The 57,671-nt window shown below is 51.2% G+C and carries 52 protein-coding genes, 1 tRNA gene and 4 pseudogenes (1 of these 57 running past the window's edge); 11 read left to right on the top strand and 46 right to left on the bottom strand.

Annotation, left to right across the window (positions count from 1 at the left end):
• The 9 genes and pseudogenes from Q3O06_RS10445 to Q3O06_RS10405 form a co-directional block, all read right to left on the bottom strand.
• Positions 1–130 (bottom strand): annotated as a pseudogene (locus Q3O06_RS10445) (hypothetical protein) (it extends 50 nt beyond the left edge of the window).
• A 15-nt stretch (positions 131–145) separates the two neighbouring features.
• Positions 146–820 carry a thermonuclease family protein gene (locus Q3O06_RS10440; protein WP_301818779.1) on the bottom strand — a complete coding sequence of 225 codons (675 nt, stop codon included), beginning with the start codon at positions 818–820 and terminating at the stop codon, positions 146–148.
• Between the two features lie 68 nt (positions 821–888).
• On the bottom strand, positions 889–1,560 hold the full coding sequence (gene rpiA, locus Q3O06_RS10435) for a ribose-5-phosphate isomerase RpiA (RefSeq protein WP_301669692.1): 672 nt from the start codon (positions 1,558–1,560) through the stop codon (positions 889–891).
• Between the two features lie 76 nt (positions 1,561–1,636).
• Entirely contained in the window at positions 1,637–2,119 is a 483-nt protein-coding gene (ispF, locus tag Q3O06_RS10430; RefSeq protein ID WP_301818845.1) for a 2-C-methyl-D-erythritol 2,4-cyclodiphosphate synthase, read from the bottom strand.
• 31 nt (positions 2,120–2,150) lie between these two features.
• Positions 2,151–2,840, bottom strand: a complete 690-nt coding sequence (gene ispD, locus Q3O06_RS10425) for a 2-C-methyl-D-erythritol 4-phosphate cytidylyltransferase (RefSeq protein ID WP_301818778.1) — start codon at positions 2,838–2,840, stop codon at positions 2,151–2,153.
• Positions 2,837–3,571: a DNA polymerase III subunit epsilon gene (gene dnaQ, locus Q3O06_RS10420; RefSeq protein WP_301818776.1), complete on the bottom strand. Its 735-nt coding sequence runs from the start codon at positions 3,569–3,571 to the stop codon at positions 2,837–2,839. The genes ispD and dnaQ overlap by 4 nt, the downstream gene beginning before the upstream one ends.
• 155 nt (positions 3,572–3,726) lie before the next feature.
• Positions 3,727–5,037, bottom strand: a complete 1,311-nt coding sequence (locus tag Q3O06_RS10415; RefSeq protein WP_301818775.1) for an MFS transporter — start codon at positions 5,035–5,037, stop codon at positions 3,727–3,729.
• Positions 5,027–5,212 (bottom strand): cbb3-type cytochrome oxidase assembly protein CcoS, encoded by a 186-nt coding sequence (ccoS, locus tag Q3O06_RS10410; RefSeq protein ID WP_003688317.1) that lies wholly within the window; start codon positions 5,210–5,212, stop codon positions 5,027–5,029. The genes Q3O06_RS10415 and ccoS overlap by 11 nt, the downstream gene beginning before the upstream one ends.
• Positions 5,212–5,511: an HLGFF motif protein gene (locus Q3O06_RS10405; protein WP_025457793.1), complete on the bottom strand. Its 300-nt coding sequence runs from the start codon at positions 5,509–5,511 to the stop codon at positions 5,212–5,214. Before Q3O06_RS10405 ends, ccoS begins: the two co-directional genes overlap by 1 nt.
• 350 nt (positions 5,512–5,861) lie before the next feature.
• Here Q3O06_RS10405 and Q3O06_RS10400 point away from each other — a divergent pair, with 350 nt between their 5' ends.
• Complete coding sequence (locus Q3O06_RS10400) at positions 5,862–7,058, top strand: acetate kinase (protein ID WP_301818773.1); 1,197 nt, start codon at positions 5,862–5,864, stop codon at positions 7,056–7,058.
• Positions 7,059–7,469: 411 nt separating this feature from the next.
• On the opposite strand, the gene Q3O06_RS10395 is transcribed toward Q3O06_RS10400, so the two are convergent.
• Entirely contained in the window at positions 7,470–9,275 is a 1,806-nt protein-coding gene (locus Q3O06_RS10395) for a protein-disulfide reductase DsbD (protein ID WP_301818771.1), read from the bottom strand.
• A gap of 120 nt (positions 9,276–9,395) precedes the next feature.
• On the opposite strand from Q3O06_RS10395, the gene Q3O06_RS10390 reads away from it, so the two are divergent.
• Positions 9,396–9,866, top strand: coding sequence for a DUF1841 family protein (locus Q3O06_RS10390; RefSeq protein ID WP_301818844.1), 471 nt, complete (start codon positions 9,396–9,398; stop codon positions 9,864–9,866).
• Positions 9,867–9,938: 72 nt separating this feature from the next.
• Here Q3O06_RS10390 and hpnC read toward each other — a convergent pair whose 3' ends face one another.
• Both hpnC and Q3O06_RS10380 read right to left on the bottom strand, forming a co-directional pair.
• Positions 9,939–10,751: a squalene synthase HpnC gene (gene hpnC, locus Q3O06_RS10385; protein ID WP_301818843.1), complete on the bottom strand. Its 813-nt coding sequence runs from the start codon at positions 10,749–10,751 to the stop codon at positions 9,939–9,941.
• Positions 10,752–10,837: 86 nt separating this feature from the next.
• Positions 10,838–11,320, bottom strand: coding sequence for an FKBP-type peptidyl-prolyl cis-trans isomerase (locus Q3O06_RS10380; RefSeq protein ID WP_002243293.1), 483 nt, complete (start codon positions 11,318–11,320; stop codon positions 10,838–10,840).
• Between the two features lie 477 nt (positions 11,321–11,797).
• On the opposite strand from Q3O06_RS10380, the gene Q3O06_RS10375 reads away from it, so the two are divergent.
• The 3 genes from Q3O06_RS10375 (at position 11,798) to Q3O06_RS10365 (ending at position 14,088) form a co-directional block, all read left to right on the top strand.
• Positions 11,798–12,070 (top strand): hypothetical protein, encoded by a 273-nt coding sequence (locus Q3O06_RS10375; RefSeq protein WP_301818769.1) that lies wholly within the window; start codon positions 11,798–11,800, stop codon positions 12,068–12,070.
• A gap of 109 nt (positions 12,071–12,179) precedes the next feature.
• Positions 12,180–13,547 carry an FAD-binding oxidoreductase gene (locus Q3O06_RS10370; protein WP_301818767.1) on the top strand — a complete coding sequence of 456 codons (1,368 nt, stop codon included), beginning with the start codon at positions 12,180–12,182 and terminating at the stop codon, positions 13,545–13,547.
• A gap of 34 nt (positions 13,548–13,581) precedes the next feature.
• The gene (locus Q3O06_RS10365) at positions 13,582–14,088 is read left to right on the top strand and encodes a YfbM family protein (RefSeq protein ID WP_301818765.1); all 507 of its coding nucleotides are present in this window, start codon (positions 13,582–13,584) and stop codon (positions 14,086–14,088) included.
• A 424-nt stretch (positions 14,089–14,512) separates the two neighbouring features.
• On the opposite strand, the gene smpB is transcribed toward Q3O06_RS10365, so the two are convergent.
• The 3 genes from smpB to Q3O06_RS10350 form a co-directional block, all read right to left on the bottom strand.
• The gene (gene smpB / locus Q3O06_RS10360) at positions 14,513–14,959 is read right to left on the bottom strand and encodes an SsrA-binding protein SmpB (RefSeq protein WP_003674814.1); all 447 of its coding nucleotides are present in this window, start codon (positions 14,957–14,959) and stop codon (positions 14,513–14,515) included.
• 54 nt (positions 14,960–15,013) lie between these two features.
• Entirely contained in the window at positions 15,014–16,024 is a 1,011-nt protein-coding gene (gene waaF / locus Q3O06_RS10355; protein WP_301818762.1) for a lipopolysaccharide heptosyltransferase II, read from the bottom strand.
• 130 nt (positions 16,025–16,154) lie between these two features.
• Positions 16,155–16,230, bottom strand: a tRNA-Asn gene (locus tag Q3O06_RS10350).
• A 260-nt stretch (positions 16,231–16,490) separates the two neighbouring features.
• Between Q3O06_RS10350 and glgB the strand changes: the two genes are divergently transcribed.
• Positions 16,491–20,783: a 1,4-alpha-glucan branching protein GlgB gene (gene glgB, locus Q3O06_RS10345; protein WP_301818842.1), complete on the top strand. Its 4,293-nt coding sequence runs from the start codon at positions 16,491–16,493 to the stop codon at positions 20,781–20,783.
• A 49-nt stretch (positions 20,784–20,832) separates the two neighbouring features.
• Here the strand turns inward: glgB and Q3O06_RS10340 are convergent, their stop codons facing one another.
• Positions 20,833–21,585 (bottom strand): methylated-DNA--[protein]-cysteine S-methyltransferase, encoded by a 753-nt coding sequence (locus Q3O06_RS10340; protein WP_301818840.1) that lies wholly within the window; start codon positions 21,583–21,585, stop codon positions 20,833–20,835.
• Positions 21,586–21,896: 311 nt separating this feature from the next.
• On the opposite strand from Q3O06_RS10340, the gene Q3O06_RS10335 reads away from it, so the two are divergent.
• Both Q3O06_RS10335 and Q3O06_RS10330 read left to right on the top strand, forming a co-directional pair.
• A complete protein-coding gene (locus tag Q3O06_RS10335; protein ID WP_373323520.1) occupies positions 21,897–22,070 on the top strand; it encodes a hypothetical protein in 174 nt (57 codons plus the stop codon).
• 45 nt (positions 22,071–22,115) lie between these two features.
• A complete protein-coding gene (locus Q3O06_RS10330; RefSeq protein WP_373323521.1) occupies positions 22,116–22,559 on the top strand; it encodes a YbhB/YbcL family Raf kinase inhibitor-like protein in 444 nt (147 codons plus the stop codon).
• Here Q3O06_RS10330 and Q3O06_RS10325 read toward each other — a convergent pair.
• The 6 genes from Q3O06_RS10325 to Q3O06_RS10300 form a co-directional block, all read right to left on the bottom strand.
• Positions 22,537–23,352, bottom strand: a complete 816-nt coding sequence (locus tag Q3O06_RS10325; RefSeq protein WP_301818838.1) for a helix-turn-helix transcriptional regulator — start codon at positions 23,350–23,352, stop codon at positions 22,537–22,539. The two genes, Q3O06_RS10330 and Q3O06_RS10325, sit on opposite strands and share 23 nt — an antisense overlap.
• Before the next feature lie 742 nt (positions 23,353–24,094).
• Complete coding sequence (gene dapE, locus Q3O06_RS10320; RefSeq protein ID WP_167435472.1) at positions 24,095–25,240, bottom strand: succinyl-diaminopimelate desuccinylase; 1,146 nt, start codon at positions 25,238–25,240, stop codon at positions 24,095–24,097.
• Positions 25,241–25,339: 99 nt separating this feature from the next.
• Complete coding sequence (locus Q3O06_RS10315; protein ID WP_300906233.1) at positions 25,340–25,960, bottom strand: HI_0552 family protein; 621 nt, start codon at positions 25,958–25,960, stop codon at positions 25,340–25,342.
• 118 nt (positions 25,961–26,078) lie between these two features.
• Positions 26,079–26,588: a hemerythrin domain-containing protein gene (locus tag Q3O06_RS10310; RefSeq protein ID WP_196427785.1), complete on the bottom strand. Its 510-nt coding sequence runs from the start codon at positions 26,586–26,588 to the stop codon at positions 26,079–26,081.
• A gap of 92 nt (positions 26,589–26,680) precedes the next feature.
• A complete protein-coding gene (azu, locus tag Q3O06_RS10305; protein WP_301818760.1) occupies positions 26,681–27,250 on the bottom strand; it encodes an azurin in 570 nt (189 codons plus the stop codon).
• Between the two features lie 282 nt (positions 27,251–27,532).
• Positions 27,533–27,955: a DciA family protein gene (locus Q3O06_RS10300; RefSeq protein WP_301818759.1), complete on the bottom strand. Its 423-nt coding sequence runs from the start codon at positions 27,953–27,955 to the stop codon at positions 27,533–27,535.
• Positions 27,956–28,085: 130 nt separating this feature from the next.
• Here Q3O06_RS10300 and secA point away from each other — a divergent pair, with 130 nt between their 5' ends.
• From secA to rpoD, 3 genes are all read left to right on the top strand, one after another.
• A complete protein-coding gene (gene secA / locus Q3O06_RS10295) occupies positions 28,086–30,836 on the top strand; it encodes a preprotein translocase subunit SecA (RefSeq protein ID WP_301818758.1) in 2,751 nt (916 codons plus the stop codon).
• A 145-nt stretch (positions 30,837–30,981) separates the two neighbouring features.
• Positions 30,982–32,754: a DNA primase gene (dnaG, locus tag Q3O06_RS10290; RefSeq protein ID WP_301818756.1), complete on the top strand. Its 1,773-nt coding sequence runs from the start codon at positions 30,982–30,984 to the stop codon at positions 32,752–32,754.
• A 186-nt stretch (positions 32,755–32,940) separates the two neighbouring features.
• Complete coding sequence (rpoD, locus tag Q3O06_RS10285; RefSeq protein ID WP_301818754.1) at positions 32,941–34,869, top strand: RNA polymerase sigma factor RpoD; 1,929 nt, start codon at positions 32,941–32,943, stop codon at positions 34,867–34,869.
• A 39-nt stretch (positions 34,870–34,908) separates the two neighbouring features.
• On the opposite strand, the pseudogene cas4 (Q3O06_RS10280) reads toward rpoD, so the two are convergent.
• The 24 genes and pseudogenes from cas4 (Q3O06_RS10280) to Q3O06_RS10165 form a co-directional block, all read right to left on the bottom strand.
• Positions 34,909–35,391 (bottom strand): annotated as a pseudogene (gene cas4, locus Q3O06_RS10280) (CRISPR-associated protein Cas4); the annotation flags it as partial.
• Positions 35,367–35,723 (bottom strand): annotated as a pseudogene (gene cas1, locus Q3O06_RS10275) (CRISPR-associated endonuclease Cas1); the annotation flags it as partial. The pseudogenes cas1 and cas4 (Q3O06_RS10280), both read right to left, overlap by 25 nt.
• A 137-nt stretch (positions 35,724–35,860) precedes the next feature.
• Complete coding sequence (locus Q3O06_RS10270; protein WP_301818753.1) at positions 35,861–36,400, bottom strand: ImmA/IrrE family metallo-endopeptidase; 540 nt, start codon at positions 36,398–36,400, stop codon at positions 35,861–35,863.
• Positions 36,397–36,912 carry a hypothetical protein gene (locus tag Q3O06_RS10265; RefSeq protein WP_301818752.1) on the bottom strand — a complete coding sequence of 172 codons (516 nt, stop codon included), beginning with the start codon at positions 36,910–36,912 and terminating at the stop codon, positions 36,397–36,399. The genes Q3O06_RS10270 and Q3O06_RS10265 overlap by 4 nt, the downstream gene beginning before the upstream one ends.
• A gap of 139 nt (positions 36,913–37,051) precedes the next feature.
• Positions 37,052–37,702: a CRISPR-associated protein Cas4 gene (gene cas4 / locus Q3O06_RS10260; RefSeq protein ID WP_301818750.1), complete on the bottom strand. Its 651-nt coding sequence runs from the start codon at positions 37,700–37,702 to the stop codon at positions 37,052–37,054.
• Positions 37,703–37,718: 16 nt separating this feature from the next.
• Positions 37,719–38,585 (bottom strand): type I-C CRISPR-associated protein Cas7/Csd2, encoded by an 867-nt coding sequence (gene cas7c, locus Q3O06_RS10255; protein WP_301818748.1) that lies wholly within the window; start codon positions 38,583–38,585, stop codon positions 37,719–37,721.
• Between the two features lie 11 nt (positions 38,586–38,596).
• Positions 38,597–40,378 carry a type I-C CRISPR-associated protein Cas8c/Csd1 gene (gene cas8c / locus Q3O06_RS10250; protein WP_301818746.1) on the bottom strand — a complete coding sequence of 594 codons (1,782 nt, stop codon included), beginning with the start codon at positions 40,376–40,378 and terminating at the stop codon, positions 38,597–38,599.
• A complete protein-coding gene (gene cas5c / locus Q3O06_RS10245) occupies positions 40,375–41,049 on the bottom strand; it encodes a type I-C CRISPR-associated protein Cas5c (protein WP_301818744.1) in 675 nt (224 codons plus the stop codon). Before cas5c ends, cas8c begins: the two co-directional genes overlap by 4 nt.
• Before the next feature lie 137 nt (positions 41,050–41,186).
• The gene (locus Q3O06_RS10240) at positions 41,187–42,152 is read right to left on the bottom strand and encodes a caspase family protein (RefSeq protein WP_118792314.1); all 966 of its coding nucleotides are present in this window, start codon (positions 42,150–42,152) and stop codon (positions 41,187–41,189) included.
• Between the two features lie 7 nt (positions 42,153–42,159).
• Entirely contained in the window at positions 42,160–42,552 is a 393-nt protein-coding gene (locus Q3O06_RS10235) for a TIR domain-containing protein (RefSeq protein ID WP_118792315.1), read from the bottom strand.
• Between the two features lie 173 nt (positions 42,553–42,725).
• Positions 42,726–45,008: a CRISPR-associated helicase Cas3' gene (gene cas3 / locus Q3O06_RS10230; protein WP_301818743.1), complete on the bottom strand. Its 2,283-nt coding sequence runs from the start codon at positions 45,006–45,008 to the stop codon at positions 42,726–42,728.
• A 304-nt stretch (positions 45,009–45,312) separates the two neighbouring features.
• A complete protein-coding gene (pyrG, locus tag Q3O06_RS10225) occupies positions 45,313–46,947 on the bottom strand; it encodes a CTP synthase (protein WP_301818742.1) in 1,635 nt (544 codons plus the stop codon).
• Positions 46,948–47,058: 111 nt separating this feature from the next.
• A complete protein-coding gene (locus tag Q3O06_RS10220; RefSeq protein ID WP_301818741.1) occupies positions 47,059–48,729 on the bottom strand; it encodes an AMP-binding protein in 1,671 nt (556 codons plus the stop codon).
• 70 nt (positions 48,730–48,799) lie between these two features.
• Positions 48,800–49,903: a tRNA 2-thiouridine(34) synthase MnmA gene (mnmA, locus tag Q3O06_RS10215; RefSeq protein WP_101141137.1), complete on the bottom strand. Its 1,104-nt coding sequence runs from the start codon at positions 49,901–49,903 to the stop codon at positions 48,800–48,802.
• Between the two features lie 124 nt (positions 49,904–50,027).
• Complete coding sequence (locus Q3O06_RS10210; protein ID WP_101141133.1) at positions 50,028–50,501, bottom strand: copper chaperone PCu(A)C; 474 nt, start codon at positions 50,499–50,501, stop codon at positions 50,028–50,030.
• Positions 50,502–50,639: 138 nt separating this feature from the next.
• Positions 50,640–51,023, bottom strand: coding sequence for a diacylglycerol kinase (locus Q3O06_RS10205; protein ID WP_002235063.1), 384 nt, complete (start codon positions 51,021–51,023; stop codon positions 50,640–50,642).
• A gap of 158 nt (positions 51,024–51,181) precedes the next feature.
• Positions 51,182–52,138, bottom strand: a complete 957-nt coding sequence (gshB, locus tag Q3O06_RS10200) for a glutathione synthase (protein WP_021437483.1) — start codon at positions 52,136–52,138, stop codon at positions 51,182–51,184.
• 92 nt (positions 52,139–52,230) lie between these two features.
• Complete coding sequence (locus Q3O06_RS10195) at positions 52,231–53,919, bottom strand: glutamine--tRNA ligase/YqeY domain fusion protein (RefSeq protein WP_301818834.1); 1,689 nt, start codon at positions 53,917–53,919, stop codon at positions 52,231–52,233.
• 111 nt (positions 53,920–54,030) lie between these two features.
• Positions 54,031–54,804 (bottom strand): DeoR/GlpR family DNA-binding transcription regulator, encoded by a 774-nt coding sequence (locus tag Q3O06_RS10190; RefSeq protein WP_301818739.1) that lies wholly within the window; start codon positions 54,802–54,804, stop codon positions 54,031–54,033.
• Positions 54,805–54,846: 42 nt separating this feature from the next.
• Entirely contained in the window at positions 54,847–55,749 is a 903-nt protein-coding gene (locus tag Q3O06_RS10185) for a LysO family transporter (protein ID WP_301818738.1), read from the bottom strand.
• Positions 55,737–56,048, bottom strand: coding sequence for a hypothetical protein (locus tag Q3O06_RS10180; protein ID WP_301818736.1), 312 nt, complete (start codon positions 56,046–56,048; stop codon positions 55,737–55,739). Before Q3O06_RS10180 ends, Q3O06_RS10185 begins: the two co-directional genes overlap by 13 nt.
• A gap of 238 nt (positions 56,049–56,286) precedes the next feature.
• Positions 56,287–56,610 (bottom strand): DUF6572 domain-containing protein, encoded by a 324-nt coding sequence (locus tag Q3O06_RS10175; RefSeq protein WP_301818735.1) that lies wholly within the window; start codon positions 56,608–56,610, stop codon positions 56,287–56,289.
• A 143-nt stretch (positions 56,611–56,753) separates the two neighbouring features.
• A pseudogene (locus Q3O06_RS10170) lies at positions 56,754–56,866 on the bottom strand (IS1595 family transposase); the annotation flags it as partial.
• A 31-nt stretch (positions 56,867–56,897) separates the two neighbouring features.
• A complete protein-coding gene (locus Q3O06_RS10165) occupies positions 56,898–57,359 on the bottom strand; it encodes an Imm42 family immunity protein (protein WP_301818734.1) in 462 nt (153 codons plus the stop codon).
• Positions 57,360–57,671: the final 312 nt, after the last annotated feature.

Raw genomic sequence — 57,671 nt, 5'->3', positions numbered from 1 at the left:
GCCGTTGCAAAATAATCCGCTATTTTACCGTAAAAACCGCCGCCTGAACTTTTTTATCGCGGTAGACGGCGGTTGCGCGTTTCCGCAAAAATGCAGGGCGCGCGGTTTTCAGACGGCATTTGCCGTTCAAAGCCATGCGGTGTCTTTACCAAATGCCCAACCATTCGCCCACGGAATCCATCCAATCCTTATTGCCCCCGCCGCTCCTGCCTGCCCGGCGGTACGCCCACGGCGCTTGCGGATTTTTAGCTTTCCACAATCCTTTGCGTTCCCTTTCCGCCTGAATTTGAGCATCGGCATAGTCGGCAAAATCTGCCTTATCCTGCTGTTCTTTAGCATAACTTTTATAATGCCACGCCGCCCCGTCCTGCACCTGCATCAGGTTCAAATCGGTTTTGCCGACAGAAACCTGCGCCACTTCGCGCTGGTAGCGGTCGGTATCGAACACGCGCACGCTGACTTTCCTGCCTTCCGCCGCCGCGCGCAGGTTGTCGCGCGAACGCGTGCCGTAAGCCTGCTTCATCTCCGGCGCATCGATATACGCCATGCGGATTTTGTGTTTCGCGCCGTCGCCGTCGATAACGTGCAGGGTATCGCCGTCATAGACTTTAGACACCGTGCCTGTGTAGCGGTGGCCGGATTTCGCCGATGCCCGTTGGCGGGCGGGCGTTTCATACCTACCCGCACCCTCCTCTACACCTAATTCATTCAGTACGGCAATACCGGTACGGACAAGCTCGCTGTCGTATCCCGTATAACCCAACGCGCCCAAAAGCGACAGGGCGACGGGAAGCCATTTCATGATTTTTTTAATCTGCATATTTTTCAAATGCCGATGCCGTCTGAAGATATCGGAACCGGATTTCAGACGGCATCTTAACGTCAGGATTACCCTTGGCAGGGATAGATGACTTTCGCACCCTCTTCCGTCCCCAAAATCAACACATCGGCGGCATCGCGGGCGAATATGCCGTTTTCGAGCACGCCGGTGATTTTGTTGATTTCGTCTTCCATCGTCAGCGGTTTGTCGATATTCAAGCCGTGGACATCGACGATTTGGTTGCCGTAAAACGTGGTGTAGCCGATACGCAATTCAGGCTGTCCACCCATGGCAAGCAGGCGGCGCGACACGAGCGAACGCGCGCTTTCGACGACTTCCACTGGCAGAGGGAATTTGCCCAAACGTGAAACATATTTGCTTTCGTCCGCAATGCAGACGAATTTTTCTGACGCGCTGGCGACGATTTTTTCGTTAAGGTGTGCGCCGCCGCCGCCTTTAATCATTTGCAGGGCGTGGTTCACTTCGTCCGCACCGTCGATATAGACCGCCAACCCCGATACTTCGTTCAAAGAAACGACGGGAATATCATATTGGGCAAGCAGTTCGCTGGATTTTTTGGAAGTAGATACCGCGCCTTTGATTTTTTTGCCGCTCTTACCCAAGGCTTCGATGAAAAAGTTGATGGTCGAGCCGGTACCGATGCCGATATATTCATTTTCGGGTACGAATTCGACTGCTTTTTCGGCGGCGATGCGCTTGAGTTCGTCTTGTGTCGTCATATTTTTGTCCTTTGGGAAACCGTATCAACAAACAGCCGCCATCTTAACATTTTTTTGCACGTCCTGCCCGCCGCGTTCAAATCCGTACCAGCAATACCGCCGCCTGCGCCTCTATGCCTTCCATGCGCCCGAGATAACCGAGTTTTTCGTTGGTTTTGCCTTTGATGTTGACGCACGAAATATCGATACCCAAATCGGCGGCGATGTTGGCACGCATTTGCGGAATGTGCGGCGCGAGTTTGGGTTTCTGTGCAATCACGGTCGTATCGACATTGGCCGCCTGCCAACCCTGCGCCTGAACGCTTTGATACGCCGCACGCAAAAGGGCGCGACTGTCCGCATCTTTAAACTCTGCGGCGGTGTCGGGAAAATGGCTGCCGATGTCGCCCAAACCTGCCGCACCGAGCAGCGCGTCGGTAATGGCGTGCAACAGCGCGTCGGCATCGGAATGTCCGAGCAGCCCTTTTTCAAATGGGATTTCAACTCCGCCAAGTATCAGCTTTCTGCCTTCGGTCAGTTGGTGGACATCGTAGCCCTGTCCGATACGGATGTTCGTCATCGTTTGTGTTCCTGATGTTTTGAATTGAAGTTCAGACGGCATTGAGCAGCAGCCTGACGATGTATGCGTCCTGCGGCTGCGTCAGTTTCAAATTGCGTGCGTCGCCCTGTATCAGTAGCGGACGCATACCCAGTTTTTCCACGGCGGACGCTTCATCGGTAATGCCGTCCAAGTTTTCCGCAGTCAATGCGCGGTACAGCAGACCCGCTTGAAAAAGCTGCGGCGTTTGTGCCTGCCAAAGGCTCGTCCGCTCGACGGTTGCACTAATGTTCCCACCGTCCGCGCGCTTGAGCGTATCGGCAACGGGAATTGCCAAAATTCCGCCTTCGGCGGCGTTGCCCGCCTGTTCTATCAAACGCGTCAGAGCTTCAGACGGCAGGCAGCAACGCGCGGCATCGTGTACCAGAATATTGTCGGTTTCCGCCGCCAAATCGGTTTCCAACAGTTTTGCCACACCGTTGCGGACAGTTTCGGCGCGGGTCTGTCCGCCGTTTTTCCACACCCGAACCTGTGGAAATGCCGTCTGAACCTTATCGGCAAACGTGTCTTCGAGCGAGACGACAACGACGGTCAAATCGACGGCCTCATGCCGTTCAAAAATCCCAAGCGTATGTTCTAAAACGGTTTTGCTTCCGATTTCGACATATTGCTTGGGTTTGTCCGCACCGAAACGCGCCCCGATGCCCGCAGCGGGAATCAGCGCGATATTTTTGCGCTTCATGCGTTTTCCCCGCCGTTTTCAGACGGCACGGCTTCCTTACGCCAAATACAGGCTTCGCCCAAGCCGTCGAGATATTCCTCATGTGCAGCCAGTTCGGCTTCATCCGCCTTAATCACTTTCAGTTTGGCACCTAGTTTCATTTCGGCAGATGCAACAGGTTTGGCTGCCGGCTCTTCCTCCTCGGCCTCCCCCATCAGGTCGAACTGCCGCCGCGTCATCGCTAAATAAACTTCGCCCAAAAGTTCGCAGTCGATCAATGCGCCGTGCAGGACGCGCTTGCTGCGGTCGACGGAAAAACGGTTGCACAGGGCATCCAGGCTGGCTTTCTGCCCGGGGAACATTTCGCGCGCCATCGCCAGGGTATCGGTAACGGTGCAGCCGAGTTCCTCGACAGTCGGCAACCCCATCCGGCGGAACTCCATATTGAGGAAGCCCACGTCGAATTTGGCATTGTGGATAATCAGTTCCGCACCGCGCAGAAAATCGGCAATCTGCCTGCCGACCTCTGCAAACGGCGGCGCGTTTTTCTCTTCCAAAACCTGTATCGTCAAGCCGTGGACGCGTGCCGCCTCTTCGGGCATATCGCGCTCGGGATGGACATAGAGGTGCAGGTTTTTGTCGGTCATTTGGCGGTTGACCATTTCCAGACCGGCAAACTCGACCAAGCGGTCGCCGCCGTCGGCATACAGGCCGGTGGTTTCGGTATCGAGGATGATTTGGCGTGTCGTCATATCGGTGTCTTTCTTCTATCTTCGTAAATTGCTTATTTTTTAAGCAATGCATTTTTCTGTTTTCATTTCAATGCACAAACCCACTTATTCACAGCGTGTTCACAACATTGGACAGGCGGATTGTGTATTTTGGGGACAATTTTTTCAGACGGCATTCAACGTTTTTCCCCAACCGGCACAACTCCCAAAAACCGCTTCTCACATTTCACCAAATACGCCAACAGCGGAATATTGCCCAAGGCGACAATCAGGTACAGCAGTGAAATGCTGTCAAACAAAAACAGCAGTAGCGCACTCAAAACGGTGGCGGAAACCATAAAAATACCGTTAACGATATTGTTGGCGGCAACAGCGTGGGCACGGAAAGTTTCACTGCTGGCGGTTTGCAGCCAAGTATAGAGCGGAACGGAGAAGAAGCCGCCGAAAAAGCCGATCAGCATCATCACCAGCATGACGGGGTATGCCCATCCTTGCGACAGAAACCAGAAAATGCCGTTCAGCCCTTCAAAACGATGACCGTGCGTCAGCCACACCAAAACCAGGCCGCAAACCGTCAAACCGAACGCACCAACCGTTACCCAAGCCAACATCAGGCGTTCCCTGCTGAACTTGGCACACAGTACCGAACCGGCGGCAATACCGATGGAAAACAGGGCAAGCATCAGGTTAAAAACATTGTCGTTGCCGCCCAAATGGATTTGGGTAAAGGTCGGCAGTTGCGTGGTATAGACCGCGCCGACAAACCAAAACCACGAGATGCCGATAATGGCGGTAAAGACGGGTTTGTACCGCACCGTTTCACGAAGCAGGGATTTTGTACCCCGGACAATATTCCACTCGATTTGGGTATCGGCAGCCTTGGCGGGTACGGACGGCATCAACAGGCTGCCGGCCGTGCCTCCGACGGCGACCAGCAAAACCAGTATCCCGACAATATAAGGCGGCGCGCCGGCAACCGCCGTTCCCAAAATCTGACCGAACAGGATGGCGACAAACGTACCGGATTCAATCAGGCTGTTGCCCATCATCAATTCTTTGTCGTCGAGATAATCGGGCAGGATGGCGTATTTCAGCGGGCCGAACAGCGTCGATTGCGCGCCCATGCAAAACAGACAGAGCAAGAGCAGCGGGGCAGACCGGATATAAAACCCGTATGCCGCCACCGCCATAATGATGATTTCCAGCACCTTAATCCAACGTGCCAAAACAGCCTTGTCGAATTTATTGCTCAACTGTCCCGACAGTGCAGAAAACAGGAAATACGGCAGGATAAACAGCAATGCACCCAAATTCAACATCTGTCCGGCAGGCAGAACGCCGTTTTTTCCCAAACCGTAAAAGCTGATCATCACAAACAGCGCGGTTTTGAACACATTGTCGTTGAACGCACCGAGAAACTGCGTAGCGAAAAGAGGCGCGAAACGGCGGCTTTTAACCAGTCCCAAACCGCCTTTTTTAGCGTCCATCGTTTTCCTTCTCTTTTTCAATCAGTTTACTTGTTGAATCATCATCCATCAAAATGCGGTGCGCAGGTCCTTCCAAGTCGTCAAACTGTCCGTTTTTACCCGACCACCAAAAAAACCAGCCGATAACAAATGCCAAAATAATGCTGATAGGCACCAGAATAAACATACTTTCCATCACACCGCTCCGGTCAGGTCGGTCAGAATAAAAGTCTGCCCCGACACGTTCAAATACTCATTGCGTAAAGTCCCTACGGCCGCTTCGTCAAAAAACAGCTCGATACGGTCTTTGACGACACGCCAATATTGGGGAATTTCCGTCTGGGCAAACGGCGAAAGGACATGGTTGCCCGCCCCATCTTCCAATTTAACGGCAAAACGTCCGCTCTGCGGCCGCGCCTCCGATTCATCGTCGGCAAGCAAAACAAAGAAGCCTATATGCTGTCCCGATTGGTCATGAATACTGAAATAATGCATAAATTCCCCACCCGCCTTTTTTCAGACGGCATCAACTAAAAACAGGGCGAATGTACCAGCTTGAACGGGAAAAACGCAAAGAATCCTCTCCGCAACCTTGAAAAATACCGGCATCCCGCATATTTCCCCTTTCCCGTCAAAATACCCGACTTCCGCCATTTTCACGCAAACGCCCGATTAAGCCAAGCAGCCGCAACTGTTTTTTGATAAAATAGCGCGTTTTTATTCATCAACCGTTTCAGCCGGCCCCACTACTTTCCCGTCAAGGAAAGCAAAACGGATTCGGCACGGGACTCGGTTAGTATCCGGGTCCGACTCCCATGCCGTCTGAAACTTTCCGGAGTTAGAAAATGTCCCAAAAATTAATCTTGGTTTTGAACTGCGGCAGCTCGTCCCTCAAAGGTGCAGTCTTAGATAACAATAGCGGCGAAGTCCTGCTCAGCTGCCTTGCCGAAAAACTCAACCTGCCCGACGCGTACATCACATTCAAAGTAAACGGCGAAAAACACAAAGTCGACCTGTCTGCCAAGCCCGACCACACCGGCGCAGTCGAAGCCCTGATGGAAGAACTCAAAGCCCACGGCCTCGACAGCCGCATCGGCGCCATCGGCCACCGCGTCGTCAGCGGCGGCGAACTGTACAGCGAATCCATCCTTGTTGACGACGAAGTCATCGCCGGCATCGAAAAATGTATTCCGCTTGCTCCTCTGCACAACCCCGCCCACCTCTTGGGTCTGCGTGCCGCGCAAAGCATCTTCAAAGGCCTGCCCAACGTCGTCGTTTTCGACACCGCCTTCCATCAGACTATGCCGGAACACGCCTACAAATACGCCGTTCCGCAAGAATTGTATGAAAAATACGGCCTGCGCCGCTACGGCGCGCACGGTACCAGCTACCGCTTCGTCGCCGACGAAACCGCACGCTTCCTCGGCAAAGACAAAAAAGACCTGCGCATGGTCATCGCCCACCTGGGTAACGGCGCGTCCATTACCGCCGTCGCAAACGGCGAATCGCGCGACACCAGCATGGGTCTGACCCCGCTGGAAGGGCTAGTAATGGGTACGCGCAGCGGCGACATCGATCCTTCCGTATTCGGCTTCCTCGCCGAAAACGCCAATATGACCATCGCCCAAATCACTGAAATGCTGAACAAAAAATCCGGCCTGCTCGGCATTTCCGGCCTGTCCAACGACTGCCGCACCATTGAAGAAGAAGCCGCCAAGGGGCATAAAGGCGCGAAATTGGCCTTGGATATGTTTATCTACCGCCTTGCCAAATACATCGGCAGCATGGCGGTTGCCGCAGGCGGCTTGGACGCACTGGTCTTTACCGGCGGCATCGGCGAAAACTCCGACATCATCCGCGAACGCGTGATCGGCTACTTGGGCTTCCTCGGTCTGAACATCGACCAAGAAGCCAACCTGAAAGCCCGCTTCGGCAACGCCGGCGTGATTACCACTGCCGACAGCAAAGCCGTTGCCGTGGTCATTCCGACCAACGAAGAGCTGATGATTGCCCACGATACCGCCCGTTTGAGTGGTCTGTAAGGTTTTATCCTCACGCGAACTGCCTCCGTTTCCGGAGGCAGTTTTTTTATCCGGCTTTCCATACTTAAACAGCACTGCCTCTTTTCAGACATTGACGATTGCAGCTACCCCACCTGAACCTTGATTATTAACTATTTTTTAATCATGTTATTATTTTCCATAAAATACATGGCATTAAGATGTTTTTCCACAAAAGATACACACACCGGCAAACACCGGCTGTGTTTATCTTTTCTTATGCCTATTTTTTAATCATCGTATTTTTATCTTTTAATTTCAATACTAAAACTAACTTATACACACGGTTTTCACATCTTTGGACTGCTTCCGTGTGTATAGCAGATATTGCCGTTTTCCTTTCTGACAAAAATGCCGTCTGAGAACTTCAGACGGCATTTGAAACATCGGTATTCAGCGGTTTTGTTCATACCATTCGACAAACTTGTCGGCTTTGACAAAACCCAGTAGCGGATCGCTGCGGCTGCCGTCGGCGCGGACGACAAACACGCCCGGTGGCCCGAACAGACCGTATTCTTTCAACAACGCCTGATGTTCGGGCGTGTTGGCGGTTACATCGATTTGGAAAAAGCGTTCCATATCGACCGCCTGATGCACTTCCGGCTGATTGAGCGTGTATGCCGCCATTTCTTTACAGGATATGCACCAGTCGGCATAAAAATCCAAAACGACGGGTTTGTCGGGATGTTCTTTCAACGCCGTATCCATCGCTGCCTTCAGCGCGGCAGTATCGGCAAACATTTTTCCGTGTTCCGAAGATTTGCCTGCTTCGGCCGGGGGATTGAGGGTCAGGAAATGGTGCAGCGCGGTCGTTTTGCCGTTTGCGCCCTGCCAGCCGAACCACGCGCCGCCTATCAGCAATATGCCGCCCAATGCGAATGCCACAGCTTTCGGACGGCGTTTCTGCCTGCGTCCGTTGACCAGCAGCATAAAGGCAGGAACCAGCATCAGCAGCGTGTACAGCGCGACAACGAGATAATAGGGCAAATGCGGCGTGGCGAGGTAAACGGCGACGGCTAGCAGGATAAAGCCGAATGCGTATTTGACGGCATTCATCCAATCGCCAGCCTTAGGCAGGATATGTCCGCCGAACGTGCCGATGGCAATCAGCGGCACGCCGGTGCCCAACGCCAAAGTGTAAAGTGCCAAACCGCCCAAAACCGCATCACCCGTCTGACCGATGTAACCCAAAGCAAATGCCAGCGGCGGAGCGACACACGGGCCGACAATCAGTGCGGACAATATGCCCATAATAAAGACGGAAACAATTTTACCGCCTGAAAGTTTGCTGCTCTGGTTTTGGAAATACGACTGTACGGCGTTGGGAAGCTGGATGTTGAACAGCCCGAACATAGACAGTGCCAAGACGACCATCAAAGCCGATGCCGCCAACACGACCCAAGCCTGCTGCAACCATACGGTCAGCAGCGCGCCCGTCAGTCCGGCAACAATGCCGACCAGCGTATAAGTCAGAGCCAAACCCTGAACATAAACGACGGACAGCACAAACGCCCGCGCCTTGCCCGCCTTTTTGTCACCGACCACAATACTGGAAACAATCGGCAACAGGGGATACATACAGGCGGTAAAACTCAGACCCAAACCGGCGAGAAAAAACGCCAAAAGATTGGCGTTGAGCGTATCCCAAGACAGCTTGAAACGGCTGTCGCCGCCCTCATCCCCCTTCGGGGGCGGCAATGCCCCGCTGCCGTTTGGGGCGGAAGGCTGCAAAAAACGGTCTTTGGCGGATGCCGGTTCGTCGGTTTGCGGATGGTAAGTGCCGTTGCCGGAAATATCAAACTCGGTATCTACGGGCGGATAGCACACGCCGGCTTCGGCACAGCCCTGATAGGTCAAAACCAATTTATACGGTTCGCCGACAGCCTTGGCATAAGGAAAGGCAACCTGCGCTTCGTGATGGTAAACCGTCTGCCTGCCGAAAAACTCGTCTTCCTTCTCTTCACCCTTGCTGAAAGAAGGCTGTCCCAACAAATCCGCCGGATCGGTCTTGCCGACGATTTTCGCCTGATACATATAGTATCCGTCGGCAATCTTGAAACGGACGTTCACACCGTCGTCGGCAACGGCAAGCTCCGGCACGAATGCCTTTTCCGGCGGCAGCAGATCGTTCGCATCCAGCGCGAAAGCCCGTCCGCACAACATCAAAAATACGGCGAACAGGCAAATCAGTTTTTTCATAATCGAATCCGTTTCAGACAAATAATTTGTCCATATTATAAAAGGTAAGGTTGACGGTAAGATTTAATTTATGTAAAACCCCCATTGTCCCAGCCTATACGCATTTTTGCCGAACACACTATGTACGATGTAAACACCCACGATGTCCGCCGCTTTTTCGCCCGCGTGTGGCAGCAGCGGCTCAATCCGCTGCAACTGAGCGCACTGGAACAGAAAGCCCTCCGCATTATCGAAGCCCATCCCGAATACCACCGCTATCTCGAACGCATCGAAGACCATCTGGACACCGACTGGCTGCCCGAAAACGGCGAAAGCAACCCCTTCCTGCATATGTCGCTGCATCTGTCCGTTCAAGAACAGGCGGGCATAGACCAGCCGCACGGCATACGCGTAATCCACGACACCCTGTGCGCCAAACGCGGCTGGCTGGAAGCCGAACACGAAATGATGGAGGCACTGGCGGAAACACTGTGGACGGCGCAACGCTACGGCACCGGTTTGGATGTCAATTTCTACATGACCCGACTGCGCAAACTCATCGGCTTGGGTGCGGAGGATCAAGCCAGGTTGAACCCGCATGAAATCGCCTGACCATACCGACCGCCTGCAAAATGCCGTCTGAAGCGGAACAAGCCCTTTCAGACGGCATTCATTTTCCCCAAATCATTTCCACAACGCGCGTTTCAGCATAATCAACCAATCCTTCTTATCCAAAACCGGACGTTGTGCAAACACATCGTAGCCGCATGCGTCCAGTTTCTGCAAAATCAACTGCGCCCCCAACACAATCATACGGAGTTCCAAACCGATACGCCCTTTCAATTCGCAAGCCAAAGGCGAACCCGCCTTCAGCATACGGAATGCACGCCGGCACTCATACGCCATCAGCCGCTGAAATGCCGCATCCGCCCGTCCTGTCGCAATCTGTTCCTCAAAAACACCGAATTTCAACAAATCGTCCTGAGGGATATAGACACGCCCTTTACGCCAATCGACAGCCACATCCTGCCAAAAATTCACAAGCTGCAAAGCCGTACAGATGCCGTCGCTTTGCGCCACGTTCACCGTATCTGTTTTTCCGTATAAAGCCAACATGATACGTCCGACAGGATTGGCGGAACGCCGGCAATAATCGGCCAGCTCGCCGAAATGCGCGTACCGCGTTTTGACCACGTCCTGCGAAAACGCCGAAAGCAAATCATAAAACGGCTGCAAATCCAAACCGAACGGCACAACGGCCTCGGCATCCAATCGTGCAATCAAAGGATGTGCAGACTGTCCGCCGGATGCCAACACATCCAACTCACGCCGCAATACGTCCAAATTTTCCAACCTCTCCTCAATCGGAAAATCCCCCTCATCCGCCATATCGTCTGCCGTCCGTGCAAACGCATATACAGCATGGACCGGCTTTCTTAACCTGCGCGGCAAAATCAGCGAACCGACGGGAAAATTCTCATAATGCCCAACCGACATATCTTCTCCATCCATCAAACAAAATGCCGTCTGAAACGGAACAAACCCTTTTCAGACGGCATCAGATACCTCCAAGCTGCCGGCAATCAGTGGTGGTGATGACCGTGCGGACCGTGGACATGACCGTGTGCGATTTCCTCATCGGATGCATCGCGCACGCTTTCAACCGTAGCCTTAAAACGGATTTTCATGCCTGCCAAAGGATGGTTGCCGTCCACCACCGCCTTGCCGTCGGCAACATCGGTTACACGATAGACGACAACATCGCCGGTTTCAGGATCGTCGGCTTCAAACATCATGCCGACTTCGACCTCCACAGGGAACACGCCGACATCTTCAATACGGACCAACTCCGGATCCTGCTCGCCGAACGCATCGTCGGGCGACAGCGCCACATCGACCGTATCGCCTGCATCCTTGCCGTGCAACGCCTCTTCCACCAAAGGGAAAATGCCGTCGTAACCGCCGTGCAGATACGCAATCGGTTCTTCGGTTTTGTCCAAAAGCTGATTGTTGGCATCATACATCTCATAATGCAGCGAAACCACGGAATTCTTCACGATAGCCATATTTGTCCTTTCAGGAACAGCAGATTGATTACAGGCGCATTCTAACACAACCGCCGCGCCGGCCGATTACCGTTAACCTGTTCATAAACTGTACGGCACATATTTCAATGTAAATTTTTGTTATTTTATTGTAGTGTAACTTTTTTACAACATTCTCAAAAACCATTCCGACCCGTCTGCCGACTTCCCCAATCCGCCTTAATAAATCATACAAGATACTGAATTATATTAATCTCTATAATATTCATCCCTATCGATTTTTTAACAGCAAAACCGTTTTACAGGATTTATCATTCGCCCGGCGGAAAAACTTTTCATTCAAACCTGCTTTCCCATTTGCACACCGTTGCAATCCCCTATTTCGTGGTGCATAATTACGCAAAATTCAGCAATGAATTTTCAACTTGGTTTGTAATGATGGTCGATAATGACTGTTTTACCCTAATTTGATTTAAATTGATTTTAAAGGTTACTAAAATGAAAACATCCCTGTTTGCCGCTGCTTTGTTGTCTTTGGCCCTGGCCGCCTGCGGCGGAGAAAAAGCTGCCGAAGCACCTGCCGCCGAAGCTCCCGCTACCGAAGCTCCCGCTACCGAAGCTCCCGCTACCGAAGCACCTGCTGCTGAAGCTTCCGCTACCGAAACTCCTGCCGCTGAAGCTCCTGCTGCTGAGGCTTCCTCTACCGAAGCTCCCGCTGCTGAAGCACCTGCTGCCGAAGCTCCTGCCGCTGCATCTGAAGCTGCAAAATAAGCATTTTCCGCTTGCAAAAAAGCAGGATACGTTCAGTATCCTGCTTTTTTGACTTTTCAGACGGCATCAGATTCCCTTCCTCAATCTCCTCCCCACCCTTCCGACAAACATGCTTGACCTGCATACCGAATTTTCCCGACTCCTGCCGGCAGATGAAATTGCCGAACCTTCTCCGACGCTTTTAGAAGACCGGCGCAACCGCTTTACGTCTGCACCAGACATCATTTTGCAGCCGCGCAGCGTTGAAAGCGTACAAACCATTATGCGTTTCTGCCACAAACACCGTATTCCGGTTACGCCGCAAGGCGGCAATACCGGTTTGTGCGGCGCGGCAGTATCGGAAAACGGCGTATTGCTTAACCTTTCAAAACTTAACCGCATCCGCAACATCGATTTGGCAGACAACTGCATAACCGTCGAAGCAGGTTCCGTACTCCAAACCGTCCAACAGGCAGCCGAAGCCTCAAACAGGCTGTTTCCACTCAGTCTCGCCAGTGAAGGCTCGTGCCAAATCGGCGGCAACATCGCCTGCAATGCCGGGGGTTTGAACGTATTGCGTTACGGCACGATGCGCGACCTGGTTATCGGTTTGGAAGTCGTCCTGCCAAACGGCGAACTGATTTCCCATCTTCACCCGCTACACAAAAACACCACGGGTTACGATTTGCGCCATCTGTTTATCGGCAGCGAAGGTACATTGGGCATTATCACTGCAGCCACGCTCAAGCTGTTTGCCCGCCCCTTAGACAAAGCAACCGCATGGGTCGGCATACCCGACATCGAATCCGCCGTCCGCCTGCTGACCGAAACCCAAACACACTTTACCGAACGCCTATGCAGTTTTGAGCTGATCAGCCGTTTTGCCGCCGAGTTGTCTTCCGAATTCAGCAAACTCCCCCTGCCGACACATTCAGAATGGCATATTTTACTTGAGTTGACCGACTCTCTGCCAAACGGCAGCCTTGACGGACAACTTGCCGAGTTCCTGTACGAAAAAGGCTTTACCGACAGCGTATTGGCACAAAGCGAACAAGAACGTATCCATATGTGGGCGTTGCGCGAAAACATCTCCGCTTCACAACGCAAACTGGGCACCAGCATCAAACACGATATTGCCGTTCCTATCGGGCGCGTTGCCGACTTTGTCCGCCGGTGCGCCAAAGATTTGGAACAGAATTTCAAAGGCATACAAATCGTCTGCTTCGGACATCTGGGCGACGGCAGCCTGCACTACAATACTTTCCTGCCCGAAATCCTCAGCAATGAAGTCTATCGTTACGAAAACGACATTAACAGCACAGTCTATTGCAACGTTCTTGCCTGCAACGGTACAATTGCTGCCGAACACGGCATAGGTATCATCAAAAAACAGTGGCTGGACAAAGTACGCACACCTGCCGAAATCGCCCTGATGAAAAGCATCAAACAACACCTTGATCCATATAACATCATGAACCCTGGAAAACTTCTTCCATAAATAACTGATTCAAAATTAAATTATAGGAAATATCATGGGAATGACAGCAACCTATCAACTGGTCGATAATGAAAAACTGGCTTTACTTAAAAATACCGATACCGAATGGCAAGAATTGTTTGAAGAACTGGAAGATTTGGAGGATGAGGCTGCCGTTTGCCTCGACATTGATAAAATGTGGGATGTTTTACATTTTATACTGACCGGAACAAGTGCAGAAAATCCCTTAAAGGGCAATCTGTTATCCGAATCAATCGTCGGAACGACACCTATTTCGGACAGCGACGGATACGCCGCTTATATCGAATCCGCCCAAATCCATGAAATCGTCTCAGCTTTGGAAGGCTTCGACATAAAAAGTGCAATGGAGCATTTCAGTATGCAGGTGTGCAAAGAGCATCATATCTACCCCGACATTTGGGATTATGAAGATGAAATTGATGATATAAAAGAAGAAATTACCGACTACTTTTACAAAATCGGCAATTTTTACAAAACCGCCCGGCATTCAAATAGCAATGTACTGGTCAGCATTTACTAAATATATTTCAAACATCACGGAAACTTTAATGAAGACAAAGTACGGAATCGCACTCAAGGAAACCTAGGTATTTCAACCTGGGAGACCATCATGAGTAAAAGTTACAGAAAACACCCCTTTTCCCCTATAACCACGGCAGTCAGCGAAAAACAGGACAAACGTCTTGCCAACCGGAAACTACGGAGAATAGCGCGCGAATGTCTGAAGCAAGGAAAAGAACCACCCCACCATATCAGGGCAGTCAGCAACGTTTACGATTTCGCCAAAGACGGGCGTTTCCGTTTTTCCGCTTCCCGTCATCCGCATCTTTTACGCAAATAGAAAACAGGGCAACCGCCCTGTTTTTCCGTTTCGTATTTCAACACCATTGTTCAAACAACCATCAGACGGCATTGTTCAAATGCCGTCTGAAATCGTATCCCCATTAGCGCGTATGCTTAATCAACCGCTGTTTTTCACGTTTCCAGTCGGCTTCCTTCATACTCTGTCGTTTATCGTGCTGTTTCTTACCTTTTGCCAAACCGATTTCCATCTTGATTTTTCCACGTGAGAAATGCAGGTTAAGCGGCACGATAGTGTAACCGGCACGTTCGGTTTTTCCGATTAACTTATTGATTTCCGACTGTTTCAACAAGAGCTTGCGCGGGCGTGTGGCATCAGGCTTGATGTGTGTCGAGGCTGTGGGCAACGCAGTAATATGGCAACCGACCAAATAAAACGCGTCTTTTTTCCAATAAATATAACTCTCTTTAAGCTGTACGCGTGCAGCACGGATCGCCTTGACTTCCCAGCCTTCCAATACCAAACCGGCTTCAATCTGGTCTTCAATGAAAAAATCGTGAAATGCTTTTTTATTGTTCGCAATAGCCATAAACATCCTATCAATATCCGCCGTCAGACGGCATAAATCCGAAAACAGAAGCCATCATACCGCCTCTTCAACCGCCTGCACAATCTTCTCGGGATACAGCCTGTTGAGGCAGTCGGTATGCCCCAACGGACATTCCCGCTTGAAACACGGGGAACATTCCAAGTGCAGGCTGACGATTTTTGCCCTGTCGCTCAAAGGCGGCGTATGCGTCGGGCTGGACGAACCGTAAACCGCCACCACCTTCCTGCCCAATGCCGCCGCCAAGTGCATCAGCCCGCTGTCGTTGCACACGACCGTGTCCGCCAACGACAGCAAATCCATTGCCTGCGACAAATCGGTTTTGCCGCACAAATTGACACATATGCCGTCTGAAAGGCGGTTGATTTCTTCGGCAATTTCATCATCTTTTTGCGAACCGAACAACCAAACCTGCCAACCCGCCGCCGAATAATGTTTGCCCAACTCGGCAAAATGCCTTGCCGGCCAACGCTTTGCCGGCCCGAATTCCGCGCCCGGGCAAAAAGCCAGAACAGGCTTTCCAAGATTCAAACCGAAAGTTTCGACAGAAATTTCCCGCCGCCGTTCATCAATGGAAAACTCGGGGAATCCCGAATGCCCGTCAAAATCTTCCTGACTCTGATGCGCGAGAGCCGTATATCTGTCCACCATCAACGGCAGACGTTCCTTATCCAGCCTGCGTATATCGTTCAACAGAAAATAACGGCTTTCGCCGACATAACCTGTTCTTTTTCCGATGCCCGTTGCCAGCGCGATGACTGCCGACTTCAAAGAACCCGGCAACACGATAACCTGATTGTAGCCGCGCCGCCCCAACTCCCTGCCGACCCGCCAGCGGCGTTTCAGCTCCAACGCACCGTGTCCGAACGGATTTTCAAGAATCTCATTCACTTCAGGCATACGCTCGAACACCGCCATCGACCACTTCGGTGCAAACACATCAATCGTGCAACCGGGGTGAAGTCCCTTCAAACGGCGGAACAGGGGCTGGGTCATCACGCAGTCGCCTATCCAACTGGGGGAAATAATCAGGATTTTGATGGACATAACAAGAAACCGAAATCAGACAGGCGGAATTTTACCGCGAAACCGTTGGAAAACCTATCTTGCCGCATTCCGAACGCCGGACGTGCAAATATGAAAAAGCCTGAACAATCATGTTCAGGCTTTAGAATTTTGGCTCCCCGACCTGGGCTCGAACCAGGGACCTGCGGATTAACAGTCCGTCGCTCTACCGACTGAGCTATCGGGGAATGGGGCGTATTATAGCGTCCGCAAAAAATGTGTCAATCCTTAATTTTGTCCAAACGGGTAACAAAACTACAAATATATGAATGGAAAAGATATTTAACCAAATATGCCGCCTGAACGGGAAAACCGGCTTCAGACGGCATATTGGTTCAAGTCAAACAATATGGAAGAAACCGCCGTTACGCGCAATTACAGCCGTCATCATTCCGTATTTATATTAAGATTACGCCTTGAGATTACGGACAACAGACAGGAAAACAGGATGAGTATCGAACTGGAACAACGCGCTTCTGCTTTGGGCATCAGCTTGGGGTTTCACGACATCGGCGGCGTATATCGCGCCACGCCGCCCGAGGTATGGGAAACGATAGCCGACACCTTGCAGAAAGACGGCGTTTCAGACGGCATTTATCTCGACACGCTGGCAGCCCGCGAACACGGATGCGAAAATCTGGCCCTGCCGTCCGCATGGTCGGACGAAACGGAAACCGTTTTGGAAGATGAAAACGGCACACATCGGGTTTTACCCCTCAGCCGCGACGACCACGGCACATACCGACTCGCCCTGCCCGACCTCCCTTGCGGCTACTACACCCTTTCGTGCGCTGCCGGAAAAATCCGTCTGATTGTCGCACCGCAATCGGTTTACCGGCCGCCCGAACCAAACTGCGGCGCAAGAATGAACGGGCTGACGGTGCATTTGTACAGCCTGCGTTCGCACCGCAACTGGGGCATAGGCGACTTTACCGATTTGCAGAACCTGATGGCTTATGCGGCAGAGAAAAAGCTGGATTTCGTCGGCATCAATCCGCTGCACGCGCTTTTCAGTGCCAAGCCCGCCTTTGCCAGCCCGTACAGCCCGTCTTCGCGCGAATGGCTCAATCCGATTTATCTGGATGTGGAAAAAGTCGGGGCGTTTTTCTACAGCGAAACCCTGAAAAACCGTTTTGCCCAAGAAAAAATGCAGCGGCGCATTGCCGCACTGCGGATTACCGATACCGTAACCTACACGGCGGTTTGGGCGTTCAAACGCGAAGCTCTTCAGGCGGCATTCCAAGCATTTGAAACCGAACCGTGCGAAGCCGCCCAAAAGGAACGTGCGGCTTTTGCCGCATTTGCGGAAGAAAAAGGAGCGGCACTGTCGGGATTCGGGCTGTTTGAAGCCCTCGACCAATATTACGGCGGCTGCGACGGCATAGGCTGGCAATCCTGGTCTGCTGAGTTTCACGACCCCGACGGAGAAGCCGTCAAAAACTTTGCCGCCAACTACGGACACGACATCCGTTTTCATATGTGGCTGCAATGGCTTTGCGCGGAACAATGGTACAAAGTGCAGGAAACGGCGGTCAGACTCGGCATCAAGTTGGGAATTTACGGCGATTTGGCGGTCGGCGTGGCGCGCGGCGGCGCGGACACTTGGTTAAACCGCCAAGATTATTGTATGGATATGTCTGTCGGCGCGCCGCCCGATCCTTTGTGCCCGACGGGGCAAAACTGGGATTTGCCGCCGCTCAATCCGATGATGCTGAAGCACACGGGTTATGAGAAGTTTGTCCGGCTGCTGCGTGAAAATATGCGGCTTTACGGCATCTTGCGCATCGATCATGTGATGGCTTTGTACCGCCTGTGGTGGGTTGCGGGCGGGACGGCGGACTTGGGTGCGTATGTGCATTACGACGCGGACGTGATGTTTGCCATTTTGGCTTTGGAAAGCCGGCGCAACCGCTGCATCGTCATCGGCGAGGATTTGGGGACGGTACCCGAACGGGTGCGTGATTTGTTGAACCGTTATCAGGTGTTTTCTTATAAGGTCGTGTATTTCAGCAAAGGCAGGCACGGTTTTGAATTGCCCGATGAATATCCCGAACAGGCGATTACGGTCGTCAGCACGCACGATGTTGCGCCTTTGGCGGGCTATTGGAACGGCAAAGATTTGGAAACCATGTTCCGCCTGGGCACGATTCCCGATGCGGAAACTTTTCAGACGGCATTGGAAGCGCGCGAACACGACAAGGCAGACCTGTTCGACAAACTTAAACAATGCGGCTGTTCGGACAAAGACAGCACAATGCCGTCTGAAATGACGGAAGGGCTGATGTCCGCCATCCACAAATATGCCGCAATGAGCCGCAGCAGGCTGTATGCGGTGCAACTGGAAAACCTGCTGGGCGTGGGCGACAACCTGAATGTGCCGGGCGTTGCCGAGGGTTATCCCAACTGGGCGCGCAAAATGCCCGTCGCGCTGGAAGACTTTGCAGATTGCCGAACCATGACCGCCCAACTTGCCATGATTGACGGAGTCCGTATGAAAAAGAACTGCCCAACCCTTTCCTACCGCCAACCCGACCAAGCCGAACGCGACACGGTTGACAGCCTGTTTTTTGCGGCCCACGGCGACGTATTCGCCTATTTGGGACGGCACCGCCTTCCCGAAGGCGGCGAAGTCGTGCGCACGCTGATTCCCGACGCTTCGGCAGTAGATATTGTCAACCGTGAAAGCGGCAGACTGATTGTGCCGTCTGAAAAAATCGATGAGCGCGGATTCTTTGTCGCCGTACTGCCCGATGATGCGCCCGATTATGCGCTGAACGTCTATTACGGCGGAAACGGCAACCCCGTGCGCGAAGAAGACCCCTACCGCTTCCCGTCGGCATTGAAAGAAATGGATTCTTGGCTGTTGGCGGAAGGCAGACACCTGCGCCCTTATGAAACTTTGGGCGCGCATTTTGCCGAGTTGGACGGTGTGAAGGGCGTACGCTTTGCCGTATGGGCGCCGAACGCCCAACGCGTTTCCGTCATCGGCGAATTCAACCGCTGGGACGGCCGCCGCCATGTGATGCGTTTCCACCGCGACAATGGTATTTGGGAAATTTTTATTCCGGCAATCAAACCCAATGCCCTCTACAAATTTGAAATCCGCGATGCCGGCGGCAATGTGCGGCAAAAAGCCGACCCGTATGCCTTCGGTGCGGAATTGCGTCCGAATACCGCGTCTGTCGTGCGCGGTTTGCCGGAAAAAGTCGAAGCCCCCGATTTCCGCGCCCGCGCCAACGCCGTTGACGCGCCCATCAGCATTTATGAAGTGCATTTGGGTTCGTGGAAACGCAATCCCGAAAACAACTACTGGCTGACTTACGGACAGCTCGCCAAAGAATTGGTCGCATACGTCAAAGACATGGGTTTTACCCATATCGAGTTCCTGCCTGTTTCCGAATATCCGTTTGACGGCTCATGGGGCTATCAGGCAACCGGTTTGTATGCGCCGACCAGCCGTTTCGGTTCGCCGGAAGAATTGCGCGCACTAATTAAAGCCGCACACGACGAGGGCATCAGCGTTATTCTCGACTGGGTGGTCGGCCATTTCCCGACCGACGATCACGGTCTGGCCAAGTTTGATGGCACCGCGCTGTACGAACACGCCGACCCGCGCGAAGGCTACCACCAAGACTGGAATACCCTGATTTACAACTTCGGCAGAAACGAAGTGAAAAACTTCCTGCAAGGCAACGCCCTGTATTGGATAGAGCGTTTCGGGTTTGACGGTATCCGCGTGGACGCGGTGGCTTCGATGATTTACCGCAACTATTCGCGCAAAGACGGAGAGTGGATTCCGAACCAATACGGCGGTCATGAAAACCTTGAAGCCATCGCTTTCCTGCGCGATACCAATACCATGTTGAAAGAGGAAGTTCCGGCTGCGACTGAAATCGCCGAAGAATCGACATCATTTGCCAATGTGACCCGCCAAGAAGGTTTGAACTTCAGCTTCAAATGGAATATGGGTTGGATGAACGATACCTTGCGTTACATGATGGAAGACCCCATCAACCGCAAATACCACCACAACAAAATGACCTTCGGCATGATGTACCAGTACAGCGAAAACTTCGTCCTGCCGCTTTCACACGATGAAGTCGTACACGGCAAACGCTCGCTGCTCGGACGTATGCCCGGCGACTGCTGGCAGCAATTTGCCAACCTGCGCGCCTACTACGGCTTTATGTACGGCTTCCCCGGCAAAAAACTCCTGTTTATGGGCAACGAGTTCGCGCAAGGCAGAGAGTGGAATTACAACGAAGGACTGGATTGGTTCTTGCTCGACCAAGAAGGCGGCCGGCACAAAGGCGTGCAAGACTTCGTGCGCGAGTTGAACCGCGTCTATAAAGACACCGCGCCGCTTTACCAATTGGACCAATGGCCGGAAGGCTTTGAGTGGCTGGTCGCCGACGACGGCGACAACTCCGTCTTCGTCTTCGAGCGCCGCGACCGTGAAGGCAACCGTGTTATCGTCATCAGCAACTTCACGCCTGTTGTACGCGAAGGCTACCGTTTCGGCGTGAATTCTGCCGGCGAATACTGCGAAATCCTCAATTCAGACGACCTGCATTACAAAGGCAGCGGCGTTTCTGCCGGCGCAACGGTGGAGACAGAAGAAGTTTGGTCGCATGGCAAACCAAATTCCCTGTCTGTTACCGTACCGCCTTTGGCAACTGTTTACCTGTATCAGGCGGCACAAAGCCAAACCGGGGCGGAAAAAACCTCCGATGCCGTCTGAAAGGCGGACGGGGCTTGAACCCCTCAAGCCCCGTTGTCCGCCGCGCCCGTCAAAACAATGCCGTCTGAACTTCGCCGCGTTCCAAAGCCAGTAAAAACCGTTTGCGGTTCAAACCGCCCGCGTAGCCGGTCAGTTTGCCGTCGCTGCCGATGACGCGGTGGCAGGGAATCAATATGGACACCTTGTTCTGCCCGTTGGCGGCGGCAACGGCGCGGACGGCTTTGGGGTTGCCCAAACGCTGCGCCTGCTCCTTATAGCTGCGCGTTTCGCCGTAAGGAATCGCCAAAAGCGTGTCCCACGCCTGTTTTTGAAACTCGGTGCCAATCATTTCCAAGGGCGTGGCAAAGGTTTTCAGACGGCATTGGAAATACAAATCCAATTCTTGCCGCAGAAGTTGCGTTCGCTCATCTTCCCGAAACACAAACCGTCCGCGCAAGGCTTTTTGGACGGCGGCAATTTCCTGTTCCAAATGCTTCTGTCCGACAAACTCCAGCAGACACAAGCCTTTACTGCCGAACACCGCCAGCATCTCACCCAACGGCGTGGCAATGGCGGCACACACCAGCTCGTTCAAACTGTCGGGATAACTCGCTTCCAGCAGACGGATGGCGCGGCGGATACGGACATATTCTTCAGGCGCACAGCCGATATTGTCCCAAAAATCCCGCTCGAACTGCCCGGCTTCGCATTCCGTCAGATTGGGATACGGCATGACTTCACACTCAAAAACTTGGGTTTCGAGCCAATGGCGGATTTCATCCCATTTTGACGGCAGATTGTTTAAGGAAGGCAGGGTAATCATTTGTTTGCTCCGTATCTCTATCATGGATTTGACGGCAAAATCCCCGATTTTCGCCATTCCCGCACGCTGATGCAGGAACGGGCTACGGCGGAAACCTTGAGGGTCAGGTTGCGGTGATTCCCAAATATTCGATATTTCTAAAGCCTCAGGGAAAGGAATTAAAGATTTCAGACGACCTGCAAAGGGTCGTCTGAAACCACGGATTTTTGCATTTGCGCATTTCGGCACATCATCCAACCGTTTCGGCACATTCCTGCCGCCGTTGACAGCCTATAATGAATCCACTTATTCATCAAGCAAAGGAATCATCTATGCAAACCCGCATCCTCTCCGCCGTACTGCTGGCTTTTTCAACCGCTGCCCTTGCTGAGGGCGCATTCACGCTGCAATTCGACAACCCGTCCAAAGACGGCGGCTTCACGCAAAACCAGCTTTTGAGCGCGCTTTACGGCTTCGGTTGTTCGGGCAGCAATATAGTGGATTAAATTTAAATCAGTACGGCGTTGCCTCGCCTTGCCGTACTATTTGTACTGTCTGCGGCTTCGTCGCCTTGTCCTGATTTAAATTTAATCCACTATACTTCGCCCGCGCTGTCGTGGAAAAATCCGCCCGCCGGAACAAAAAGTTTCGTCCTGACCGTTTACGATAAAGACGCGCCAACCGGCCTGGGCTGGATGCATTGGGTGGTCGCCGACATTCCCGCCGATGTCCGCCGCCTGCCCGCAGGCATTACCGCGCAAGGCGGCAGGCTGCCCAAAGGCGCGCTGCAAACCCGCACAGACTTCGGCACTCCGGGCTACGGCGGCGCGTGTCCCCCCGAAGGCAGGAAACACCGCTACGAATTCACGCTCACCGCGCTGAAAGTCGCCAAGCTGCCGAACATCACCGCCGAATCCACGCCCGCGCTGGTCGGTTTTTTCACTAAGGCAAACAGCTTGGGCGAAGCGAAATTCACGGTCGAACACCGACGCTGACCTGCCCCGTGCGCCGATATGCCGCCGGCTCCGCTTCCGAGCGAACCACCGACGGTACGCAACCGAACCGCTCTTTGAAGCGCGCGCTGAAACGGGACGGACAGTCATAGCCGACCTCGCCGGCAATCTGCGCCACCGGCCATTGCGTAACCTGCAACAGCGTCAGCGCGCACATTATACGTACATCCGTCAGCAGCGTACGGAAATTCGTGTCCTGCCGCGCCAACCGCCGCCGCAACGCGGCCTCGCTGCAATTAAGCCGCTGCGCCAACATCGCCGACGACCAGTCCGCAGCCATATCGGCGGTAATCAGTTTGCGGATTTTCCGCATCAGGTTGACGCCTTCGTACACGGCAAAACCGATGCCGTCATGCTGCAACCACGCCAACACGCCGCAAAGCGCGGCCTCCGCCGCATTGTGCGGCACTTCTTCATCCGCCAGCACCGCAGCCGCATAATCAAACGCCGCGCCCATACGCCCGGGGTGCGGCAGCTTCACCGCATCGCACACTGCCTGCGCCGTCCCGTATTGTGCGGCAAACCTTTCTATGGCTTCCTGTTCGAAAGCAATCCATTGCGCCTGATAGAGGCCGTCTGAATCGGGAATATTAATAACGTCAAACGTCTGTCCGCCTGCCAAGGCGACCGCCTCACCCGCCGCAATCCCCAATTCGTGCCCCGCCCACCGCAGCTTCTTGCATCCGCGCCGCACAATAAGCACAGCCGGTTCATGTACCGCCACGCTGCGGTACAAGGCGGTATGATGTTGCACGATGCCGCCTAAAGCACCCAATCGTTCACGCGTATGAAAGTAATTTGACGGCACGGTTATCTTCCTCAATATCTCAACACACAGGGCTGCACATAAAGGCGCAGCCCTGTTTACCCTGATTTGGAAGGAGTTATTTCCCCAAAAATAAACCAAAATTCTACTGCCCTGAAAGGTCGGGTTTCAACCATATTCCGTCGGCGTGCCTGCAACTTGGCCCCTCCCCTATGGAGGAGGGTCGGGGAGAGAGTAAAACGGGGCAGATACAGACAATATTTCCGTTACCGCCCCGATGCCCTCTCCCCAACCCTCTCCCTAGCCCTCTCCCACGGGAGAGGGAATGGATTGCCGTTCAAATAAATTGCTCTACATAAAAATCAATGCGTTATCTCAAACCCACGTTGGGTCTAAGCAAATGGTCGGACATCCGTATCCGACAGCCTATTTTCTTTTCAGACGGCATTGCAAATTTAAGTTTGACGTACGTTCGAAATAAGGCAGTTGATGCGAAGCGAAATTCCGTCGGCGTGCCTGCAACTTGGCTCCCTCCCCTGTGGGGGAGGGTCGGGGAGAGGGTAAAACGGGGCAGATACAGGCAATATTTCCGTTACCGCCCCGATGCCCTCTCCCTAACCCTCTCCCACGGGAGAGGGAATGGATTGCCGTTCAAATAAATCGCCCTACATAAAAATCAATGCGTTATCTCGAACCCACGTTAGGTCTAATCAAATGGTCGGACATCCGTATCCGACAGCCCATCTTCTTTTCAGACGGCCTTTTCAGCCAACAACCGCGCCAATATCCCCTCATACACTGCCGACAGCTTCGGAATATCGTCCAGCCGCACGTTTTCGTTGATTTGGTGGATGGTGGCATTGGACGGGCCTAATTCGATGAGTTCTTTGGCAATGGCTTTGATGAAGCGTCCGTCCGAAGTGCCGCCGGTGGTGGATAATTCGGTCTCTACGCCGCAGGTTTCGGCAATGGCTGCGCGTGCCACGTCGGTCAGTTTGCCCGCATGGGTCAGAAAGGGCTGCCCCGAACACGACCACTGCAAATCATATTGCACGCCGTGTTTGTCCAAAATGGCGTGGACGCGTTGTTTCAGCCCTGCTTCGGTGGACTCGGTGGAGAAGCGGAAATTGAATTTGACGTTCAGCTCGCCCGGAATGACGTTGGTCGCGCCTGTGCCGCCGTTGATATTGGAAATTTGAAAGCTGGTCGGCGGGAAGTATTCGTTGCCTTCGTCCCAGACTTCCTGCGTCAACTCTAACAAGGCAGGGGCAAAAGTATGCACGGGATTGATTGCCAAATGCGGATAGGCAATATGTCCTTGCTTACCTTTGACGGTCAGGTTGCCCGACAGCGAGCCGCGCCGGCCGTTTTTAATCATATCGCCCAATTTGTCCACGGCGGTCGGTTCGCCGACAATGCAGTAGTCGATGAACTCGTCGCGCGCTTTCAACACATCAACGACTTTGGTCGTGCCGTCCAACGCATCGCCCTCTTCGTCGGAAGTAATCAAGAGTGCAATGCTGCCTTGATGGTCGGGATGTTCGGCAACGAAGCGTTCGCAGGCGGTAACGAAACAGGCGATGCTGGTTTTCATGTCCGCCGCGCCACGCCCGTATAATCTTCCGTCGCGCTCGGTCGGCTCGAACGGGGGCGAATCCCATTTTTCAACAGGGCCTGTCGGTACAACGTCGGTATGCCCAGCAAAACAGACAACGGGAGCTTTCGTACCGCGTCGCAACCAGATGTTTTTGGTGTCGCCGAAATGGAGTTCTTCAGCCGCAAAACCGATTTTGTGCAGGCGTTCGGCAAGCAGTTTTTGGCAATCTCGGTCGTCGGGGGTAACGGATGGGCGGGAAATCAATGCTTTGGAGAGTTCTAGGGATTGGGTTTCGGTCATTTTTCGGCTTTTCTGTTTGAGATGCCGTCTGAACGGCGTTTCAGACGGCATTTGATGTTGAATGGAACGGGCTAACGATAGCGAAGCGGGTTCTTCAGGTCAAGCACCATGACACGCTTCGTAAAGCGGCAGCAAATCTTCCACCGTTTCCGCTATCCATTTCGCGACATCCTGCCTGCCCAAATCGTCGCGTTCGATGTGTTTGCCGATGCAGAAAAAGTCTTCGTCGTTTTGCAACTTTCGGTCGGATTCATTTTGCTGCGCGACGGTGCGGTAGTCGTCGTATTCGCTTTCCGCACCGTGCCACATATCGAATGCAGCGTATTTGTCGGTATCGAAATCATCCAGCCAGCGGTTGTATTCCGGCAGTGCAATCGGCGACACGTCGGCTTTGTAGCAGTGCCAATCCAAGCTGACGCTCAGACGGCGGCGGTTAAGTAGTATCGACAGGATGGCAGCAGAGTTCTTGTATTGGGCGTATTTGAAATAGGCAAAGAAATGGGCGCGCACCTGCCAGCCGTTGCACCAGCGTTCGATATGCGGCGGGGCGAAAGGTTCGCCCAATTCGGCGGCAACCTGCTGTATCAGCTGCTGCCATATCTGCCAGTTTTCCTTGTAATCGGCTTTGATTTGCGGAATGCTTTCGGGCTGATATTTTTTAAGCTGGGCAAACTGGAAAAACGGGATATTGAACAAATCGCAGCTTTTCGGGGTCAGCATGATTGGCTTCCTTTTCAGACGACGTGGTTGTGTTACGGGGATACTGGGGTCGCCTGAAACTCTGTTTTCAAGTTTTCAGACGACCTTTGTTTGAAGAAACGGCAATCTGCAAACGACCTTATCTGCGCCTGCGCGCCGCCATGATTTCGCCGATTTTGGTCAGTTTCTCTTTGGGGATAAACGTTTTGCCCATGTCGAACAAAGGCTCTTCAATCGCCAGATGCACATCGTAACCCGCCACAAAGCGTTTGAACGCTTCCGCATCGGGGACATAAGCATTGTCTGCTTCGAGTTTGGCAAATTCGGCAGCCACGGCATCCCAGTTGCCATGTAGGCTTACATGTTGGTGCAAAAGCTCATTCACACTTTCTTGGGCTTGCGGCGCATATTGCAGCAGGAGCGGGAAAAAGTTTTCTTCTTCGTCTTCATGGTGCAGCGGCGCGGCAACGTTGAAATACTGGGCGATTTGGCGGATGGTTTGCAAAACAATCTGATTGCAGCCGTTTTCGGCGATATAGTCCGACAGCATGGCGACTTGTCCGCAGAAACGGCGCACTTTGCCATGGCAGGCATACAGCATTTCAATCGGTTCGGCAAAGGTAACGCTTTTGGTTTCAAACGGATTCATGGTTTTTAGGTTTTATTCTTAAATTAACGTTTCCAAATTATAACAAAACAGCCTGCGCAAGGCAGGCTGTCTGTTTTCAAGCTTTAGACGGATTAGTCAACCAAAGTAACTTTACCGTTCATCAAAGCACCGTGACCTGGGAAGGTACAAGCGAATTTGTATTCGCCGTCAGCCAATTTGGCAGGATCCAGAGTCAAAGAAGACTCTTCGCCGCCGCCGATCAATTTGGTATGGGCAACAACGCGTGCATCGTCAGGTTTAACATAATCGGTATCGGCAGCACCTACGCCGTCTTTAAATACGCCATCCATGTCTTCAGCTTTGGCAATCACGAGGTTGTGACCCATGCTGGCTTTGGGTTGCGTACCGGTATGTTTCAGAGTGATGGTGAACTCTTTACATGCTTTGCTGACTTGGATATCTTTGGTGTTGAACTGCATATTGTCGTTGGATTCGACAGTTGCCGCACAATTGCCGGCAGCAGGGGCTTCGGCAGCATCTGCAGGAGCAGCTTCGGCGGCAGGGGCTTCAGGGGCGGAAGCCGCTTCGGCTGCGGAAGCCTCAGAAGCGGCAGTTGCTTCGGCAGCAGGCGCGGCAGGTTCTTGAGAGCAGGCAGCCAAACCGATAACGGCGGCGGAAATCAGAGCCAGATAAGCTTTCATGATAAATCTCCAAATGATGAAATAATGTTCGGTTTTACGGAAATCAAAGTGCAACCGCCATTAACAAAACCTTGAAAAAGATTCCGCCGAGTTGCACAAACAGATGTTTCGGGGCGGCATTTTGCTACAAACTTCATTTGAAATCAAAGCCTGTTTGCAAGTTTACAATCGTTTACCCCGAAATGGGGCAATTTTACCCAGAACCTATTTCTTTAGTATTAGGGAAGCCGTCCCCCGCCGCGCAAATATTAACGGATATTTACAACATCCCTACCGGCCGCCTTATGCCCCGTGCTTCCTGACCAGCTCCGCCAGCACTGCCGCCAATTCGGGATGCCGTTTTTCTAACTTTGCCGCCGCCGAATCGAAACTCTCCAGCGCAGCCTTACTCAAATGCAGGGTATTGGTTTTCGGCGGTTTTTCCGGTTTCGGGACCAGCCTGACCGAAACAGACCGTATCGAAGCGTCAAGCCCTGCCAACTGCGGCAATACCGACGGCACAATCATCTTCAAACGCGATGCCGCCATATTGTTTGCCGCCAAAAGGATAAGCCTTCCATCTTCGATGCATGCCGTCTGAAAGTGCGGATGCAGATTAGGAGGAAGCAATTTTTTTACCGCAGCATCCAAACGTCGCCATTTCCCCGCCTGTTTCAAAAGCTCCGAAAGCAGTGAATCCTGCCTGCCCAGATGTTCCAGATTCATAAAACGCACACCCCGAAAGATTGAAATACCGCAAACGCGCCTTTATTTCAGACGGCATTAGCACTTTACGCAACCGCTTGTGTTAAAATTACGTTTTCGCCCACTATTATATCAGGCGTAGGAATTATTCATGCTGACAAACATCGCTAAGAAAATTTTCGGCAGCCGCAACGATAGGCTGCTCAAACAATACCGCAAATCCGTTGTCAAAATCAACGCACTCGAAGAACAAATGAAAGCCTTGAGCGATGCGGATTTACAGGCCAAAACAGCCGAATTCAAACAACGCCTGGCTGACGGACAGACTCTGGACGACATTTTGGTCGAAGCCTTCGCCGTCTGCCGCGAAGCATCCCGCCGCGTGCTCGGCATGCGCCACTTCGACGTGCAACTGATCGGCGGCATGGTGCTGCACAACGGTAAAATCGCCGAAATGCGCACCGGCGAAGGTAAAACCTTGGTCGCCACCCTTGCCGTTTATCTCAACGCACTTGCCGGCAAAGGCGTACACGTCGTAACCGTCAACGACTACCTTGCCTCACGCGATGCGGGCATCATGGAGCCCCTCTATAATTTCCTCGGCCTTACCGTGGGCGTGATTATTTCAGACATGCAGCCGTTCGACCGTCAAAACGCCTATGCCGCCGATATTACCTACGGCACCAATAATGAATTCGGCTTCGACTACCTGCGCGACAATATGGTTACCGACCAATACGACAAAGTGCAGCGCGAATTGAATTTCGCCGTCGTTGACGAAGTGGACTCCATCTTAATTGACGAAGCGCGTACCCCGCTGATTATTTCCGGCCAGGCAGACGACAACATCCAGTTGTATCAAATTATGAACACCGTTCCGCCCCATCTCGTCCGTCAAGAGACAGAAGAAGGCGAAGGCGACTATTGGGTCGACGAAAAGGCACATCAGGTCATCCTGAGCGAAGCAGGTCACGAACACGCCGAACAAATCCTGACCCAAATGGGGTTACTGGCAGAAAACGACTCACTGTACTCGGCAGCAAATATCTCCCTGATGCACCACCTTATGGCAGCATTACGCGCGCACTCGCTGTTCCACAAAGACCAACATTACGTTATCCAAGACGGCGAAATCGTCATCGTGGACGAATTCACCGGCCGGCTGATGTCCGGCCGCCGCTGGTCCGAAGGCCTGCATCAAGCCGTAGAAGCCAAAGAAGGCGTGGAAATCAAACGCGAAAACCAAACCCTTGCCTCCATCACCTTCCAAAACTATTTCCGCCTGTACACCAAGCTCTCCGGCATGACCGGTACGGCAGATACCGAAGCTTTCGAGTTCCAAAGCATTTATAACCTCGAAACCGTCATTATCCCGACCAACCGCCCCGTACAACGCAAAGACTTCAACGACCAGATTTTCCGTTCCGCCGAAGAAAAATTCGAAGCCGTCGTCAAAGACATCGAGGAATGCCACAAACGCGGGCAGCCCGTCCTCGTCGGCACGACCAGCATCGAAAACTCCGAACTGGTCTCCCACCTTCTGCAAAAAGCCGGACTGCCGCACAACGTCCTCAACGCCAAAGAACACGAACGCGAAGCGCTGATTGTCGCCCAAGCCGGCAAAGTCGGCGCGATTACCGTTGCCACCAATATGGCGGGACGCGGTACGGACATCGTTTTAGGCGGCAACCTGAAGCACCAGATTGATGCCATCAGAACTGATGAAACCCTGAACGATGATGAAAAAGCCGCACAAATTTCCGCATTGGAAAACGGTTGGCAAGAAGAACACGATAAAGTAATGGAAGCAGGCGGTTTACACATCATCGGTACGGAACGCCACGAAAGCCGCCGTATCGACAACCAATTGCGCGGACGTTCCGGCCGTCAGGGCGACCCCGGATCCAGCCGCTTCTACCTCTCCTTTGAAGACCCATTGCTGCGTCTCTTCGCGCTCGACCGTGCCGCCGCCATCCTCAACCGCCTTGCACCCGAACGCGGCGTCGCCATCGAACACAACCTGCTGACGCGCCAAATCGAAGGCGCGCAACGCAAAGTTGAAGGTAGAAACTTCGATATGCGCAAACAGGTTCTGGAATACGACGACGTCGCCAACGAGCAACGTAAAGTCATTTACAGCCAACGCAACGAAATTTTAACCAGCAAAGACATCAGCGATCTGATGAAGGAAATCCGTTTTGATGTCATCGGCGGACTTGTAGACGTATATATGCCGCCGGACAGCATGGAAGAACAATGGGACATTCCGACTCTGGAAAACCGTCTGGCTGCCGAATTCAGACTGCACGAAGACATTCAGTCCTGGCTGAAAGCAGACAATACAATTGACGGTCAAGACATCAAAGAGCGCCTGATCGAACGCATCGAAAACGAATATGCCGCCAAAACCGAACTGGTCGGCAAACAGGCAATGGCTGATTTTGAGCGCAACGTCATGCTGCAAGTCATCGACACCCAATGGCGCGAACATCTTGCCGCCATGGACTACCTGCGACAAGGCATACATCTGCGCAGCTATGCTCAAAAAAATCCGAAGCAGGAATACAAACGCGAAGCCTTCACGATGTTCCAAGACCTGTGGAACGGCATCAAATTCCATATTGCCTCCCTGCTTACTTCGGTTCAAATCGAACAAAACCCTGTCGCGGCGGTTGAAGAGCAACCCGTCGGCAACATCCAGTCCATCCATTCCGAATCGCCCGATATGGAAGAACTTTTGGGGCAGTCGCAAACCGATCTGGTTACCGAAGCCTTTAATCCCGATGGGACGGATTTCAGCCCCGAAGCCTTGGAAGCGCGGGGGCAAATCGTCCACCGCAACGACCCCTGCCCCTGCGGCAGCGGTTTGAAATACAAACAATGCCACGGCAAACTGGCTTAAGCGTTTGAACGCAAATGCCGTCTGAACATCCGGTTTCCGGCTTCAGACGGCATTTTGCCTGAACCGCCACATCCGACCGCCATTCCGAAAACTCCCGATTTCGTACCGTCCGTACCGAAAACAGACATCCCGTCCGCCCCGCATCATGATTCCATCCGACTTCATTGACGAGCTTTTAGCCAAAACCGACATTGTCGACATCATCGACGAACAGGTTCCGCTGAAAAAAGGCGGGGCAAACTATATGGCGTGTTGCCCGTTCCACAAGGAAAAAACGCCGTCGTTTTCGGTCAGTCCGACCAAGCAGTTTTACCATTGCTTCAGTTGCGGGGCGCATGGTTCGGCGATTGGTTTTGTGATGGAACATCAGGGGCTGTCGTTTCCGGAAGCGGTGCAGTTCCTTGCCGACCGCGTGGGTATGATTGTGCCTAAAGTGCGCGGGCAGAACGATAATCCCGAAGTCCGTGCCGAACGTAAGAAAAAACAGCAGACGCTGGAGGAAACGACGGTTGCGGCGGCGGATTTTTACGCGCAACAGTTGAAATTCAATCCGACGGCGAAGGCTTATTTGGACAAGCGCGGCTTGAGCGCGGAAGTCATCGCGCATTATGGTTTGGGCTACGCGCCCGACGGCTGGCAGCCTTTGGCGCAAGTGTTCCAACCGTATCCTAATACCGCGTTAGTGGATACGGGGATGGTGATTGACAATGAGGGGCGGTATTACGACCGCTTCCGTCATCGGATTATGTTTCCTATCCGCAATCCGCGCGGGCAGGTCATCGGTTTCGGCGGCAGGGTGTTGGACGACTCCAAACCCAAATATCTAAACTCCCCCGATACACCTTTGTTTGACAAAGGGAAAAACCTTTACGGCTTGTATGAGGGGCGTGCTGCTGTCAAGGAAGCGGGGCGGATTTTGGTGGTCGAAGGCTATATGGACGTGGTCGCGCTGGCACAGTTCGGCGTGGGCTACGGTGTGGCGGCTTTAGGTACGGCAACGACAGCGGAACACGTCAAAATCCTGATGCGTCAGGCAGACAGTATTTATTTCTGTTTCGACGGCGACAGCGCGGGGCGAAAAGCCGCTTGGCGCGCGCTGGAAAACGCGCTGCCGCAGTTGAAGGACGACAAATCGCTGCATTTTTTGTTCCTGCCCGAGGAACACGACCCCGACAGCTACATCCGTGCCTACGGCAAAGCGCAATTTGAAGACGCGCTGTTGAATCAAAGCAAGCCTTTGTCGGAGTATTTCTGGGAACATCTTTCAGACGGCATTCATCTCAATACGCAGGAAGGCAAGGCGGAATTGGTGAAAACCAGTTCGCCGCTTTTGGCACAGATTACCGCGCCGGCATTGGCTTATTTGTTAAAACAACGGCTTAGCGAACTGGTCGGCATCGATCCCGACAATCTCGCCCAACTGCTTGGGCAGGAAACGCCGAAGCGGCACGTCAAACAAAAAAGCTACAAACTGCCCCCGATTTCCGTCAAACAGCCTGTTATGCCGACATTGGTGCAACGGCAAATCCGCAGCCTCTTGATAAATCCGGATTGGGCTGCATATATAGACCTGCCCGATTATTTGGCATTGGACGGCGATTTCGCCTGCCTTGCCAACCTCGCCGAAACCATTAAAAACCATCCTTCCGTGCCGGCAACCGCACAGATTTTGGAACATATGCGCGGTTCGCCCTACGAAGAAACAATCAACCGCATCTTCCGGTCGGCCCTTCAATCGGAAGAAATGGAAGGCGGCGGCGAAGAAGATTGCGAAAACTTCCAAATCGGCATCAAAAAACTGCTCAATGAGTTAAAATACAGCCAAATCGAAGCATTGAAACAAAAAAGCCTGCAATCCGGCTTAAATGAAAGCGAGAAAAAACTTTTGCTGTCGCTGCTGACCGCAAAACAAAATTGACCGGCGGATTCCGCCATCCGTAAACCGTTATGCCGTCTGAAAAGCATTTACCCCGGCTGCAACAACGACACCTGCAGAACACCCATCCCAAAAAGCCTTCAGACGGCATCAGAGTACCCTACTCTGCCACGCCTTCAGGTGCGTCCAAACGCAAACCGTCGGCATCTTGCCAACAGAAAGCAGACAATGTCCAAAAACCAAAATCACGAAGAATACCAAGACGATGCCCGCCCCCTGACGATTGAGGAACAACGCGCGCGCCTGCGCCAACTCATCATTATGGGCAAAGAACGCGGCTACATCACCTACTCCGAAATCAACGACGCACTGCCTGACGATATGTCCGATGCCGATCAAATCGACAACATCGTCAGTATGATTTCCGGTTTGGGCATCCAAGTTACCGAACACGCCCCCGATGCGGAAGACATATTGTTAAGCGACAATGCCGCCGTTACCGACGATGATGCCGTCGAAGAAGCCGAGGCCGCCCTTTCCAGTGCAGATTCCGAGTTCGGCAGGACGACCGACCCCGTCCGCATGTATATGCGCGAAATGGGGCAGGTCGACCTGCTGACCCGCGAAGACGAAATCATCATCGCCAAAAAAATCGAAAACGCCCTGAAAAATATGGTTCAGGCCATCTCCGCCTGCCCGGGATCCATTGCGGAAATCTTAGAACTCATCGAAAAAATCCGCAAAGACGAAATCCGCGTCGACGAAGTCGTAGAAGCCATTATCGACCCGAATGAAGTATTGCTCAACGAATTGGGCTTGGGGCACTTGGAAACCACAGTGCCCGAGAAACCTTCCAACGACAATTCGGATGAAAACGAAGACGACGAAGAGTCGGAAGAAGATGCGGATGAAATCTCGGCAGCCAATCTCGCCGAATTGAAACAAAAAGTCATCGGCCACTTTGCCCAAATCGAAAAAGACTACAAAAAAATGATCGGCCGTTTGGAAAAACACCACAGCCGGCACAAAGACTATCTCGCCTACCGCGACGCAATTGCCAACAAACTGCTGGAAGTCCGTTTCGCCACCCGGCAAATCGACAGCCTCAGCAGCAGCCTGCGCGGGAAAGTAGAAAACATCCGCAAACTCGAACGCGAAATCCGCGACATCTGCCTCGACCGCGTCCATATGGAACGCGACTACTTCATCCAAAACTTCCTGCCCGAAATCACCAATCTGGAATGGATTGAAGAAGAAATCACCAAAGGCAGGGTTTGGAGCGACGCACTCGACCGCTTCCGCCACGCCATCCTCGAAAAACAAACCGAGTTGGCGGATATGGAAAAAGAAACCCGCATTTCTATCGAAGAGTTGAAAGAAATCAACAAAAATATGGTGTCGAGCGAAAAAGAAACCGCAGCCGCCAAACAGGAAATGATTCAGGCAAACTTGCGCCTCGTCATTTCCATCGCCAAAAAATACACCAACCGTGGCTTGCAGTTCCTTGATTTGATTCAGGAAGGCAACATCGGCTTGATGAAGGCGGTCGACAAGTTCGAATACCGTCGCGGCTACAAATTCTCCACCTACGCAACCTGGTGGATCCGCCAGGCAATCACCCGCTCGATTGCCGATCAGGCGCGTACCATCCGCATTCCGGTTCATATGATTGAAACCATCAACAAGATGAACCGCATCTCGCGCCAACACCTGCAAGAAACCGGCGAAGAACCCGATTCCGCCAAACTTGCCGAACTGATGCAGATGCCCGAAGACAAAATCCGCAAAATCATGAAAATCGCCAAAGAGCCGATTTCGATGGAAACCCCGATCGGCGACGACGACGATTCGCACTTGGGCGACTTCATCGAAGATGCCAACAATGTTGCGCCGGCCGATGCGGCAATGTACACCAGCCTCCACGAAGTAACCAAAGAAATACTCGAAAGCCTGACACCGCGTGAGGCAAAAGTCCTGCGTATGCGTTTCGGTATCGATATGAACACCGACCACACGCTGGAAGAAGTCGGCAGACAGTTTGACGTAACCCGCGAACGCATCCGCCAAATTGAGGCAAAAGCACTCCGCAAGTTGCGCCACCCGACCCGCAGCGACCGCTTGAGAAGTTTCTTGGACAGCGAAGACAGCAAGTTGTAAACCAAAAAACCGCAGGTTCAAAATACCTGCGGTTTTTTCTTACACAATAAACAACGCTTCCACATATCCCACACTCCCATCCCGTTTCCCCAACAACTCCGGCTGACAGATTTCCACCAGAGAGCAGGATTTGCAGCGTTTGCCGTAGTCGGGCGGCGGGGTTTGTCCGCTGTTTAAAAGTTCGCGGACGACGGCGATGGTGGAGAGGGTTTGGGCGCGTAGGCCGTCTGAAAACACAACGGGGACACGGCGGCGGGTTTGCATATACCACAACGCACCCTCAGAAACGGTTTGCCCCGTCATTTCTTCCAAGCACAAGCCTTGGGCGCAAAGCTGGATTTCGTCCATCGGGTCGGGTTTGGGCTTGCCACGTTTGTATTCCACGGGTTTCAGACGGCCTGTTTTCGTGTCCACTTCCACCAAATCCAATATGCCGCTGATGCCCGGTTTTTCTGCCGAAACGTGTACCGTCCGCTCAAAGCGCACGCCCTTGCGTGTTTCCGGCTCACCCGAATCTTTGCCGCAATGATATTGCGCGCAATCGGCACGGGATTTTGCTCCGACACCCGATACTGCGCCCGACGTAACAGCACATTGCCGCTCTGCCGCCCCTGAAGCTGCCCCAAAAAACGTCCATTTTCGGTAAAAAACGCCAAATTCACATTATTTTCACCGCAAAAACCCAACAAAAACGGCGATACCAGCACATTGCCAAAACAGAAAATATGCCCGATAGAATGCACCGGCAACTGCGCCACTTTCTTACGCTCCTGCTCCACCACTAGCGTCTCCCGCTCCTTATGCAGATAGCTGCCTTGGGTGGTGATGTAGAGCGTGTTTTGCAGCTTGCGCATGGGGAACTCTCCTTGGGGTTTGACCGCACTTTATGAGTGTTTAACAGGGTTGGCCACCTAAAAATCATCAACAGATTAATAAGGATGCAGTCAAAAATAAAGCCTTTTAAAAATAAAAGGCTTTATTACTTTTTTATTTAGATAATACCAAGATTTTTAAGCCGATAGGTCATAGCTTGAACTGATACATTAAAAATTTGAGCCATATTAGAAATAAAATAATCTTGAGGAATACGCTCTTGCTTATAAACGATTTTAAAATTTTCTATAACTTTATTACCTTCACTTAGTATAAATTTTTCTGGCATCAATAATCTAGCTGCAAAGTCATTTGCCTCTGATTCAACTGGATCCCAATAAGATGTTGTTCTACTCATTGTTCTAGTTGTATCAGTAAAGCCATCTGGAGTTGAATCTTTATGCAAGAAAAAATGTCCTAATTCATGAGCAATAGTAAATCGTCTCCTATTAATATGGTTATTTTCGAAAGGGTTAATAAAAATACGAGCAGCTCCATTATTAGGAGGAAATTCAATTTGCCCTACTGTATCATCTGGATAAATTTTATGCTCAATCGAAATATTATAATGTGAACAAATAGTTTCAACATTAATAGGAACAGCTCTTGGTAAAATATTATCTTGGAAAAGTTGTTCCAGCAACATTTCTGGTGTCATAGCTTATCTCCTTGATTATCTGGCTTTATTATCATTCCTTTTAATGCACTAGTTTGTTCTTTAGAAACTCTTTCACTTTCCTGTGATAACTGGCAACGTTTAGATAAAATATCATCTATCTTATCATTTAACCTTTTTTCAAAATGCTCAATAACATTCTCATTTTCCAATAATTTAGAAATTAAATCTCTTCCTAGCTCCGGTTTTTCAGTACATGATTTAATTAAATCAGAAAATAAAGTTTGTTCTTGTATCTGTCTAGATTTTGCAGCTTCTTGAGCAAAAAGATAGCTAGCAACAGCTACAATTATTGCAATGGCGGTAAAAATAAAAGTAGTAAATACAATATATGTGTTAGCTATAGATATTGTATCTGAAACATTAACTACTGGAGGTGCACCAAATAAAACCTGTACTTTTGAAATAACGTAAGGAGATAGGCAGCCTCCAATGAACCCTAAAAATACAATAAAAATAACTCTACCGAGCCATTTTAAAATCTTCTTCACCATAGGTATGGTTCTTTCCTTAATTATTATAAAGATAGATTTCATAAGTTTTATATAAAATTTAATTATAGGTCTATGAAATAATTTCATCTGGACACATTATTTCCTTGTATATTACTCAAAATATTGCACTAAAACAAGATTACTCCCCAAACAACCCCGCCACATACCCCACACTCCTATCCCGTTTCCCCAACAACTCCGGCTGGCAAATCTCCACCAGCGAGCAGGCTTTGCAGCGTTTGCCGTAGTCGGGCGGCAGGGTTTGGCCGCTGTTTAAAAGTTCGCGCACGGCGGTGATGGTGGCGAGTGTTTGGGCGCGCAGGTCGTCTGAAAACACGATGGGGACGCGGTGGCGGGTTTGCATATACCACAGCGCGCCCTCGGGGATGGTTTGCCCCGTCATTTCTTCCAAGCACAAGCCTTGGGCGCAAAGCTGGATTTCGTCCATCGGGTCGGGTTTGGGCTTGCCGCGTTTGTATTCCACAGGTTTCAGATGGCCTGTTTTCATGTCCACTTCCACCAAATCCAACACGCCGCTGATGCCCAGTTTCTCCGCAGACACATGCACCGTCCGCTCAAAGCGCACGCCCTTGCGCGTTTCCGGCTCGCCTGAATCCACCCGCTCATGCAGCGCCTTGCCCTGCGCGGTTAAATAATTCTCCGCCCACGCCTGCTCGTTGTGAATCAACGCGCATTGACGCGGGCAGAAGGCGTAGTGTTGCAGGGCAGAAAGGGGAATCAAGCGCGTGTCCTGATTTTCCCCTTGGTTTTCGGTTGAAAGTGCGGTCATTTTTTCAAACGTTTTTTTACAGCAACTCTTCCACACTCACGCCATTGAGGCCGTCTGAAACCACGCTGATTTTGTAATCGCCAAAACCGCTTGCAGGCGTACCTGATTCGCCGTTTACACGTTCGACTTTCACGGCGTCAAACAATTTATGTGCAGGCTGGCTGCCGAGTGCGTTGTCGTGTTTGAAAACGATCAGTTTGCGCGCTGCCATTTCGCCACGGGCGGCGGAGCGGTCGTGTTCAAACATCAGCATCAGGGCTTGCCAGAGTTTGGCTAAATCGTCGTCTGAAAAACCGGTTTTGGCGGCAAGGTTGGCGGAGATAAAGCCATGCACGCGGTAGAGTGCGTAAGGGACGATGTATTTGCGCCCCATGGTGCGTTCTTTTTCCAAGTCTTTTTCATTGGTTACTGCCATGCGGGTGATGGAAACTTCCAGCGGCACAATCGGGTCGATGGATTGGGCAAACGCTAGTTGCACCGGGCCGCGCACTTGTCCGCTGTTGACTTCGGTGGTCATCACCGCACCGAAGGTGCGGATATCGAAGAAGTTTTTACACATCCAAGCGGTAATGTCGCGGGCTTTGGCTTCGTCTTTTGGCAGTTTTTTGGCTTCAGATTCAATGCCAAGCGCTTCATAAGCGCGTTTGTTTTGCAGGTTCAAGACGCTTTTTTCTTTGACGTAGATTTCATAACCGGCTTCGTTTTCGCTGCTGATTTCCACAAAATTACGGATTTTGCGTTTCAAACAGACATCGGTTACCAAGCCTTTGCTGGATTCGGGATCAAGACGCGGCATATTGCCCGCATCGGGATCGCCGTTGGGGTTGCCGTTGGTGACATCAAAAAAGTAAACAAATTCATAGCGGTTTTGAATGGCAGACATTTTCTGGCTCCTTAGTTTTCAATGGTTTCAGCAGTTTCTTTTTTAGCAAAATAGCTTTGTTTTTGGTGGTAATAGCCGATGGCGAAGCGGCCTTGCTCGTCAATGCTCAAATGGCGTGGAAAGGTTCCGGGCAGTTTGGCAATGATTTCGCCCAAATCTTTATCCAAATTCACCGCCATACCGGCTTTGTCTTTACGCAAGCGCGACAAATGGTGTTTTGCACCCGACAAAAGGCGCGGAAAAACGGAAAACGGCACGGCAGATGCAGAGCCGTAGTAGCGGTCAGCGATGCCGGCATTTAATTCGCCCAACGCCTGATATTGAATGCGCTCCAACACGGCAAACAGCCGCCCTAAAAGATAGGCGCGATTCGGGCTTTCATTGTTCAAACTCATAGGAACTCCTTCTTCGATAAAACCTTTTCTAAAACGCCGCTCTAATACGGCTTTCATCATTGCCACGCGCAGGCCGTTCACGTCGCCGTCGGCGCGGATTCGGGTAATCAGTTGCGACAGCAAACTTAAGGGGTACGGCGTGCCGCAAATCACGGCGCGGGTCATTTCGCCTGCCAATACGGGCGAGATGTTTTCGCTTTTGCCCAATACGGCAGTTTGCAATAAGAGTCGCCAAATTGACGGCGGCGTTTTCCACGCGCAAGGCTCAAGGGCTAAATCTTGCCAATGCTGCGCCAAATTTTCCGCCAACTGCCCAAACGTGGTGTCCAGCCAAAACCGAACAGAAATCCGCGCGGCATTGGGGGCAAGCCCTAAGATGTAAAAACGGGTATTGGGAGAGAGTTCGGGTGCAATTTCTTGCAGCGGACGGCCTTTGTTACTTATTTGTTTCAATACGTTGAAAACTTTGGCGCTTTCTTGTTCATCATCCGGCGGCGTGAACACTTGCGCGAAGAAGCCCTCGGCAGCCTGCGCCGTTGCGCTATCATCCGCTTCCGCCCAAAAGACCGTGCTAGCATCGCCGATGGTCAGACAGTGATTATTTTCGCGGCGCAACAGATAGTTCAGCGCGGTGGTGTAGGCAAAGGCGGATTGTTCGGAAACGGGCGCATTTGCGCCTTGCTCTTTTCCGAAAGAGGCAAAGGCTTCTTTGTTAAACGAGATAATCGAGCCGCCCGAGCTTTGCCCGCCAAATACGCCTTTAATCGCCGGATGCAGCCGTGCAATCGGCGCGGTGTCGCCGCTAATCAAGCACAAACCTTCAAGCGCTTCGTCGCTTTTCAGGCAGCCTGCCCACAAAGTTTGCGCGGCTTCGCGTTTATGGATAAGTGCGGTCGGTTTTTCAAGAGAAAATGCGATGTTAGCATCGAGCATTTCGGCAGGCAGGTTTTCGACAGTAAAATGTGCAGGCTGCCAGTTTTGCAGAAAACGGCATAAGGCTTGCAAGCCTTCATCGTCGTTTTCTTGCAGTAAATCAAGATGGTATTGCTTAAAGGCTTCAAAGGTTTTTTCAGACGGCGTAAACGGTTTTTCTTTCGCCTCGGCTTTGTTTTTATTGGCTTCCACGCCAAGCGCGTAGGCGGTTTTATCCCACAAAAAATTCGGCTTGATGCCCGACGTGCGTTTTTCAGGGCGCGGCACGCTCATCAGCTTTGGCTGCGGCTTTTTATCGACAGTCAGATTCGGCACAACGGTTTTCAGACAACCTTCTTTATCCAATACCAAAATCCAGCCGATTTTCTCCTCGCTAAAGCCATAAGGTGGTACTTTCGGATTGCCCATTTCATCGTTTTCCGCTGCCAAACGGCGGTAATAGCGGGCAAGGGACGCAAGAATCATGCTTTCACCTCCTCGGCGTAAAACGGCGGCACATCAATCACGCCATCTTTCATTTCAGCGCGGAAAAAATGCGGCGTGTTTCCGTGGTCAAAATCAATATCGTGCAACATCCAGCCTAAATCTCGGTTTGCCTCGCTTTCCGATAATGCCGACAGCGGCAGCGGTTCACCCTCGTCAATCAACGCAAAATCGGCAGGAAACTCACGCACGCCCAAACAAGGCTGCTGAAAGCATTGCCCCTTTTTCGCGCGGCGTTTGAACATCTCGATATGCTTAGTAACGGTCTCATCCGCCCCCGCTTTTGCCGTCAGCACCGCATGGGCTTCAATCACATAAGCCACGTCTTTAAGCACCGTCGCCGCGCGCTGCTGGCGGTCGTCTTCAATCAGCGTATATAAATCGGCAACGCTCTTACGCTTCATCGCACCGCTGACCTTACCCGCCGAAATCTTGCCGCCCAACTCATTGCGCCGCACCGACTCAAACCGAATCGGCTTTAACACATAAATGCGGTCAATCACCCACCGAATCGCCGGCTTCCAATGCACCGCCGCCAAAATCCCGCGCGCCGCCGACGGCGTGATGACATCATAAGACACCCGCTCCACCTTCATCTCCGGACGGGTAAAACAGGCATAATCGCCCCAAATATGTAGGCGGATTTGGTTCATTTGGTTCTCCTTTTGGTTGTACACACGCCCCTTCATAAAGAAGGGGCGGATTAGCTGACTAATCTAACTACTTTAGTTTCAATCCACGCACGGTTAAGTGCGAAAAGTTTTCAGATAATTTTGGCTATGCCTAAAACTTAAAATCGTCCCTTTTGTGCCAAATCTCTGTAATATTCACCAATCACTGTTAGTCTACATCCAGTTGAGTTCATTGCTGCAAAGTACATATGTTCAGCGTCAACAGGTTCTATTAAACTATGCCTATTACATAGCTGAAGCTGTCTGAAAATTTCCGTGTTGCTCTCATTTGCCTCCCCTGATGTAGGTTCATAACTAGGATCTAATGGGTAAATACTTCCTGAAGAAGAAAACCATTTAGATAGATTTCTTAATACCTCTAAAGGCACTCTTGGTGTTGTGTCTCTTAAGGATAAGAATTGCGATACATTCGTCTTAAATACAGGTCTTTGCTCCCAAGCATCTAAGGCATTATCCACAAAAGCATAAACACTACTTGGTGTTATCTTGCCTAAAATATTCCCTGCTCCACCATGTAAGGCTTCCAGCATTAAACCAGTAAATAAACCATGTCCTGAACCATCTTCTACTGCATATTCATTTTCTTTGCATGCAGTCAAAATAGTTAATCCTTCATCAAGAATGCTAGAACCACCTCTTAATATAGAAGACTTCCCAGCACTGCCAGATTGACAACAATCCAAAATAATAATGGTGTTCTGTATTTTTTTATTTTCTCTAGCTATCGCTAAAATATCCTCTATTCTTATTCCATTATCGTCTTTTTGAGAAAAATTTTGAGGAATAATAAATCCCGTATTTATATCTTCATCAAAAAAACCATGCCCTGCAAAATAAAACAATGCGACTTCTAAACTACCTTGGAATAACTCTTTTATCTTATCCATAATAAATGTTTTAGATAAATTAGTCCCAGGACTTACAAAAACCTGACTACTAAAATTTGGTCTGCCATCTGCATGTCTTGATAGGACTGCACTCATTTGCTGGGCATCATTAGCACAACCATTCAAACCACCAATATTGTCATATTGGTTAATTCCTAAAAATAGTGCTTTTCTCATACAGTTCTCACTTAGTTAGTTTATCAATAGCATTAACAATAGATAAGGTATTCCAACCACACACTATATCCGCAGCATTTTTTACTACAGTCGAAGTACGTTCTGCGCCGTAAGGTCCAACAGCAATTATTGGTTTATTCCACTTCTTAGCTAATTCGATTTCTTTGTTTATCCAAGTACTATATGTGGAATAAACCCCAGCCATTATGATAACAACTGAAGACATCATTATTTTTGATTCAATTCTGGATGCGAGTTCCTTATCTGTAGAAAATAAAATTGGTTTAGTAGATGGAACAGAGTAATCTCGATACACATATCCCCTGTTCGCCAATAGCTCAGTTAATCTTTGATATTGGTTACCATAACTCCATGAATGACTAATAAATAAATTTGCCATGCTTTTTTCCATTCTGATTGATTAAATTTAGACTGCTATAGTTGAATATAGCGCTTCACAATACAAGTCAAGTTAACCACTCGAATAGCTTAACTTAAGGTGCATTTTAGCCTTCCACTTTATGAAAGTCCACTATTTAACTTCTAAAGAAGTTAAATAATTTTAAATTAACCTCAAAACACCAAATTCTCCCCCTTCAAAAACGCCGTATCCTCCCAAGAAAGCCCTGCCACTTCATCATACAAATCCAGCCCGATCAGCGTATAAAACTGTTTGCCGAAGTTTTTCTCGTTAATCGGTTCGATACGCCCTGCTTTATATAAAGCAGCGAGGGCTTTTTCGGGGATTTGGACGGTGTAGGGTTGCAGTTTGCGTAGCAGACTGCCGATATGGTCGGCGTGGTGCAGGCTGCTGATGAGGTTTTCGGCCTCTTTGTCGAACGGAATAATCAGCGGCTGCATATGGCTTTCGATCATGCGGAACTTGTCGGCGATGGTTTGGAATGGGAAATCGAGGCTTTGCCCTGCATCGTTGTGCATTTTCAGGATTTTTTTATTGTCCAGTTCGCTGCCTTTTAATTGATAAAGCTCGGCGAAGTAGGCGGCGACGGCTTGGGTAGATAAGAGATCGTCTGAAAAGCTGTCGGCGGTCAGGCGCATAACGGCGGCTTGGGTAGCAAGTTCGGGCGGGGCTTTCCATTGTTCTTCGGGCGCGAATATCCATACAAAACTGTTTTCAGACGGCCTTTTGCCGTCGCGGTTGCAGCGTCCGGCGGCTTGGGCAACGCTGTCTAGGCCTGCTTCGGCGCGCATCACCAGCGGAAAATCCACATCAACGCCGGCTTCGATTAAGGAGGTGGCGATAACGCGGCAGGGTTCGCTGTTTTTCAGACGGCCTCTGATTTCATCGAGTTTTTGGCTGCGGTGTTTGGCGCACATTAGGGTGGTCAGGTGGAACGTGCCGTCAAGGTGTTTGGCTTGGTCGTACAGGCTGCGGGCATGGCGGCGGTTGTTGACGATGACGAGCATTTGCGGGTGTTCGCCAAGTTTGGCGAGCAGGTCGGCGTCGGTTTGTGTGCCGATGTGTTGCACGGTGGTGCGACGCAGTTTGTCGAAAAGTGCGGTCGGTTTTGGGGCTATTTCGCGCACGTTTTCAAAGCCGCGATAGAAGCCGTTTTCGGCTTGCACGGCAGGCTGGGTGGCGGTGCACATGACGACAGAGCAATGATAGTTTTGAGCCAATTCCTTGATGGCTTGCATGATGGGCAGCAAAAGATTGAGCGGCAGCATTTGCGCTTCGTCGAGAATGATGACGGAGCCTGCGATGTTGTGCAGCTTGCGGCAGCGCGAGGAGCGGTCGGCAAAGAGGGATTCGAAGAATTGCACGGCGGTGGTCACGACAATCGGCGCGTCCCAGTTTTCCGAGGCGAGGCGCAATTTGTCTTTGGTAGCCTCACCTTGCAGTTTGCCGTCGTCGAAAGTGCTGTGGTGTTCCAACACAGCTTGTTCGCCCAATTCGCCAAAGGCTTTGCGAAACTCGGCGGCATTTTGTTCGATGATGCTGGTAAACGGAATGACGTAAATCACGCGTCGTATACCATGCCGTTTGGCGTGTTCCAGCGCGAATGCCATGGAAGTGAAGGTTTTGCCGCCGCCGGTCGGCACAGTGAGCGTAAACAGCCCTTGCGTTTGTGCTGCTTGTTCTACGGCATGATCGAGAATTTCACTACGCAGGCGATTTAAGGCAGCATTGCGTTTTTCGGCTTCAGTTTGCTCTGAAGCTTGGGCGATACGTCGTCTGAAAGCGTTGATAAATTGATTGAAATTGTGTTGTAAGGCGTTTAAATCGGGATAACCGCCGCGCTCGACGGCTTCGTTTTCTAGGTTTGAATAAAAGGCTTCGGTGTCGAGATAATCGGCATCTACCAAGCAAGAATAAAGCATTCGGGTGAAAAAAGCGTAGGAGAAAAAAGGATGATGCGCGTCGGCTTTGAGTGGCGGTGCAGACAGGGTTTGAGGGAGCTTGATTTCTTGTTGCCACAGGTTATCGAGGGCGGGAATATCTGCACCAAATTGCAACGCCAAACGATCCTTTAACGTGCGGCGGTTATCGCCTTCACCGTTTCCATTTGCCAACCCAGCATGGTGTCCCGCAATGCAAAACGCTATCAGCTTGCCGATAACCTTTCCCCAACGCTCGACAGCAATTTTGGCTCCGGCAGTAGCATGATCAACTGATGGGCCACCATGCAATCGGCGGTCAAATGCTTCCGAATATTTCCCTAAGTCATGAAGCTGTCCCGTTTGGCAGGCAATTTCCTGCGCACCAAATACCTGAGCAAACTCCGCCGCCATTTCGCTAACATTTACCGAATGGCTTTGCAAGGTTTGCCAGCGTTCGTAAGGCAAAAGGTTGCAGAATTGGCCTTGGGCGGAATGAGCATAATAAACCTTCATCTAAACTCCTTATTTTTACAATTAAATTTTGATATTCCAAATATATCAACTCAAAACCATCATCCCCATCAAACTAAGCAAAACTGATTTTTAAAGCTATTTCCTGTCAAAACCGGACTTGCACGACTATAAAAACAATAATCTTGAGTTTCACGCCCCGCTTAACAATATTCAGTTGGTAAATATTAGATAAAACCATAAAAATTAAATTGATGGCTTTTATAATCCCCGATTTGCGAAAATGCCGTCTGAAAGTCTTCATTCAGGCTTTCAGACGGCATTTTGATCATCAAGTAACGCTTTATCAGGCTTTTTTATTGTTCAACGCGGCTTTGACAAACGCGGTGAACAAGGGATGCCCTTTACGCGGGTTGGATGTGAACTCAGGATGGAACTGGCAGGCGAAGAACCAAGGGTGGTTCGGCAGCTCGATGGTTTCGACCAAGCGTTCGCGTCCGGCGGATACGCCGCCGATAACCAAGCCTGCTTTTTCCAACTGAGGAACATAGTTGTTGTTGACTTCGTAGCGGTGGCGGTGGCGTTCGCGGATATGTCCGCTACCGTAGATTCTGGCGGCGAGGCTGCCTGCTTTCAATTCGACTTCTTGCGCGCCCAAACGCATCGTGCCGCCCAAATCGGCGGATTCGTCGCGGGTTTCGACGCTGCCGTCGGCAGTTTGCCATTCGTCAATCAGGGCAACGACGGGGGCGGCGCATTTGAGGTCGAACTCAGTGGAATTCGCACCTTTCAAACCTGCCACGTCGCGGGCGTATTCGATCAGCGCAATCTGCATACCGAGGCAGATGCCCAAGTATGGCACGTTGTTTTCACGGGCGTAGCGCACGGCGGCGATTTTGCCTTCCACGCCGCGCGAACCGAAACCGCCGGGAACGAGGATGGCATCCATATCTTTGAGCATAGAAACGTCGCCGTTGTTTTTCTCGATGCTTTCGCTGTCAACAAAAGTGATTTGTACGTCGGTTTCAGTGTGAACACCTGCGTGTTTCAAGGCTTCAATCAATGATTTGTAGGATTCGGTCAAATCAACGTATTTGCCGACCATCGCGATTTTGACGGTGTGTTTCGGGTTTTGGATGGCGTGGACGATTTTTTTCCACGCGGTCAAATCCGCCTGCTGCACATTAAGCTGCAACTGCTCGGTAATGATGTTGTCGATGCCTTGGTCGTGCAGCATTTCGGGGCATTCGTAGATGCTGTCCACGTCGTAGCTGCCCACAATCGCGCGTTCTTCCACGTTGCAGAACAAGGCGATTTTGCGGCGTTCGTCCGCAGGCATTTTCCTGTCCATGCGGCAAATCAGGATGTCGGGTTGCAAACCGATGCTCAACATTTCTTTAACGGTATGCTGGGTCGGCTTGGTTTTGATTTCGCCTGCGACGGCGATGTAGGGAACGTAGCTCAAGTGGGCGAACAGGGTGTTGTTGCGTCCCAACTGGCTGCGCATCTGACGGATGGCTTCCAAAAACGGCAGCGATTCGATGTCGCCGACCGTGCCGCCGATTTCGACAATCGCCACATCGTAACCTGCCGCGCCTTCGTGGATGCGGCGTTTGATTTCGTCGGTAATGTGCGGGATGACTTGAACCGTGCCGCCCAAATAGTCGCCCCGTCGTTCTTTGGCGATAACGTTTTCGTACACCTGCCCCGTGCTGAAGCTGTTGCGGCGGGTCATCGTGGAATCGATAAACCGTTCGTAGTGTCCCAAGTCGAGGTCGGTTTCCGCGCCGTCGTCGGTTACGAACACTTCGCCGTGTTGGAACGGGCTCATCGTGCCGGGATCGACGTTGATATAAGGATCGAGCTTGAGCATGGTAACGTTCAAGCCGCGCGATTCGAGGATGGCGGCAATAGAAGCGGCGGCGATACCTTTACCCAGTGAGGAGACAACGCCGCCGGTTACGAAAATGAATTTGGTCATGATGGAATACCCATGTTGGAATGCGTGATTTTAACGTGAAGCGCGCGGTTCTGGCAAACGGACGGATGCCGTCTGAACGGTGGACGGCTGTTTTCAGACGGCATCTTTTCTTTATTTCCCGGTACTTTGCCGCAACTCGCGACGCAGAATTTTACCGACGTTGGATTTTGGCAGTTCCTCACGGAATTCAATGTTTTTCGGTACTTTATATGCGGTTAATTCGGTGCGGCAAAAGGCGATAAGTTCTTCTTTGGTCAATGACGGGTCTTTTTTGACGACGAATACTTTGAGTGCCTCGCCGGTTTTTTCGTCGGGAACGCCGATACAGGCGACTTCCATCACTTTGCCGTGATGCGCGATGACTTCCTCGATTTCGTTCGGATAAACATTGAATCCGGAAACAACGACGAGGTCTTTCTTACGATCGACCAGCTTCAACCAGCCTTTTTCGTCCATCACGGCAATATCGCCGGTTTCCAAAAAGCCGCGCGCGTCTATGGCTTTGGCGGTTTCTTCGGGACGATTCCAGTAGCCTTGCATCACTTGAGGGCCTTTTACCCACAATTCGCCCGGCTGCCCGACGGGGACTTCTTTGCCGTCCGACCCGCGCAGTTCTACTTCGGTGGACGGGACGGGCAAACCGATGCTGCCGCTGTATGACTCGATGTTTAAGGGGTTGCAGCACACGCCGGGGCTGGCTTCGGTCAAACCGTAGGCTTCGACGATGGGCGTACCGGTGATTTTTTTCCATTTTTCGGCAACGGCTTTTTGGGTCGCCATACCGCCGCCCAAAGTCAGTCGCAATCCTGAAAAATCGACTTCGGCAAAATCAGGACGGTTAACCATCGCGTTAAACAGTGTGTTTACGCCGATAAATACATTAACCCGCTGTTTTTTCAGTTCTCCGATAAAGCCTTTCATATCGCGCGGGTTGGTAATCAGGATGATTTTCGAGCCGGCATTGGCAAAAATCATCAGATTCACTGTCAGGGCGAAGATGTGGTACAGCGGCAGGGCGGCGATAACGGTTTCTTTTCCCTCGCGCAACTGGTTTTTAATCCATTCTTTTGCCTGAAGCATATTGGCGCAGATGTTGCCGTGGCTCAACACCGCGCCTTTGGCAACGCCCGTCGTGCCGCCCGTGTATTGCAACAGCGCGGTATCTTCGCGGTTTAATGCGACAGGTTGGAAAACGTGCTTCGCTCCCTCTTTCAATGCCGTCTGAAAGGAAACGGTTTCCCGAATGCGGTATTCGGGCACCATTTTCTTGATTTTTCGGATGATGAAATTAATCAGCGAACCTTTAAGCAGTCCGAACATTTCGCCGACGGAGGCGACGATGACGTGTTTGATCTGCGTGCGCGGCAGCACCAGCTCCAGCGTGTTGGCGAAATTTTCCAAAACGATGATGGCGGTCGCGCTGCTGTCTTTCAACTGATGCTCCAACTCGCGCGGTGTATAGAGCGGATTGGTGTTCACCGCCACCAAACCTGCCTGCAAAATACCGAAAAGGGCAATCGGGTATTGCAATACGTTCGGCATCATAATGGCAACACGTTCGCCGCGCGGCAGCTTGAGGACGTTTTGCAGATAAGAGGCGAAATCAGTCGCCAGTTTGCCGGTTTCGGCATAAGTAAGCGTTTTGCCCATATTTTGAAAAGCGGGCAGCCTGGCAAATTTTTCCACGCTTTGGCGGAATACATCGCTGATGGAATTGTATTGCGTGATATCGATTTCGGCACTGACGCCCTTCTCGTAACTGTCTAACCAGATTTTTTCCATAGGTATCGGTCTTTAAAGTGGAATTGAGCGGAACAATGCCGTCTGAAAACCGTTTCAGACGGCATAAGTTTTATCGTGTGATGATGACGGGTTTGTCGGTCGTTTGGATGATACCGCCGCCCAAACAGATGTCGCCGTCGTACAGCACGGCAGACTGGCCCGGCGTAACCGCCCATTGCGGTTCGTCAAACACCAGCTCGGCGGTTTCTTCATCCAGATAACGCAATTCGCAAGGCGCGTCTGCCATACGGTAACGCGTTTTGCAGGTATAGCGTCCTGCCTTCGGACGTTCGGGCAGCGTGAAACTCAAATCGTTCATCACAAGGCTGCGGGTATAGAGCAGCGGATGGTCGTGTCCTTGCACGACAATCAGTTCGTTTTTCGTCAAATCTTTAGCCGCAACAAACCACGGTTCGCCCGCGCCGCCGATGCCCAAACCTTTGCGCTGTCCGAGCGTGTAGAACATCAGCCCGACGTGTTCGCCGACGGTTTTCCCTTCGGGCGTAACCATTTTGCCGTTGTCGGTCGGCAGGTATTTCTGCAGGAACTCGCGGAACGGACGCTCGCCGATGAAACAGATGCCCGTGCTGTCTTTTTTGGCAGCGGTCGGCAGTTTGAACTCGGCGGCAAGGCGGCGCACTTCGGGTTTTTCCAAACCGCCCAACGGGAAAATCGCGCGTTCGAGTTGGAAAGGCTTGAGGCGGTAGAGGAAATAGCTTTGGTCTTTGTTTCGATCCAAACCTTTGAGCAGGTAATGCACGCCGTTGCGGACTTCTTTGCGCGCATAGTGGCCAGTGGCGATGGTATCCGCGCCCTGCCCTACGGCGTAGTCCAAAAAGCATTTGAATTTGATTTCGGCATTGCACAACACATCGGGATTCGGCGTGCGCCCCGCACTGTATTCCTTTAGAAAATAAGCAAAAACTTTGTCTTTATATTGCGCGGCGAAATTAACGATGTCGATATCGATGCCAACAATATCGGCAACGGCGATGGCATCGAACGAATCCTGTTTGATGCTGCAATATTCGTCATTGTCGTCGTCTTCCCAGTTTTGCATGAACACACCGCGCACTTGATAACCCTGCTGCTTGAGCAGGGCGGCGGTTACGGAAGAATCGACACCGCCGGAGAGCCCGACGATGATATTGGATGGGTTTGATGTCGTATTCATACGCAGGATGGCTTGGAAACGGCGGTTTTTAAAGGCAGATTTTAACACATTTTAAAGGCGGTCATAAAAATGCCGTCTGAAAGCCCGGGCTTTTTCAGACGGCATTTCAAATATTTTCAGCAGATTAGTGCTGATGCGCTTCGCCGTGGTGATGACCGTGGTTCATTGCCGGCATCGGCGCGGTTTTGACTTCCAGTTGGACGGTTTGCGCTTTGGCGTTTTTAAATTTCAGGGTAACGGGAATTTTATCGCCCTCTTTTAATTGTTTTTTCAAACCCATAAACATCACATGATAGCTGCCGGGTTTGAGTTCGGTAACGGATTTCGCTTCCAAAGGCACGCCGCCTTCGACTTCGCGCATCCGCATCACGCCGTTGTCGTTGATGTGGGTATGCACTTCGACACGGTCGGCAACGGGGCTGCTTCCGCCGAGCAAAAAGTCTTGTTTGGCTTCGTCGTTGTGGATTTTCATGAACGCGCCGCCCATTTTCATACCTTCGACGGTGGTGCGCGCCCAGCCGTCCTCGACATGGACTCCGGCGGCGGAAACCGCGCCTGCCAAACCTGCCATCATCACGGCTGCCAATAATTTTTTCATCTTTCTGCTCCTTTAATATCAGACGGGGAATGTGCTTAATCTTACATACAAATACTGCCCGAAAATTTGATATAGATTAAGCGAATAATAAATACCATATACTAATCCTAAAGGATTACAAATCCTGCTGAAAGCGTTTTACCCGAACAGGGCGGACAGCCAAACCGCCGCCAACATCAGCATCGCGAACAGTTGTGCGGCAGAACCTGCGTCTTTGGCGCGTTTGGCCAGCTCGTGTTTTTCGGTAGAAGTATGATCGACTGCGGCTTCGACGGCGGTGTTGAACAGTTCGACAATGACCGACACAAAAGACGCGATAATCAACGGCAGGCGGACGGCGGTTTCGGAAACCCAAAAAAATGCCGCGCACACCAGCAGCGCGTTCAGCCACAAAACCTGACGGAATGCCGCTTCGTAACGGTAGGCGGCGGCGATGCCGTCTATCGAATAGCCGAATGCGTTAATGACGCGCCTGATGCCGCCTTTGCCTTTTTTTTCTGCCGCGTAAGAAGAAGGTTCCATCGGTATCCTTTCAAAATGTCCTCAATATATGCCGTCTGAAAACGGGGCGGCGGGGTGTCCGTACGGTATTAAGCGCATCCCTGCCGGCTGAGAGAAAACCCTGCCTGCCCAATCAAACCAGGCGGTTGTGAAGCAAAAGCCTTTCAGACGGCATCGGTTTAACGTACCGACCACGCGGCAACGGCATCGGCAAACATTGCCGCCACATCGAAACCTTTTTGTTTCATAATTTCTTGGAATCCGGTCGGGCTGGTTACGTTGACTTCGGTCAGGTTGCTGCCGATAACGTCCAAACCGGCCAGCAGGATGCCGCGCCGTTTGAGTTCGGGGGCGAGCGTTTCGGCGATTTCGCGGTCGCGTCCGCCCAATTCCTGCGCCACGCCGCGCCCGCCTGCCGCAAGGTTGCCGCGTGTTTCGCCGTTTTGCGGAATACGCGCCAAAGCATAGGGAACGACTTCGCCGCCGATAATCAGGATGCGTTTGTCGCCGTGGACGATTTCGGGAATGTAGCGTTGCGCCATAATGGTGCGGGAATCAAGCCGCATCAGGGTTTCAAGGATGCTGCCGATGTTGGGGTCTTTTTCGGTCAGGCGGAAAATACCCATACCGCCCATACCGTCCAGCGGTTTGACGATGATGTCGCCGTGTTCTTTCAAAAATGCGCGGACATCGGCGGAACGGGTCGTTACCAGCGTAGGCGCGGTAAAGCGGCTGAAGTTCAAAATCGCCAGTTTTTCGTTGAAGTCGCGCATCGCCTGTCCGCTGTTAAAAACCTTCGCGCCCTGCTGTTCCGCCAGCGTCAGTAATTGGGTGGCGTAGAGGTATTGCATATCGAACGGCGGATCGGTACGCATAATCACGGCATCAAATGCTTTCAATGCCGTCTGAACTTTGTCGGCGGCGGCAAACCAGTTTTTGTCGTGGTCGTCTTGTGCGCCGAGAAACTCAAAAGCAGACGCATCAGCAACCACCAGACCGTTTTTAACCGACAATCCGCTGCTCAAGGTATGAAACAGCCGCCAGCCGCGTTTTGCCATTTCGCGCATCATCGCGTAGGTGGTGTCTTTATAGGTTTTGAAACTTGCCATCGGGTCGGCGATAAAGAGGACTTTCATCATATTTCCTTTCCGGTGTGCCGAATGTGCCGCATTTCGCGGGTAAAGGAGAAATGCCGTCCGAACAATATTCAGACGGCAAGTATGGGTTTTTACTTAGGTTGCCAAGAATCTTTCAGCGTAACCGTGCGGTTGAACACCGGCGTGTCTTTGCCGTGTTCTTTGCTGTCGGTAACAAAATAGCCGATACGCTCGAACTGCCAACGGCTTTCTGCCGGCAAATCTTTTGCGGCAGGTTCGGCGTAGGCAGTGATTTCCTTGATGGATTCTGGATTAAGGAAATCGGTAAACGGCAGGTATTCGCCGTCTTCGCCGCGCACGGCATCGGGACGCTCGACAGTAAAGAGGCGGTCGTACAGGCGGACTTTGATTTCGGCAGCGTGTTCGGCGGAAACCCAGTGAATCACGCCTTTGACTTTTCTGCCTTCGGGATTTTTGCCCAAAGTGTCGTGGTCGATGCTGCACTTAAGTTCAAGCACATTGCCTGCCGCGTCTTTGACGACTTCATCACACTTGATGACATAGCCGTGGCGCAAACGCACTTCGCCGCCGGGAATCAGGCGTTTGAAGCCTTTGGGCGGATTTTCGGCAAAGTCGTCGGCTTCGATGTAGATGGTTTGTGAAACAGGTACTTCGCGATCGCCCATTTTCTCGTGGTTCGGATGGAACGCGGCACGGCGGCTTTGGGTTTTGCCGGCTTCAAAGTTGGTCAGGGTGACTTTGAGCGGATTCAAAACCGCCATCAGGCGTGGCGCGGAGTTTTCCAACTCTTCGCGAATCGCACCCTCCAACACGCTCATATCGACCACGTTTTCCGATTTAGAAATACCGGCGCGTTTGGCAAACAGCCGCAGCCCTTCGGGCGTGTAACCGCGGCGGCGCATACCGGAAATGGTGGGCATACGCGGATCGTCCCAGCCGGAAACGTGTTTTTCCACAACCAACTGATTCAATTTCCGTTTGGAGGTAATGGTGTACAAAAGTTCCAAACGGGAAAACTCGTATTGGCGCGGACGGGTGGCGTGCGGCGCGGGGATGTTGTCCAACACCCAGTCGTACAGCGGACGGTGGGCTTCAAATTCGAGCGTACACAAGGAATGCGTGATGCCTTCGATGGCATCGGAAATACAATGCGTGTAGTCGTACATCGGGTAGATGCACCATTTGTCGCCGGTGTTGTGGTGATGGGCGCGGCGGATACGGTAAATGACCGGATCGCGCATATTGATGTTGCCTGCCGCCATATCGATTTTCAGGCGCAGGGTTTTACTGCCGTCTGGAAACTCGCCGTTTTTCATGCGCGTGAACAGGTCGAGGTTTTCTTCGATACTGCGGTCGCGGTAAGGGCTGTTTTTACCCGCCTCGGTCAGCGTGCCGCGGTATTCGCGCATTTCTTCGGGCGTTAAATCATCGACATACGCTTTGCCGTCTTTGATTAAGCCGACGGCATAGTCGTAAAGCTGGTCGAAATAATTGGAAGCGAAACGCGGCTCGCCCGCCCAATGGAAACCAAGCCACTCAACGTCTTCTTTGATGGCGTTGACGTATTCGTCGTTTTCTTTTTCAGGGTTGGTGTCGTCGAAACGCAGGTTGCACAAGCCGTCGTAAATATACGCCAAACCGAAGTTCAGGCAGATGGATTTGGCGTGGCCGATGTGCAGGTAGCCGTTAGGTTCGGGCGGGAAGCGGGTTTGGATGGCTTCGTGTTTGCCGCTTTTTAAGTCTTCTTCGATGATAGTGCGGATGAAATGGTTGTCCGCGAATTGGTCTTTATTGAGCATAGTTTTCTTTGAACAGATGGCTTCAGACGGCATTGGGGCGGTTCCGTATGCCGTCTGAAGCGGTTTGATGATGTGTTTATTGTACCCGACTTGCGCGCTTTGACATAGCGTTCAGACGGCATCGGCAATCAGGCATTCGACCCCCGCCTCTTTTAGCATCTTCTGCATCGCGGTATCGGGCAGCCGGTCGGTAAATACTTTATCAAACGCCGTAATGTCGCCGAGCCTGACCAGCGCGTTGCTGCGGAATTTGCTGTGATCCACGCCGAGGAAGCGGACGCGCGCGTTGGCCATCATCGCCTGCATCACGCTGACTTCTTTGTAGTCGTCGTCCAAAAGCGAACCGTCGCTTTCCACACCGTGCGTGCTCATCACGGCATAATCGACTTTGAACTGGTTGATAAAATCGACGGTCGCCACGCCGGTAATGCCGCCGTCCAAAGGACGGACAACGCCAGAAGTGATAATGACCGTGTAATCCGTCCGCGCCGAAGCAATCGAGGCGGCGTGGATATTGTTGGTAATCACCCTCAGGCTGCCGCGCCGCCTGACCAGCTCCGACACCACAGCCTCCATCGTCGTGCCGATACTGACAAACAGCGACGAACCGTCGGGGATGTGTTCCGCAATCAGCCGGGCAATGGCGTTTTTTTCGTTTTGACACCGGGTTTGCCGGTCGGCAGGCAGACCCTCCGGCAAGTTTCCGCCCGAAGATGCGCCGCCGTGATGGCGTTTCAGGCTGCCGCCCTCCTCCAACTCGCGGATGTCGCGGCGTATCGTCTGCGGGGTAACGTCCAATGCGGCGGCAAGCTCGTCCACCGACATAAACTGATGCCGGCGGACAAGGCTTAAAACCTCTCCGTGCCTTTGGATTTTCGGTTTCATATGTTTTTATTTCATTTCCTACGAATGTGGATTTTACCGCGCTCAGCCCAGTGTGGAAAACACCACCATCAGAAACGGGGCGGCAATGTTGACCACCACGCCGAAGCCGACCGCCGTCGGCACGACTTCCAAACCGCCCGCACCCTGAATCACGGGCAATGTGAAATCCATACTGGTCGCGCCGCCAACCCCCACCGCCGCATCCGGAAAACGCTTCATCAGCAGCGGGATAAATGCCAGCGCGAACAACTCGCGCGCCAAGTCGTTCAACAGCGCGATGCTGCCCCACACCGCGCCGTAAGCCTCGGTCATTACCAAACCCGAGAGGGAATACCAACCGAAGCCGGAAGCCATCGCCAAACCTTTCGCCCACGACACGCCGTCTGTCGAAACGGCAAACAGCAATCCGCCCGAAAGGGATGAAAGCATAAACCAGACCGACAACCGAATACCCCTGCGGTTGACCAAAACCTGCCGCAACGATACGCCGCTGCTTTTGAGCTGTACGCCGATGAGGAGCACCAGCAGCATCAGACAATACATACCCGCGTTTTCAGACGGCATCCAAATATCGCGCATCAGTTTGCCGGATGCAAATCCGAGCAGCACGCATCCGAGCTGCCCCACACTGCCCGACACACCGACCGAAACGCCCTTCCCTTTCCCCTTTATCCGCCACGGGAATAACTTTCCCAACACTGCCAAAGCAAGCAGGTTCGCCCCGACCGTACAAACAAACAGCCACAGAACCGTCAACGCCATATCGTCCAACCGCGAACCCAAATCCTCCACGCGCGACAACGATACGCCGATCAGCAGCAGCACAGCATACACCAAGACCGACAGCACCTTATCCAAAGCGGGCAGGTAAGGCTTGGGCACACGGATAAAAAATCCGGCAAACATCGGTATCAATACCGAAAGCAATGTAATTAAGCTGTCCATCTACTGCCTCCAATATATCGCGCCCCATCGTCGGAACGAGCCACTTCTTTGACCGACCCGTTTGACCGGCGGGCAAAAGGACTGTTCATTTTCATTACGACTCCTTCAAAGGCAGCGCGTTCAAGAGTCCTCCCCTCTTCAAGCGCGAAGGAAAAAGACGCCGGACGCAGGTCTTCAAAATAGAAATCCGCAGGCGAAATCAATATACCTTCCGCCATTTCAAGGGCTTCGAGAATATCGCACAAGGCAACCGCAAAACCGCCTTTTCCTGCGGGCGTAAATTTTGCGGGGCGGTACATTCTTCAACCTTTCTGCAAATCCTTGCGGGCTTGCCCTTGTTTTAAACCGAGCTGCTTTTTGACATCCTAATATTTACTTTCTTAACCATAGCATAAATTCCTCAGACTTATATATTTTAGTATAAGTATGACTTAAGGGATATGGTGCCGCGTGTTACGATTTGCTTCTTTTTAATTTTAGGGTTTATATAAGTTATGGCTTGCCTGGGCTCGAAGTGATAAAGAGAGTATTTACTTTTCAACTATAAAAATATGAGATAGTTCCATGGGAAAACCGTAATTTAAGTTTTAATAGAGCACCTTCTAGGTGATATAAAAATTTTCTATAATTTTCATTTGGTTTATATTTATATATAAGCTGTATTTCAATAGTCTCATAGCTACTTTCTCCAAAATCTTCAAAAATTTGACCTGATTCAATATATTGAATATATGAATTTATTTTTTCTTGCAATAAAAACAAATGCTCGTTATCCCATTTTAAATGATCAGAAATAGTTAATATGAGTATTCCGTTTTCAATAGAGGCTGAATCAATTACGTTCTCTTCCAAAATAGACATTATCTTTTCCTTTCAGTGGTAACTTTAGTAGGTTTAATTTTGTTCTCCTTTGGATAGCCCGGTTTTCCCTTACCGACCACTGTTGCTCCCGTTCTTTCAATTTCAGGAAAAGCTTTTTTCTGATTTTTGGTAAGTGGCGCAGTTATTGAAGCCTTATATCGGGCGGTAACTTCCAGCACAAAAAAAGCGGAGTAGTTCTTTCTGTATTTTTTTCTTTAATCTTCAGTACATTATCTTCATGTTTCGAGGGTAACATATCTGCTAATCTAGTACAGTCTCAAAATATATTATAGATTCAATTGAAAAATAACAGATTCAACTGTACCTTTCTTATACCTGATTTCTTTAAAGTTTTTCCCATTGTCAAAACTATAAAAAAGTCTCTCTTCCTCACCAGAATATCCCATTTCTAATACTAAACAATCTATTTCACAATTACTCCCTCCACTCATATATGCAGTATCAATAGAAAATATATTGCATAATTCCAGAGAATTATATTTATCTATATCAAATAGTTGCTCTCCAAAATCCAAACCATTGTTTCCACCTGCATAATACTTCTCTTCAAAAGATGATTTCAAACTATTAAAAACTGTATTTAGTGTAAAATACTCATATGGGCATATCTTAGGATATATATTCTCTCCTATTATTATCTGAATTTTACCATAAATAAAACCATTACATTCAGAGTTTTTTTCCCATAAAATCCCAAATTTTCTTGTTGAGTCCATAATAATATTCATATAAATCCTTATTTTAATAACTTGTTCTTTGATTGATCGGGGTATGCTTTTTTAATTCCTGCTTTTTGTTGACTTGTTAAGGACAAGGGATTTTTCTTATCGGATGTAGAACCCGCCCAATGCCAAGGTTCATTTTTCCTATCGCCCCCCATATAACGATGAATATGTCCTTTATCATCAATTGCAAATCGCTGTTTACCAATTTGTACTGAGCTCTGATGAATCCCCTAATGATTTTTATCAAAATCATTAAGTTAAGGTAGATACACATCTTGTCATATGATCAAATGGTTTCGCCAAAAATCAATAATC

The sequence above is a fragment of the Neisseria maigaei genome (genome assembly GCF_958267405.1).
Lineage (GTDB): Bacteria > Pseudomonadota > Gammaproteobacteria > Burkholderiales > Neisseriaceae > Neisseria > Neisseria bergeri.
Note: the sequence above shows the minus strand (reverse complement) of the source record. Positions and strands in the feature narration are given on the sequence as shown.

Coding starts and splice junctions, on each gene's coding strand:
- Q3O06_RS10440 (WP_301818779.1), bottom strand. CDS start 820: ATGCAGATTAAAAAAATCATGAAATGGCTTCCCGTCGCCCTGTCGCTT.
- rpiA (WP_301669692.1), bottom strand. CDS start 1,560: ATGACGACACAAGACGAACTCAAGCGCATCGCCGCCGAAAAAGCAGTC.
- ispF (WP_301818845.1), bottom strand. CDS start 2,119: ATGACGAACATCCGTATCGGACAGGGCTACGATGTCCACCAACTGACC.
- ispD (WP_301818778.1), bottom strand. CDS start 2,840: ATGAAGCGCAAAAATATCGCGCTGATTCCCGCTGCGGGCATCGGGGCG.
- dnaQ (WP_301818776.1), bottom strand. CDS start 3,571: ATGACGACACGCCAAATCATCCTCGATACCGAAACCACCGGCCTGTAT.
- Q3O06_RS10415 (WP_301818775.1), bottom strand. CDS start 5,037: ATGGACGCTAAAAAAGGCGGTTTGGGACTGGTTAAAAGCCGCCGTTTC.
- ccoS (WP_003688317.1), bottom strand. CDS start 5,212: ATGGAAAGTATGTTTATTCTGGTGCCTATCAGCATTATTTTGGCATTT.
- Q3O06_RS10405 (WP_025457793.1), bottom strand. CDS start 5,511: ATGCATTATTTCAGTATTCATGACCAATCGGGACAGCATATAGGCTTC.
- Q3O06_RS10400 (WP_301818773.1), top strand. CDS start 5,862: ATGTCCCAAAAATTAATCTTGGTTTTGAACTGCGGCAGCTCGTCCCTC.
- Q3O06_RS10395 (WP_301818771.1), bottom strand. CDS start 9,275: ATGAAAAAACTGATTTGCCTGTTCGCCGTATTTTTGATGTTGTGCGGA.
- Q3O06_RS10390 (WP_301818844.1), top strand. CDS start 9,396: ATGTACGATGTAAACACCCACGATGTCCGCCGCTTTTTCGCCCGCGTG.
- hpnC (WP_301818843.1), bottom strand. CDS start 10,751: ATGTCGGTTGGGCATTATGAGAATTTTCCCGTCGGTTCGCTGATTTTG.
- Q3O06_RS10380 (WP_002243293.1), bottom strand. CDS start 11,320: ATGGCTATCGTGAAGAATTCCGTGGTTTCGCTGCATTATGAGATGTAT.
- Q3O06_RS10375 (WP_301818769.1), top strand. CDS start 11,798: ATGAAAACATCCCTGTTTGCCGCTGCTTTGTTGTCTTTGGCCCTGGCC.
- Q3O06_RS10370 (WP_301818767.1), top strand. CDS start 12,180: ATGCTTGACCTGCATACCGAATTTTCCCGACTCCTGCCGGCAGATGAA.
- Q3O06_RS10365 (WP_301818765.1), top strand. CDS start 13,582: ATGGGAATGACAGCAACCTATCAACTGGTCGATAATGAAAAACTGGCT.
- smpB (WP_003674814.1), bottom strand. CDS start 14,959: ATGGCTATTGCGAACAATAAAAAAGCATTTCACGATTTTTTCATTGAA.
- waaF (WP_301818762.1), bottom strand. CDS start 16,024: ATGTCCATCAAAATCCTGATTATTTCCCCCAGTTGGATAGGCGACTGC.
- glgB (WP_301818842.1), top strand. CDS start 16,491: ATGAGTATCGAACTGGAACAACGCGCTTCTGCTTTGGGCATCAGCTTG.
- Q3O06_RS10340 (WP_301818840.1), bottom strand. CDS start 21,585: ATGATTACCCTGCCTTCCTTAAACAATCTGCCGTCAAAATGGGATGAA.
- Q3O06_RS10335 (WP_373323520.1), top strand. CDS start 21,897: ATGCAAACCCGCATCCTCTCCGCCGTACTGCTGGCTTTTTCAACCGCT.
- dapE (WP_167435472.1), bottom strand. CDS start 25,240: ATGACCGAAACCCAATCCCTAGAACTCTCCAAAGCATTGATTTCCCGC.
- Q3O06_RS10315 (WP_300906233.1), bottom strand. CDS start 25,960: ATGCTGACCCCGAAAAGCTGCGATTTGTTCAATATCCCGTTTTTCCAG.
- Q3O06_RS10310 (WP_196427785.1), bottom strand. CDS start 26,588: ATGAATCCGTTTGAAACCAAAAGCGTTACCTTTGCCGAACCGATTGAA.
- azu (WP_301818760.1), bottom strand. CDS start 27,250: ATGAAAGCTTATCTGGCTCTGATTTCCGCCGCCGTTATCGGTTTGGCT.
- Q3O06_RS10300 (WP_301818759.1), bottom strand. CDS start 27,955: ATGAATCTGGAACATCTGGGCAGGCAGGATTCACTGCTTTCGGAGCTT.
- secA (WP_301818758.1), top strand. CDS start 28,086: ATGCTGACAAACATCGCTAAGAAAATTTTCGGCAGCCGCAACGATAGG.
- dnaG (WP_301818756.1), top strand. CDS start 30,982: ATGATTCCATCCGACTTCATTGACGAGCTTTTAGCCAAAACCGACATT.
- rpoD (WP_301818754.1), top strand. CDS start 32,941: ATGTCCAAAAACCAAAATCACGAAGAATACCAAGACGATGCCCGCCCC.
- Q3O06_RS10270 (WP_301818753.1), bottom strand. CDS start 36,400: ATGACACCAGAAATGTTGCTGGAACAACTTTTCCAAGATAATATTTTA.
- Q3O06_RS10265 (WP_301818752.1), bottom strand. CDS start 36,912: ATGGTGAAGAAGATTTTAAAATGGCTCGGTAGAGTTATTTTTATTGTA.
- cas4 (WP_301818750.1), bottom strand. CDS start 37,702: ATGACCGCACTTTCAACCGAAAACCAAGGGGAAAATCAGGACACGCGC.
- cas7c (WP_301818748.1), bottom strand. CDS start 38,585: ATGTCTGCCATTCAAAACCGCTATGAATTTGTTTACTTTTTTGATGTC.
- cas8c (WP_301818746.1), bottom strand. CDS start 40,378: ATGATTCTTGCGTCCCTTGCCCGCTATTACCGCCGTTTGGCAGCGGAA.
- cas5c (WP_301818744.1), bottom strand. CDS start 41,049: ATGAACCAAATCCGCCTACATATTTGGGGCGATTATGCCTGTTTTACC.
- Q3O06_RS10240 (WP_118792314.1), bottom strand. CDS start 42,152: ATGAGAAAAGCACTATTTTTAGGAATTAACCAATATGACAATATTGGT.
- Q3O06_RS10235 (WP_118792315.1), bottom strand. CDS start 42,552: ATGGCAAATTTATTTATTAGTCATTCATGGAGTTATGGTAACCAATAT.
- cas3 (WP_301818743.1), bottom strand. CDS start 45,008: ATGAAGGTTTATTATGCTCATTCCGCCCAAGGCCAATTCTGCAACCTT.
- pyrG (WP_301818742.1), bottom strand. CDS start 46,947: ATGACCAAATTCATTTTCGTAACCGGCGGCGTTGTCTCCTCACTGGGT.
- Q3O06_RS10220 (WP_301818741.1), bottom strand. CDS start 48,729: ATGGAAAAAATCTGGTTAGACAGTTACGAGAAGGGCGTCAGTGCCGAA.
- mnmA (WP_101141137.1), bottom strand. CDS start 49,903: ATGAATACGACATCAAACCCATCCAATATCATCGTCGGGCTCTCCGGC.
- Q3O06_RS10210 (WP_101141133.1), bottom strand. CDS start 50,501: ATGAAAAAATTATTGGCAGCCGTGATGATGGCAGGTTTGGCAGGCGCG.
- Q3O06_RS10205 (WP_002235063.1), bottom strand. CDS start 51,023: ATGGAACCTTCTTCTTACGCGGCAGAAAAAAAAGGCAAAGGCGGCATC.
- gshB (WP_021437483.1), bottom strand. CDS start 52,138: ATGAAAGTCCTCTTTATCGCCGACCCGATGGCAAGTTTCAAAACCTAT.
- Q3O06_RS10195 (WP_301818834.1), bottom strand. CDS start 53,919: ATGCTCAATAAAGACCAATTCGCGGACAACCATTTCATCCGCACTATC.
- Q3O06_RS10190 (WP_301818739.1), bottom strand. CDS start 54,804: ATGAAACCGAAAATCCAAAGGCACGGAGAGGTTTTAAGCCTTGTCCGC.
- Q3O06_RS10185 (WP_301818738.1), bottom strand. CDS start 55,749: ATGGACAGCTTAATTACATTGCTTTCGGTATTGATACCGATGTTTGCC.
- Q3O06_RS10180 (WP_301818736.1), bottom strand. CDS start 56,048: ATGTACCGCCCCGCAAAATTTACGCCCGCAGGAAAAGGCGGTTTTGCG.
- Q3O06_RS10175 (WP_301818735.1), bottom strand. CDS start 56,610: ATGTCTATTTTGGAAGAGAACGTAATTGATTCAGCCTCTATTGAAAAC.
- Q3O06_RS10165 (WP_301818734.1), bottom strand. CDS start 57,359: ATGAATATTATTATGGACTCAACAAGAAAATTTGGGATTTTATGGGAA.